This is a genomic window from Bradyrhizobium sp. Kon58, from assembly GCF_055807455.1.
Genome location: NZ_JBVVOT010000010.1, coordinates 173,014 through 224,369, shown reverse-complemented (window position 1 = coordinate 224,369; position 51,356 = coordinate 173,014). Strand labels below are relative to the sequence as shown.

The window sequence follows — 51,356 nt, the reverse complement described above, 5'->3', positions numbered from 1 at the left end:
GGCAGCGGCGGCATGGCCCTGATCGAGCTCGCCGACGGCGTCTCGCTCGACGAGGTCAAGGCCAAGACCGAAGCCGAGTTTCGCGTCGCGTTGAAGAACACGTGAACTACCCCCGGAAGCCCGCTCGCTTGCATTGGCGCTACTCCCGCGGATCAGTACTAGGCGACCTTTTTCGGCTGAGCTGCGATTCGCGACTGGAGATAGAGCCAAACGGTACGTCGATCTTGTGACGTTTTAGGGAGCGCGAGCCTGGATCGGCATTTGCGGTCCTGCCGGTACGCGACTATATTCCAAACGTCAATTTACGCGCGTACCCCATTGCGTACCATTTTTTGAGCATTGCGGCCGCAGAGGGCAATGGGTCGATCCGGCGTTCTGCACTGGGGCCAGGCAATCTTCGCAAATCGATTCTCGGAGGAGCTTTCGTGGCACGCGAATTCTTCGACAGGCAGAAAGAACATTGGGCTTACGTCCGGAGAAAGGACCTAGCCAACGAGGGGCTCGTTATTTTCGTGCACGGCTTTCGCGGGAGCTATCTAAGTACCTGGGGGGAGCTTGCGAACTACCTCACTGAGCACGCCGACGGCGACTTGAATCTCGCCAAATGGGATTATCTGTTCGTAGGCTACGAGACCTATTCGATAGGTACCTTCATGGCGATCGCGCAGATCATCGCGTCGCAATGGGAAAAGGCAGCGAAACAAGAACCCCCTTTCGAGCGGAACGCCTACAAGGACCTCGCCATCTTTGCGCATTCGCTGGGGACACTTGGTGTCCGGCAATTGCTTTGCGCGATCAGCCTGCAACCCAAAGGGATGGCCGACGCTTTGAGGAAGGCCGTGTTATTCGGCAGTCCCCTGAATGGCAGCCACTTGGCGGGCTTGGGCGGGCTCGGGCGTTTCGTCGACTTCGCGAAGGGAAAGCCGGCTTCATTGATGCCAGGCTCGTTTCGTATTCTAGATGCGCTTAAGCCGGAGAATCCGGAGCTCCAAATGCTGCACGTGTGGAGCAAGACCATAAGAACTCACGGCAAAGGAAAGTTCGGCCCAACGAGGATCATCCTCGGCGCGGATGATCATGTGGTCGGCGGAAGCACCATGGTTTCGTGGGAAGATAACTCCGAGTGCACGACCTCCATGGATCATCGAGCCATGGTGAAGGTCGCGAATGCTGGCGCGAACACCCAGGGTGCGGTTATCGACGAACTGAGAGCTCTCCGATGAGCGATAGCGAATTGAAAGCGCGCATCGATTTTCTGAAGCATGGCCGATGGAGCGAAAGGGGGCAGCTGGCATGGGGAGTAATTGGCAAGCGACCCGCGGCCGGCAGCCGCTCCGAGGTCAAGAGCCAACGCGAGCTCAAAACGCTCTTAAGGGCGCATTGGAAGGATGCCATCTACGAAAGCGAAGGCAAGATCCGAGACTCTTTCGACGAGGCCCTTACGCTCTATCAGCTATACGAGCTGGCGATCGAAACCGGTTACCTTCCGTTGAATGAGGTGCGCCAGTCCATTCACGGCGAACTAAGCCAACTTCTGTGGTCGGAAGGCGCACGCCGCTATCTGAAGTACTACAGCTACACTTCCGTGGCATTTCTCGCAAAGCGTGTCGGGGTAGATCTCGGGTTCAAAGAAATCACCGTGCCCCGTGTTCGCAATCAGACCGAAGGACGTTTCGCCTCCTTTCTTTCTCAACACGTACTTTGGTATTCCGACGATATCCTTGACGGATGGCTCGGCTTTCTCGACGACTATCTTGTTATCGGGGATCTGAACGAAACCGACAAAGAAATATTCGAATCGTTCCTGAATAGCTCAACCAAGAAGTTTGAAGAAGAGGCCGCTCTTTGGGACTTCGTCGCTGGTGCCGATCGGCTGATAACCCGTTTGGCCGAGGTCGCAGACATGCTGTCCGAGGAGGACAAGCCGTACTATGGAATGTTCTACGCCTACTGGATGGCGAAAATGTACGGTTACGATCTTGGAGACGATGGTTTCCTGCGAGATAAAGAGCAGGTCGATTGGTCCGAACAACTCGTCAGCAGCAAAAGAATACGGCACCAATTGAACAGGGCAACCGAGGAGCTCAAGAAAAACGAATCGAATGAGGTTCCGGAAAACCAGCTGGATTTGTTCGTCGCTAAAGACAGGCTCGTGCGCGATTTCTGGGATGTCACCAGAAGACAGTTCGAGACCGACCCAATTCAATTCAGATGAATGCGGGCAAAGCTGTCAGTTGCCGCAGCGATGTGACCTGGTGAACCAAGGATATTCGCTACGATTTGGATCCTGCTCTCAAAGCTGCTTACATAGAGTGAAAGAGCGCCGATAGAGACGCGGCCGACGCGACCGTTCACGAAGAGACGAACAGTTCAGCGAAATCCACCTTGAGCGCGCGAGCGACTCGGATGAGGACTTGAAGCGTGGGATTTCCTGAGCCCGCCTCGATATTGCTGATCAGCGCCTGCCGCGTGGAGGCCTCGGCGGCCAACTTCTCCTGCGAAAGCCCGCGCTCGAGTCTTAGCCTCCGCACATTGCGGGCTAGAAAGTCGACGGGCGTACTCTGCGAATCCCTTGCCATTGCTTCCGATGAAGCATCGGAAGCTTCGTTGTTTCCATACGCAGGAGCGTATAATGTGCCTTGGCTGAAGAGGGTCGTCAGGACCTCTTCGCCTTCCCCCAACCGCGGCCGCCGGACCGAGCAGTAGGGCTGGAAACATTCTCCAAGACCGAACTCTTCAGCTCATCCGCAAGGTCGTCCTTGCCCAAAGCACGACTCAAGACGTTGGCGCCCACCAAGGACGCGAAGAGCACGAGATTTCGTCGCCGAGCTTCGCCATCATCGGGGTCGCTACCCGTCGCGCTCCCGAACAAATCAAACAGTTTTTTCACTCCCTCGGCATACGACCGTCCGAGCGATCTGTTCTCCTTGTTGACGGTAGCCTCTTGATTGAAGGAGACCATCGGACATGCTCGCTCGGCAGGCTTGGGCGCTAGATATTGGGCCGCGAGATCGCCCGCGGCATCTCTGCAGCTCGCGGAATGGCCGTCGAACTTCTGCCAATTTTCGACGGTTGCGTTGAAAGCGAGGGAGCAGGCCTCCGCCGACAAGGCATCTTTCGAGCCGAAGTGCCTGTAGAAGCCGCCCTGCGTCAGGCCAGCGGCCGTCATGACATCGGCGATGCTGACGGAACCCACCCCATGCTGACGGAAGAGGCGGGCGGCCATCTCCACGACTTTTGCCCTGTTGCGCTCGGCCGTTTCCCGGTCTGATCTGCCCATATACGCTCCTCGGAATAGAGTCCGACCGAACGCTATCACTTCAAATGTTGAGAGGCATAGATTAAATGGATTGGGGACGAGCCAGATCGGAACAGCCCGCCGTCATTTAACGGATGGGGGAGAAAATGGGCCCGGTGGTGGTGGCCCAATAAAGGCGGCCAGAATTAGTGCCGCTATGGCGAACCAGGTAGTCAGCCAAAAGCCGTCGACATAAGCGAGAGTATTGGCCTCTCGCGCGGCAGTAGCCGCCAAAGTCGCCGTTGCCCGCGCCGATGCGGATCCGATGCCGATCGGTGTGAACTTGCTGGTGAGAAGGTTAAGGACGTGACCGACGTCCGCGTCCCCCCGAGTGATATTCAGCCCCAACAGGTTGGACGCAATCTGCTCCTTAATCCGCAGGAACGTCGCCATCAGCGATATGCCGATCTCCGCTCCTCCCAAGCGCGACACCTGAAGATAGGCCGCAAACGCTGTCGATCTGGCGGGGTTCGAATTTGAGAGAGTGATTATTACGATCGAGAAGAGCGCGAAGGATTGCCCGACGCTTTGAAGGAGCACCATCGGAACGAAGTCAAACAGCCGCCATTGGCTCGTGAGCTGTGTTCCCAACAGGCCCGCGCAAGCGAATGCGGACAGGCCAAGGATAAGGGACAAGCGCGCGTCGTACCGTTTGAGAACGTAGACCGTGACCGGCAGAAGAAAAATCATCGGAACGACGGCGCAAATCAGAAAAAGGGGCCCTGACTGTTCTAACCTGAGCTGAGCGACGTTGGTGAGGAAGCCGGGCGCCAAACTGGAGTTTGATAAACTCGTCAGCGTATAGAGAAGCGTGATTGCCAGCGCGAGGCCGATGTTCCGCGATAGGATCACGTCGGCGCTTGCCCACGGCTTAGTCACCAGCGCTTCGTTTACGAAAAATCCGGCGACGAGGACCGCACCGCAGGCCAACAGCATCGTCACTTGACCGGAATTCAGCCAATCGAGGCGATTTCCTTGGTCAAGGCCGGCGTAGACCATCGCCATGCCGCTGCCCAGGAGGAGCATTCCGCCCCAATCCGCGTCCTTCGCCAGGCCGTGGTCGACCGGTTCGTTCTCGGTGCCGAGATAGACGGCAAGTCCCATCAACGGGGCGATGATAGCGTCTTGCCAGTAGATCCACTGCCAGCCGGCATGATCGATGAAGTAGCCGACCAGTGTCTCCCCAAAGTTCATCGAAAAGCCGACACGTATGGAGAAAATGGCGATCGACACGATCCACCATTGCATCGGAAGGGTCCGAAAAATCACGAGAAGGGTCGTCGGCACGAAGGCGCCGAGCAACAAGCCCCTAATCACGTTGAGAAGGAGAAGGGTACTGAAATCGTGCATGAGCGGAAGGATGATCGAGATCATCGCATAGACGAGGCTAGGGATCACGAGCACTCGTCGCACGCCGAAGGCGGTCGCAATCCAAGCGACGGCCGAGGAGATGAAGATCTGCGAGGCCGTTCCCGCCGTGTTGAACCAAGCGCCCTGGTCGACGCTAAGCGACAGAGCGCCGCGGATATCTGGCAACGCGAGAGAGAACAAGCGTGAATCGAAGCTGGCCAGAAAAGCCCCGAGAAGGACGGCGACCACCGCGAAAAGTGGTCGCTGGGAGACCTTGCCTCGAGATACGGGACCGCACTCAACAACTTTAGTTGTCGCCATCGATCCCCCGCGCACCGTGAACATCGACGTTGGTCGTCACAGACATGCCGGGCAGGAGCTTGGAGACGAGCGGTTGCCCCGGTTCGAATCCGATACGGACAGCCACACGTTGAACTACTTTGGTGAAGTTGCCGGTCGCATTGTCAGGAGGGAGAAGTGCGAATTGGGAGCCGCTGGCAGGAGAAACTCGCTCGACCCTTCCTCTCAGCTTCTGGCGAGAGAAGGTGTCCACCACGATCTCGACTGGCTGCCCTGGCCTCATGTGGGTCAGCTGCGTCTCCTTGTAATTCGCAATGACATAAACATTGGGCAGCGGGACGACGTTGATTAGGTTGCTTCCGATATTGACGTAATCTCCTGGCTGAACTTGTCGTTCACCGACGATCCCGTCGAAAGGGGCGACCACCGTCGTATAGCCGAGCCGCAATTTAGCCGCTTGGAGCGCTGCTTGGGCGGCCAGCAAGTCGCCCTTCCTTTGCTCCTTCATGCCGTTGAGAACTTCGATCTGATGCTTTTGCGCGGCGATCAGCGCCGAAGCTGCTTTGACGTCGGCCTGGGCCTTCGCATAGCCCGCGATCGCCTGCTCGTATTTCTGTCGGGTGCCGGACTGGGACTCGCTCAATGACTGCTGCCGTTCCTGTTCCTGACGCGCTTCCGTCTCCATCGCCTCCGCGGACGACCGCTGTGCTACCGCTTGCGCGATGGTCGCATATTGGAGCTCGATCTGATTGGAGAGATTATCGAGGGTCGCTTTCGCGCTCACAACGTTCGCATCGGTTTGTGCCACTTGCGCTTCATAGTCAGCTGGATCGATCGCTATGAGCACTTCGCCGGCCTTCACATGCTGGTAATCGACGACGTTGACGGATTTGACGGCGCCTGCGACGCGACTGCTCAACCTCGTCATCTCGGCGCGAACGTAAGCATCATTCGTCGACTGCGATTCCATCTCTGAAATCCACGAATCCCATCGCAGCGTCGCCAAAGCGACCAGCGTAAGCGAAGCCGTCACGGCGAGAGCCGGTATCGCGAGCCGCCGCCATGTTGACGCGGACGCCGAAGGAGCTGTGCTGATAGTCTCCGCTTGAGTCATAATTTGCCTGAGTGTTCCGTTTGTGTTCCGCCACAGGCTAGATCGATCGACCAGCTATCGCTGGCGCATCGGAAAACCCCGCCTAATGAAAATGCTAGTCCGATACGATCCGGGGAACGCATCGGGCGGCCCTTCGGGCGTCACAACTTGCAATTCACCGCCTAGTTACTTCAAATTATGAAGCGATTGAAGAGGCCATCGTGGGTCGTCATACACATTTCAGTGAGGGCAAGGCCGCTTCTCTAGATCGTCTACGCCTGCGGCAAAATGAGACAACCAATGTCCGTCACTTGCGGGTTCCTTAAAAGAACTATAAATCAGATCGCAAAGGGTAGGCGATTGCAAAAACATCGCCCAGATGTCGAGGCAGGAGATGACTGCGGGGGCTAGTCCGGGCGCGGAATTCGTATTCGATTCCGTCACGCTCGACCTCGGAGGCCGGACTATCCTTGAGGACATTTCGCTCAAGGTACGGCCTGGGGAGTTCGTTTGCGTCGTCGGCGCATCAGGTGGCGGCAAGACGACGGCGCTAAGGCTCGCTGCCGGTCTCTACACTCCGTCCCGCGGATCCGTAATGATGAACGGAGCGCGTCTTCGGGGGCCGAGCAGAGATCTCGCTGTCGTTTTCCAAGATTATGGCAAGGCCTTGCTGCCTTGGCGAACGGCTTACGGAAATGTGTCGCTGGCATTGGAGGCGACAGGCATCCCCTCGTCTCAGCGCGCCGATCGAATCGAGAAGTTGCTGGCGACCGTGGGCCTACCGCAACAGGCCGAAAAATATCCGTCCGAAATGTCGGGTGGTATGCAGCAGCGTTTGCAAATTGCGCGGTGCCTAGCACAGAACCCGAAGGCGTTGTTGATGGACGAGCCTTTCGGCGCCCTCGATGCCATGACCCGCCAAAGTTTGCAGGACGAGGTTCTAGCGCTGGTGCGGGGAAGCGGAGCCACGGTAATCTTCGTGACGCACGATCTCGAGGAAGCGATCTACCTCGGGGACCGCGTAATCGGGCTGCTTCCGCATCCCGGGCGGATCGGGATCGACGTTCCGATCGCGCTCCCGAAACCGCGCGACCAATTGGCAACGCGGGAAAGCGGGGAATTTCTTCGCCTTCGACGCGAGCTTTTCGACTTCATCAAGGCGTCCGAAAAGTGAATACGAGTCGCGTGAAAGGCGTCCTGTTGCCCGCGATAGCCTTGCTTGCATTCGAAGGATGGGCGGAGTTCTCTCACTTGCAAAGCGATGCATTGGCCCCACCTTCGGCAATCATCGTCGCACTTCTGAAGGCGATCGGAGATGGTACGTTACTCGGTGCGACTGTCGATACGTTAGCCGCTGCATTCGGGGGACTTGCTGCGGGAGGCGGTGCCGGTCTCTTGGTCGGCGTGGTCCTGGGGATGGCGAGGCCCGCCGACCGTCTTCTGGAAGTCACGCTCGAGTGTCTCAGACCGATTCCGCCAATAGCTCTCTTGCCCATAGCGCTGATCGCGTTGGGGTTCGGCTACCGCATGGAGATCTGCGTCGTGGCCTTCGCGTGCTTCTGGCCGCTCATGGTCCTAAGTAGAACCGCAGTGCGGAGCATCGAGCCTGGCCTGATCGAGGTGTCGCGCGTTCTCGAGCTGTCGTATCTGGCGAAGATATTCAAAGTCGTCCTGCCGGCCTCGCTTCCTACGATCTTTCTGGCATTTAGGCTGGCTGCAGGCGTAGCCCTCATCGTTTCGGTGACCGTCGAAATAACGATCAATCCGATGGGACTCGGGGCAGGGATCATGGCGGCCCAACAAGCATTGCGGCCTGACCTGATGCTCGCATATCTCGTCTGGATCGGCGTAGTCGGGTACGCCCTCAACGACGGCCTCTTCGTGGCGCAACGTCTTTTCTTCGACCCTAATTCTACTCGAGCGCGGCAGAAATGACATACGCGGCAGTTCTTTGGCGAACGGCCAGCATCGCGATCGCCGTGGCATTCGTCGGGGTATGGCAACTCGTCGCTGACTACCGCCTCGTCTCGCCCGCATTCCTGCCGTCCCCCTTACGCACTTGGGCGTCCCTCGTCCGTGGCTTCGGATCTGGTGATCTGGCAACCAAGTTCGGAGGAACGTGCGAGCATATGTTCTTTGGTTGGCTGGCAGCTTCCGTCGTGGGGGTCGCGCTAGGCGCTGCCATCGGCAGTTCGGATCGAATGCGTACTTACGTGGCGCCGTCACTGGACTTCATTCGGCCGCTACCGGTTTCGGCCCTCATTCCCATCGCGATCGCGCTATTCGGCCTGACGAAAGGTATGGCGTTGGCGGTGATTGCATTCGGCTCCATTTGGCCAATGCTCCTCGCGACAGTCCACGGATTTGCGGCCGTCGAACCGCGCTTGTACGAGGTATCGCGGTGTCTCGACATGAATCGCCTGCAAACGGCAGCCATGATCGCATTGCCCTCGGCGGCACCTGACATTCTGTCGGGTATGAGACTCAGCCTCACGGTCTCGCTCATTCTCTCGGTGGTCTGCGAAATGCTGGCGGGTCTGGAAGGCCTCGGGCAATGGATATTGCTATCGGCCCGCAGCTTCCGGTCGGCAGATCTATTCGCCGGCGTGGTTCTGTTGGCACTCCTGGGCTACGTGACTGCTTCAGCGATGAGCGTACTGGAGCGTCGAGTGCTTCGGTGGCAGATCAGAGCGCGATAGCACTTTACGAGTTCCATAAAAGAACTGTATAGTCCGGCTATAAAAGTCTTTTCGAGGGAACGTCGATGAGCTCGGTGCGCGGAACGATGACCGATGGGCAGCCCTTACCGTTACGCATTCATGGCGCCTTTTCCCACTATGCGAAGACCGACCCGGATCGCGTCGCCTTGGTCGAGGGGGCGGTAGTCTGGACTTACGGCGACCTCAGCCGGTCGGTCGAAGAAGTTGCGGTCGCCCTGCGAGAACTGGGGATACGCCCCGGAGATCGTATGATGATCGTGGCGGAAAACAGTCTTGCCCTTGTGGGTCTGCTGTTCGCCGCCAGTCGTATCGATGCCTGGGCGATCGTGGCCAACCCGAGGCTCACGCACCGCGAACTGGAGCAGATACGGACGCATAGCGGCGCCCGCCGCGTATTCTTCGCCACCCGGGTATCGAAGGAAGCCGCCGCTCACGCAGCGACGTACGACGCCTTCGTCGGACCGATCGCATCACTTTCTGAAATCGGACGGACTCCTCTGAACGAGGAAGTCAGACCGGAGTCGGTCGACGAGTCAGGTGCCGGCCAAATCGCCGTTTTGATCTATACGTCCGGTACCACCGGCGTTCCGAAGGGGGTCATGCTTTCGCACGAGAACCTTCTGATCAGTGCGTCAGAGACGGCGAGGTTCTGGACGATCGGAGAGCAGGACCTGAACTATCTCGTCCTCCCGATCTCTCATATCGTCGGCACGTCGCTCTTGATTCTGACATTGCTGGTCGGAGGAAGCGCCAAGTTGGTCGGCCGCTATGATCCAGCGGCCCTGGCACAAGCCTTGGCCGAAGAGGGGGTAACCGTGCTGAACGGCGTTCCCGCTACCTACCAGAAACTGCTCGAGTACAAGGACCTGGCCGGCAAGGCGAAACTGCAGGGTGGCAAACTCAGAGTAGCGACGGTCGCGGGAGCCCCTCTCGACGTCGACCTCAAGCGTCGCGTAGAGAGCGAGTTCGGTATTCCTCTTCTGAACGGGTACGGAATCACCGAATGCGCCCCGGGAATCTCCGGAGTGCGGCCTGACATGAGCCGCGACGATCATTCCGTCGGAACGTTGATTTCGGGCGTGGAAGCCAAGCTCGTGGGCTCGAATGGCGCCGACGTGCCTGACGGGCAGATCGGCGAGCTTCACGTCCGTGGCCGAAACGTCATGCGAGGCTACTACCGCGCGCCCGACACGACCGCGGCGGCGATCGACCGCGACGGGTGGTTCAATACGGGTGACCTGGCGCGGTTCGAGGGAAGTCGGATGTTCATCGTCGGTCGCACGAAAGAGATGATCATCAGGTCGGGCTTCAACGTCTACCCGGCGGAGATCGAGGCGGTGCTCAGCTCACACCCCGCTGTGGTGCAGTGCGCCGTCGTCGGCAAGAAGGTGGAGGGAAACGAAGAGGTGGTGGCGTTCGTTCAGATGGTCGCGGGCTCAGCGATTTCGGCGGAGGAATTGTCCGAGTTCCTTCGGCCGCAACTCGCGCCTTACAAGCGGCCTGCAGAAATCATCTTGATGAAGGCGCTACCTGCCACGTCCACCGGCAAGCTGCTCAAGCACAAGCTGCGGGAATCCATCAACGCCTAGTGGAGGCTCAGGCGGCGCGGCGTCTGGATTTTTCTTTTGTCTTCGAGGGCTGGGGATTCGGAAACTTGCCGACACCGGGGCCAGGGTGGGTGCGAACCTCCTTGGCGTAGATCGGCTCTTTGCATTCCGAGCAGATCATGATCGGGTCGAACATCTTTCCGCAGTTCTTGTGTTCGTGAAGAAGCGGGCGACCTCGTTCGTCGACCATGTGAATGTCGCCCCAATGAACGAGCGACATCAAGATCGGATAAAGGTCGAGGCCTTTTTGGGTGAGAATGTATTCGTAGCGCTTCGGCGAGTTCTGGTACGGAGATTTCCGTAGGACGCCATAGCGAACGAGCTTCTTCAGGCGGTCGGCCAAAAGATGACGTGTGATCCGAAGCTTTGCCTGAAACTCTTCAAAGCGCCTGACCCTCAGAAAGCATTCCCGAAGAATCAATAGGGTCCATCTATCGCCAATGACGCCCACCGTACGGGCTAAGGAGCAGGATTGCTCCTCAAGTTCGTCCCATCTCATTGCGTTCTCCGAATCCGCGCGTGGGCGCGTTGATTTCACAATTTAATTTGATGCGCGGGTCCTTACAAGACTTTCGTTCCGGGTTTTGATTTGACAGTTCGAAAATAGAACTTTAGAGATCGTCGGTGATGGCTTAAGCTGGGCTTAGTCCGCGCTCGCTGGGCATAGACAGTTCCGGAAATCAATCCACAGGAGGATCAACGTGCAAAAGCGCAATGCGACCGTGGCCGTCGTGGGTGCCGGAGACTTCATCGGGGGAGCAATCGCCAAGAAATTCGCAGCGGAGGGTTTCACCGTCTTCGTCGGTCGACGGCAAGGCGAGAAACTGAAGCCTCTCATCGACGAGATCGAGGCGAGCGGGGGGACCGCGTTTGGGCGCGGGCTCGATGCGCGCAAAGAAGACGAGGTCGTGAAGTTCATTGCGGACGCCGACAGTCACGCCCCTCTGGAGGTCTGCATCTTCAACATTGGCGCGAACGTCAACTTCCCGATAACGGAGACAACCGAACGGGTCTTCCGCAAGGTTTGGGAGATGGCCTGCTATTCAGGCTTTCTGGCGGGCCGCGAAGCGGCGAAGGCGATGCTTGCTCGCGGCAAGGGCAACATTTTTTTTACCGGCGCAACCGCGAGTCTACGGGGAGGCAAGGGGTTTGCAGCCTTCGCGAGCGCGAAATTCGGCCTGCGCGCCGTGGCTCAGGCCATGGCCCGCGAGCTCGGGCCACAAAACATCCATGTCGCGCATCTGATAATCGACTCGTCGGTCGATACCGAATGGGTTCGAGAGCTCATCACGAAGCGGGAAGGCGCTCAGGCCCTGGAAGATCCCAACAGGTTGATGCGTCCCGCCGCCGTCGCGGAATCCTATTGGCAGCTCTACCAGCAACCCCGAGATGCCTGGACATTCGAGCACGAGATCCGACCGTTCGGCGAAAAGTGGTAGGAAGCTCTTCATGGAATTGGAGCTGTCGGCAGAGGACGTCGCATTCCGCGATGAGGTACGATCGTTCATCGCGCAGAATTACCCGGAAGAGATGCGCGTTCCGAATCCTGAAACGGATCTGAGCAAGGAGCAGTCGCTGCTCTGGCATCGGATCCTGCACGAGAAGGGCTGGATCGCTCCGCTCTGGCCCAAGCAGTACGGAGGGCCTGGCTGGTCCCTGACCCAGAGGTTCATCTGGGAGCAGGAGACGACGCGCGCCGGTGTGCTGCCGCCCTTGGCGTTCAGCGTGACGATGGTCGGTCCGGTCATCTATACGTACGGGAACGAGGCGCAGAAGAAGCGTTTCCTTCCCCGTATTCTGTCGGGAGAAGATTGGTGGTGCCAGGGCTACTCCGAACCCGGCTCCGGCTCGGATTTGGCATCCGTGAGAACCAAGGCCGTGCGCGATGGGGACCACTATATCGTCAACGGACACAAAACGTGGACCACGCTTGCGCAACACGCTGACTGGATATTCTGTCTTGTGCGGACAGATCCGGCCGCCAAGGCGCAAGAGGGAATATCGTTCCTGTTGATCGATATGAGGTCGCCCGGCGTCAGCGTGCGCCCGATCATCACGATCGACGGCTCGCACGAGGTTAACGATGTCTTCCTTCAGGACGTGCGCGTCCCTGCCGAGAACATGATCGGAGATCCGAATCGAGGTTGGACGTACGCCAAGTATCTCCTCGGAAACGAGCGGACGAGCATGGCAGGTATCGGGAAGTCTACGCGTAATCTCGAGCGGTTGAAGCAGATCGCTCGAATCGAAATACCCGTCGACGATCCTGGGCATGCGGAATTCATGCGCGAAATCGCCAAAGTCGAGCTGGATCTGTTGGCACTCGAAGCGACAGAGCTGCGCATCGTCTCGCAGATGTCGCGAGGCATAGATCCAGGGCCGGCGGCGTCGCTCTTCAAGATCAGGGGGACGGAGATATTTCAGAGAATCACCGACCTGACGCATCGAGCAATAGGTAACGACGGCCTTTCGCTGCGAGAGCATCCGGCGAGCTCAAACAGGGAACTGCCAGGGCCGAAATATGGCCATACGGCTTCGGAGCTATTCCTGAACTCCCGGAAGCTCAGCATTTACGGCGGTTCGAACGAAATTCAGCGCAACATCATCGCGAAGGCCGTGCTCGGTCTGTAATCGTCGGAGCGTAACGATGGACGTTCAACTCAACGAGGAGCAGGCGCTGCTTCAGGCCACAGTTCAGCGGCTGCTCAACGATCGATACGGCTTCGACGATCGACGCAAGATCGTATCGGATGAGCTCGGCTATAGCCCCGAGGTCTGGAGGCAATTCGCGGACTTGGGCCTCTTATCGGCTCCATTCTCGGAGGAGTTCGGGGGACTGGGAAACTTCGCGATTACCGCGATGGTGGTCATGCAAGAGTTCGGCAAGCGGCTTGTCGTCGAGCCTTATTTCGAGACGGTCATCTTGGCTGGCGGGCTCATCGAGCGGAGCGGTACGCCGGACCAGAAGCAAGAGCATCTGCAGAAGATCGGATCGGGGGCAAGTCGGTGGGCGCTGGCTTGGGCGGAACGCGGGGGGCGTTACGACATCCACAGCGTTGCCACGCACGCCCGTCGGTCGGGCGACGAGTATATCATCACCGGCAGCAAGAATGCGGTCACGGCGGCTCCGTGGGCTGACAAGCTCATCGTGTCCGCGCGTACGTCCGGTCCGAAAAGATCCTCGGATGGCATTAGCCTCTTCATCGTTGACCGCAGATCCGCGAACCTTCATCTCAAAAGCTTCCGCACCATAGACGGACGCAGAGCGGCAGATATCTCGATCGAGGACGTGAAGGTGCCGGCGTCCGCTCTGCTCGGTCTGGAAGGAAATGGCGGGGAGACGCTCGACGCATGCAGGGATCTAGCAGTGGGGGCGCTTTGCGCGGAAGCTGTCGGAATCATGTCCGAACTCAACGCGACGACGTTGGAATACGCGAAGACGCGCAAGCAGTTCGGTACGACCATCGGTAATTTTCAAGCGCTCCAGCATCGCATGGTCGACATGTTCATCGCCCATCAGGAATCGTTGTCGCTGATGCAACACCTGAATCTCAGCCTGATACGGCAGGAATCCACGGTTTCGCGTTTGGCATCCGGGACGAAGTCGAAGATCGGCTATGCCGCCCGTTTCGTCGGTGAGCAGTCGATTCAACTTCACGGCGGGATGGGCATGAGCGATGAGCTCAGCGTCGGCCACTATTTCAAACGGATCGCAGCCATCGACGTCCAGTTCGGGGATCCGGCTTTCCATCTGAGTCGCTTTGCAAGTCTAGACAGGCAGGAAGCCACAGTAGCTCTTTGAGAGGAGATTGAAGGCGATGACAGAAGCCGTAATCGTTTCGACCGCGCGTACGCCGATCGGCAAGGCCTGGAAGGGCGCGCTGAACAATACCGAGGGCGCCACTCTTCTCGGGCATGCGATCTCCGCTGCCGTTTCGAAGGCGGGGGTCGACGGCCGCGAGGTCGAGGATGTGGTGATGGGCAGCGCGATGCCGCAAGGCACGATGGGTATGAATATCGCTCGCAAAGCCGCCCTGAGAGCCGGTCTTCCCGTAAGCGTCGCGGGAACAACCGTGGATAGGCAATGCGCCTCGGGATTGCAGGCGATCGCTACCGCCGCGCGTTCCGTCCTGTTCGATGGGGCCGACATTGTCATTGGAGGAGGGGGCGAATCGATCAGTCTCGTCCAGAACGAGCACATGAACTCGTTCCATGTGACCGATCCGGAACTCGTTGCCATCAAGGGCGACGTCTACATGTCGATGTTGGACACGGCCGAAACCGTCGCAAAGCGCTATGGTATCTCGCGCGATCAGCAGGACGAATACAGTCTCGAAAGCCAGCGTCGCTCCGCTGCGGCACAGCAAGGCGGTCGTTTCAACGATGAGCTGGCAGCCATCAAGACCAAAATGGCCGTCGTAGACAAGGAGTCGAAGGCGGTTTCGTATCATGAGGTAACTCTCTCGGTGGACGAAGGCCCTCGACCGGAAACGACCTTGGAAGGGCTGGCGAAGATCAAGCCGGCCAAAGGGCCTGGCTTCTGCATTACCGGTGGTAATGCCAGCCAGTTTTCCGACGGGGCCAGTGCGATGGTGATCATGAACGACAAGGTCGCCGCGAGCAGGAACATCAAGCCGCTGGGAGTGTTCAGAGGATTCGCGACTGCCGGATGCGAGCCCGACGAGATGGGTATCGGTCCCGTCTTCGCGGTTCCGCGCTTGCTCAAGCGCCACGGGTTGACCGTGGACGATATCGGCTTGTGGGAGCTCAACGAGGCTTTCGCGGTTCAGGTGATCTATTGCCGCGATAAGCTCGGCATCGATCCAAGCAAGCTGAACGTCAATGGTGGCGCGATTGCGATCGGTCATCCCTACGGCATGTCGGGCGCCCGCCTAGCCGGTCACGCCCTCATCGAAGGGCGTCGGCGGAAGGCCAAATACGCCGTTGTCACAATGTGCATCGGCGGCGGCATGGGCGCAGCGGGTTTGCTCGAAATCGCTAACTAGAGCCATTGGCGTCGTTCCGACCTCGATCGGGGCAAGCATTGTCCCGATCGAGGTATCGATCGAAAGTAAGCGGCTGCTTGGCGGCGGCCGTAAGTCTCAAGATGCGCTCACCGGTCCGGGCAGCCGCCTTCTGCGAGAGGCCTGAAAGCGAGCTCGCCGGGTATGGTCGCGAGCACTTTATAAAAGTCCCAGTCGCGCCGGGATTCGCTAGGCGTTTTCGTTTCCAGCAGATAGATGTCGTGCACCATGCGGCCATCGCGGCGGATCGTCCCGTTTGGTGCGAAGAAGTCCTGAACCGGCATTTCTTTCATCTTCCCGACTACCGACTTCGCTTCATCTGATTTCAGAGCCGCAATCGCCTTCAGATAGTGCGTTATAGCCGAGTAGAGACCAGCCTGAAAATCGGTCGGCATCTTCCCCTGGGTTGCGCGAAATCTTTCGGACCATTCGCGCGTGGAATCGTCACGATCCCAATAAAAGGCTTGTGTAACGATCATGCCCTGGGTGAGGTCAAGTCCTAGCGCGCGGGTATCGTGGATCTGCATGGCCAATGCGGCGAGTTGCTGACCACCATCGACGAGCCCGAATTCGTGGGCTTGTTTAACGGCGTTGGCCGTGTCTGCGCCGCCGTTGGCGAGAGCCACGATCTTCGCCTTCGACGCCTGTGCCTGAAGGACGAAGGGCGAAAAGTCGGCGGTGTTGATCGGATGTCGGACGCTTCCAACCACCGTTCCGCCGGCCCGTTTCACCGCATTCGTGGCATCGCGCTCTAGAGCTTGCCCAAGAGCGTAGTCCACACTCAAGAAGAACCAGGAACCATATCCGCGCTTTACCATTTCGCTTCCGAGGCCGTTGCCGAACGCGTACGTGTCCCAGGTCCAGTGTATGGAGGTCGCCGAGCATGAGGCCCCCGTCAGATCGGATGTGCCTCCGCCGGAGACGATAAGCACCCGGTTCTTTTCTCGCGCGAGCTGCTGGACGCCCAGAGCGATAGCCGATCCAGGCACATCGACGATGGCATCGACGCCATCCTGGTCGAACCATTGGCGCGCGCGAGCCATACCGACGTCAGGCTTGTTTAGGTGGTCCGCCGAAACGATGTCGATCGGAACGCCCGCGACTTTTCCGCCGAAATCATCGGCCGCCATCTTGGCGGCCAGAACGGATCCGGATCCGGTGTTGTCCGCGTAAGGGCCACTCATGTCGGTGAGTACACCGATTCTTACGACCCCACCGGAAATCTGCGCGGACGCAGGACTGGCAAACAACAAAATCGTCAGTGCGACGATCGAATAGCGCATAAAGTGGTCCTCCCAAAAAAGCCGCGCAAGTCAACGCGGTGAGAGGATCTGGAAGCCCATGGGCAACGCGAAGTACATGCGCATTGCGCTTGGTTCTCATCCAGCAAAAATCGAACTCCGATTCGTTTTCACTGAGTGAGAAATGTGCCGCGCTTCGTTGGACGAGATCGAGGCATTGGGCGAAACGTGGATGACCAACACGCAAGGAGGAAAACAAATGATCGTAGAAATGAGGGCCTACACGCTCAGGCCGGGCGCGCTCGGCACGTACCTCAAGGACTTCACGAAGCTGGTTCCGGTTCTCGAAGAACATCAAGGACCGCTTCTCGGATACTTCACCAGCGAGGTGGGCGAACTGAACCAAGTATTCGCGCTTCGCGGCTACAAGGACTTCGAAGACCGGCAAGCCAGACGTCAATCGCTTATCAAGGATGAGCGCTTCATCAAGGCCGGCGAAACGCTAATGCCCATGATCCAATCGCAGTACAATTGGGTTTTGAGCCCGACTCCGTTTTCGCCCATCAAGTGAATGGGGCCGCTCAAGATGGGAGCTTCGCGGCCAACTCGCGAAGCTTCGTCTTCAATACTTTACCCGTCGTGTTGAGCGGCATTGCTTCGACTTTGACCAGAGCGCTCGGACGCTTGTAAGCGGTCAGACGCTCTGCCGCGTAGTCTCGAAGCTCAGCCTCCGAGCAGTCCATCCCGGCGACGAGCTGCACGAATGCGATCGCTTCTTCGTCAACGCTATTGCGTCGTCGGCCGACGACCCCCGCAATTGCAATGGCCGGATGAGACGTCAACACGGCCTCGACTTCCTCCGGATAGACGTTGAAGCCCGAGCGAATGATCACATCCTTGCTGCGGCCGATGATGCGTATGGCGCCGTCGCTTTCCCGAATGCCCAGATCGCCCGTCTTCAGCCAACCGTTCGATAGAGCATCGGATGTCGCAACAGAGTTCTTGTAGTATCCGAGCATAAGTCCCGGTCCGCGCGTCAGGATTTCCCCAACGCCTGTACCTTCGATCTCCCTGCCTTGAGTCACAAGGCGAACTTCGACGCCTGGTAGAGGAAGGCCACTGGCCGTATCTGTTCGTCTCTCGTCGAACCGGGTGGTCGCGATCGTCGGAGCCATTTCGGTCATGCCGTAGCCATTGCCCAGCGGCAGGCGGAACGCCGTCTCGATCGCCGACTTCAACGCGAGATCGAGCGGGGCAGCTCCGGTCAGAATTTGACGCAAATGGGGTGCTTCAAGCGGTCGCCCGCCTAGCGCCTCAACGATCTTCACGAACATAGTCGGGACGCCTTGGAGGCGCGTGACACTGCCGTCTTGGAGAAGAGAAAGAACGTCGGCCGCATCGAACCGTCGAGCGATCGAAATGCTCGCCCCCGACGCGCATGCGGTCAGGAGTACCCAAACAAGGCTGTAAATATGGGAAAACGGAAGGATACCGTAGAACCGATCGTCCGCCCGTACAGCCTGTGTCGAGATCACTTGGCTCGTGACGGCCAAGAGCGAAGCATGACTCAGCATGACCCCTTTAGGGGCTCCGGTCGTGCCGGACGTATAGAGAAGCACACCGACTTGCTCCGCGGCAGCCTTGTGCGAGCGCTCGAAATGACTGTCGACGAGCCGAGAAATCCTTAGACCTTGAAGGCCCGGAATATTCAGTTCTTCCGTGCCATGAGCGATCGCGTGCGAGGACGCCTCATCGGAGGTGGCTGTGACGTAGATTGTCCGTCGCGGGAGCGCGTGATCGCGTATCTGCGCCAATTCCCGGGTCGACAGTCGCGCATTGATAAGGATAGGCCAGACATCTTCGCGTGCGGCCGCGAGATAGAGCGCTGCCAGTTCGAATGAATTCTCGCCCACGATCATCAGCCGGTCGCCAGGCCGAACTCCTCGGCTTTCGATTGCCGAGGCGGCCGTCGATGCGGCAACGCCCAGCTCCTTCCAGGTCCACTTCAATGGTCCATCGACAATTGCGATGGCGTCCGGGAATCGCTCAGCGGCGCTGTCGACGAGTTTCCCAACTCGTGTGATACGTGTCAGATCTGGCGTGCCCATCCGTTCCTCCCGGCATAGATTGTTCGAGCGTTCGTGCAACCACCGCCGACGGTCGTCCAGAACGGAGCGTGCCGGTTTTCGTCAGGTGAGAATGAGCGGCCTGAAATCGGCCGCAGGGAGGTACATCGGCCCAGCTCCCGGCGGTTAGCTCCAATGTTTGCGGTGATCCCTAGCAAATTCCGAGAAGTACCTTGGCTTGCGTCCAACAACCTCTTCGAATGTGAAGGTAACCGGCGCCCGATGCCCCTCCTTGAGCTGCGCCAGGATGTGCGACAAGTAATCAACGGTGGAGTCTGGCACACCGAACCCCAACAACCGTGACTCGAACGCCGACGGTGGGATATCCACAAAGCGAACTGGCTTACGGGTGGCCTCCGAAATCTCGTCCGCGATTTCCGAGTGGTTCAGCGCGACCGGGCCGGTCAGTTCGAGAATTCCGGACCGATCCCTGGCAGACGTAAGGAGCGCGGCGGCGGCCGCACCGATGTCCCGAGTATCGATGAAGCTGGCGCGCGCTGAGCCAACGGGAAGGGATATCTTTCGCTCCTTCCGGATGTCGTTCAGCCAATAGCTTGTGAAGTTCTGCATGAACCAGTTCGGACGGAGGATGGCATAGTCCAGGCCGGATTTCTCCAATTCGATCTCTGCCTTTCTGAACGGCGTCTCGTTCCTGTCGCCGGCACCCGGTGCCGAAAGCATCACGACCTTTTTCAAGCCAGCGGCCTTGGCTTCCCGAATCTGGGGGGACAAAAGTGCGTGTTGGTCCGAATGCCCCGGAGGAGCCATGAGGAATGCTTTCGTCACATTCTTGAACGCTTCCTTCAGGCCTACTCGTCGGACGACGTCAACCATGACGGTGTCCGAGTCCGAGGGCGATTTGCTGGTCGCCGTCCGGATTCGATGACCTTCCGATCGCAATAGCCGGGAAACCTCGGATCCAACGAGTCCGGACGCTCCGATGACTAGCGTGATGTCGTCCACTGATGCACCTCCCTCGCGCTTTCACGTCAACGGTGTCCACCCGCCAGTGGCGGTCTCGACGACCGACAAGAGGATCCCGAGTCTCCGCGCTGCGACGTCGGCGGCGCCCGTCGTCGAGTGTCAAAGCTGATCGGGTCATGTAGCCGATTGGTCGGCGAAGTGTGGCAGGTACACTTCGTCGTTCTCACGTGCTGAAAACGTCGTTCGACCGGGCAATTCTCATCCAATGAGAACGTGAACTCTTTTTGGTCTTCCTCCGGGAAGCGAGCGATCATATTGCACTATCGACGCCACGCCGGCGGCTCGGTTGCCAGGCCTGCCGGTCCGACCTTACGAAAGATCGAAGTAAAGCAACGGAGATGCGTTTGACGAGTTTCGTGAAGGCCAGCGAGTCCGAAGGCGTATTGACCTTGACGATCTCGCGTCCCGAGAAGAAGAATGCCTTGACCGGAGAGATGTACACGGCTCTTGCCGACCAGCTCGAACGTGCGGAGAAGGATTCGGGGATCAAGGTCATTCTGATTCAAGGCGATGGGGACAGCTTTACCGCCGGCAACGATCTCGACGAATTCAAAGCTCAGGCGGAAGCTCCGGAAGAGGAGGACGGTGAAGAAAGTCCGGCGTTCCGGTTCACCGAGATCATCGCGAGCGCGACAAAGCCGCTTGTCGCTGCCGTGCAGGGGAACGCGGTTGGCGTGGGGGCGACGATGTTGCTTCACTGCGATCTGATCTATCTGGCTGAGAACGCGCGCCTCATAACTCCCTTCGTCAACCTCGCCCTGGTGCCGGAGGCCGCGTCAAGCTATCTGCTCCCGGCGCGCCTCGGTTACGTTCAGGCGTATGCCATGTTCGCGTTGGGGGAGCCCCTCAACGCGGCCACGGCTGTGGCTCGAGGGCTTGCGAACGAGGTCGTGCCGATTGCCGAACTCCGTTCGCGTGCATCGGCAGCCGCGGCCGTACTAGCCAAGCGGCCGGTAGGAGCTCTCGCCAAAACCAAGGCACTGATGCGCGAACATTCGCGGATGGCCGCACAGATGACCGAAGAGGCGAAAATTTTTAAAGAGCGTCTGGTTACGGCTGAGGCGCGGGAAGCTTTCGCTGCGTTCGCGGAACGAAGGGCACCTGATTTTTCCAAGGTGTGAAATACCAGGCACCAGATCACCGGCAAATTATACTAGCTTCAAAAATAGAAGCGTGATACGTGAGTCCCCTGTTCGGGTGATAAATGTCGATCTACGAGAATCGGTCGATATCTCGCGGCTTCATGCTGCTGGAGTGCGTTCGCCGAAGTCCTGATCCGCTGCGGCTGATCGAGATCGCGGACGCTACCGGTTTGCACACCGCAACGGCTTTTCGGTTGCTCTCCGTTCTCTGCGAGATGGGCTATCTGAGCAGAGGAGGCGACGATTGCTATTCCTTGGGGTATCGCCTCTTCAAACTAGCGGATCCGGACCGTCGAGCGGGGCTGTTGCGCGAAGCAGCCCACGATTCACTCGTCAGGCTGGCCAGGGAAATGGATGAGCAAATTTCGCTTGGAGAGCTCCGTAACGGGGATGTGGTCATCTACGACAGCGTCATAGGCGACACGCGGTACAAGGAGATCGTCCAATCTCCGCCGCCTGCGCCCTACGCCAGTGCCATCGGTAAGCTTCTCTTGGCGTACCAGCCCGACGAAGCGGTCATCGATCTCTATCGTAAACGTCCCATGCGGCCATTCACGCGTAAGACGATCACCAGTCTCGCTACGCTCGTGAGAGAGTTATCCTACATCCGAAGGAAGGGCGGCAGCTGCGACTACGAAGAGGCGTTGGACGGCATCATGTCGCACGCCGTCCCAGTCCTGGATGCCGAGGGAGAGCTCGTATGTGCCATCAGCGTTTCTGGTTGGTCCGGCCGGATGAGCAGAAGCACGCTCCCTCAGATCTCGACCCGCCTTAGAGGTGCGGCAGCCGAGATTTCGTCGCGGCTCGCCAAGGCCTGAATTCCCGTTCGATCCCATCATCGGAGTAGCCATGAAGACCGTCAGATTTCATCAAACCGGTGGCCCGGACGTTCTAACTTATGAGGAAGTCACGGATCCGGTCGCGGGAGACGGTGAAGTGCTGATCAAGGTCGAGGCAGTCGGCTTGAATTTTGCGGACGTCCTCCGCAGGCGCGGCGACGATTATCCGGAGCCAACTCCCCTGCCGTTCACGCCTGGCGGCGAGATCGCGGGACGCGTCGCCGCCGTGGGTCCCAACGTTCGTGGTATTGAAGTGGATAGCCTCGTTTACTCCACACCGAGGCGCGGTGGATACGCGCAGTACGTCTCCGTGCCTGCCGCCTCCGTAATCCCGCTTCCGCCTGGAATAGGCGCCGATCAGGCGACTTCCCTGGTCATTCAAGGGCTCACGGCCGGGTTCGCACTGCGAAATTCTGCGAGAATGAGCAGAGGCGAAAGTGTATTCGTCGAGGCCGCCGCCGGGGGCGTGGGCTCGTTCGCGGTGCAACTCGCGAGGCTTTTCGGTGCCGGCAAGGTTATTGCGGGAGCGAGCTCCGCGGCAAAGCGCGACCTCGCGTTGCAGTTGGGTGCTGATGCGGCAATCGATTATACGAAACCCGACTGGCCGGCCGAGGTTAAGGCCCTCACCGGTGGCGCCGGCGTGGACATCGTTCTCGAAATGACCGGTGGCCCCACGCTGGAGAGAGCCTTAGACGCTCTTGGCGTATTTGGACGCATGGTCGTTTATGGTCTCGCGAGCGGAGAGAGCGTTCGGATCGACCCCCAACGCCTTACCGGTTCAAATCACTCGATTACCGGCTTTTTCTTGGGCGGCTTCTTCCGGCGTCCGGAACTCGTAAAGTCGATGCTGGAAGAGATCGTGGGATACGTAGTTTCGGGCAAGCTATCACTACAGATCGGAGCGACGTTTCCGCTCTCTAAAGCAGCAGAAGCACACCGATTGATCGAAGAACGCCGTTCGACCGGCAAGATCGTGTTGCACCCGTGGGAGGATGCCTGAGCGGCGTTACCAGTTTTCACGAAATGGTCGGACCTCGGTTAGAAACGACCACGCGGACCGCGGCTGCGAATGAAGATGCCAGAGCTCATCGGCGATAGCCGACGGCTTTATGAAGAAATCGTCCGGCTGCTGCGGATGGCGCTGGCGAGCCGATGGCACATCGATGACCGCGTCGATCAGCAAATAGGCGACGTGAATACCTTTCGGGCCGCAGTCTCTGGCTATGGCTTCGGCCAATATCCGCTGAGCGGCCTTCGTAGGGGCGAAGCCAGCGAAGTTGGCTTTTCCCCTGATCGAAGAGGTGTTTCCCGTCACCAAAATACTTCCGGTTCCATGCTCAATCATCGCGGGGGCAAATTCGCGAGCTAGATGCAACAGGCCCATCGCATTGACCTTGAAATTGCGCTCCATCAAGGACGGGTCGACAGTCAGGAAGTTCCCGAAAGCCCCGCCGACTGCATTGTGCACCAGTACGTGAGGCGCACCGTAGTCCGCCCTGATCGCTGCAGCGACTTGCGCTACCTGACTTTCGTCGGTCACGTCGCAAGCCATCGCATGCACGTCCGGGAGCTCTCTTTGGAGTTCTGAAATTCTCTCCGTCGTTCGGGCCGTTGCGATCACGCGGTAGCCTTCTTGACTGAAACGTCTGACGATTGCGGAGCCGGTTCCGGGGCCGACGCCGCTCACGAACGCGATAGGTTTGCCGTTCATAATTGTTTCCCAAGTTTGGGCGCGCCTCTTGGCGCGCGTCTAAAACGAGTGAACGCGGGGTCGCCCTTTTGGGGGGTCCCGATCCGGTCAAGAAGAGCGCATAGCAACTGTGCCTCCTCCGTGGAAAGCTTCGCTCCAATGCTCTTTTGGAGCGCAATCGAATAGGGCGTGGCCATCCGCGCGGACATTTCGAGGCCGGCCTTCGTGATCTTCACGCAAGAACTCCTGCGATCGTTCTTATGTGGTACTTGGACGGCAAACCCGTCGCGCACGAGTCTTTTAATGAGGCGTGACGCCAAGTACTGCGGGATCTCTAGCAGCCTCTCAAAGTCCAAGGGACGCAGTTCTCTGTCGGCGTTACGGGCCAGCACTTCCAGAGCGTCCCGCACCGCCAACGGGGGAAGCTGTGACCGGGCCAACTCTCTTTCCGCGGTCTCAACGGCGTTGGCGCACGCTCGCTCAAGAAGCAGACGTATTTGAGCCGATCGTTCCCCACTGCGACCTTGCTTCAGTGCGCCAAGTTCTAGAGAAGATGTCATGAATTTTTACGAGGTCCGTCAGTCCAGAACCACGGTCTTGAGGTCTATCGATCCCTGCAACATCTTCTGGGCACCCATAACATCGACCCACCAAGACAACTGATTTCCCTTCAGAGCAGGCTCCGCCTTGTTCGGCGGGGAAATACGAACGAGCTCGAGGGGTTGCTTGGTAAATCTGGCGATCGAAATCGATGCCTTCTCGCGATCAGTGTTCACCACGACGGCTGCCTCGCTGATTGCTGCGCGAAACTTGGTGACCGTGGCCGCATGCCCGGCGGCCCACTCGCGCGAAGACGCGTAGAAAATGATAGGCTCGGATCTATTCAGTTCAAGCGCGTAGCGTACGCCGATCGTGCCGAACCCGGCCGCGTTAAGGCGAGAGACGTATGGTTCGGTGGTGAGAACCCCGTCGACGCCTCCCGACTTGATGGCGTCCGCCATAGTCGGAAACGAGACTTCGACGAAGTTCACGCTTCTGGGATCCACGCCCTTTTCCATCAGCCACTTGACGAACATTACATGAAGCGCCGCCCCGATGCCCGGGGCTCCCACCTTCTTGCCGATAAAGTCCTTTGGGTCGGTTATCTTGATACCGTTTCTGACGAAAGCAGTGATGTTCCCGTTCGATGTTTCGGTCATCACGGTCCCGCCGGCCACTCCCACGAGATCCAGGCCGCCGTCGACCGCCTGGAGGAAAACGGCCGATGTGGGCGCTCCGATCTGAATGGAGTCGGACATTATCGCCGCGGGGATGTTCGACGTTAGTCCGATCAGGATCGGCTCGACCTCGAGTCCGTACCGGCTGAAGATGCCTTCGTCGATGGCAACGAGCGCTGAAGCGCAATCGGTGGTCGCCGTACAGCCGATCTTGATTTTTTCCGCCGCGCTCGCCGCTCCCAAGAAGGTCACGGCGGTCAAGGTCGCCAGTGCTCCGGAAAAAATACGCATAGGGCGATCCTCTGCCATGCGGGTGCATGCCGCGACCCGCGAGTAGCTTCAAAATTGACAGTTCGAAAATAGAACTATATTGGACATTGATGCAAGGGGCGCGCGGCGAGCGCTCGCGCAAAGTCAAAAAATTGCGGAGGGGTCAATGAAGGCTGAATTCCATTTCGATTTCGGAAGCCCGAACGCCTACCTGGCCCAGCTCGTGCTGCCGGAAATCGAGCGGCGGACCGGCGTGACCTTCGAGTACGTCCCGGTGCTGTTAGGCGGGGTCTACAAGGCGACCAACAACCTCTCGCCTGCCGAGTCCATGCGAGGCATCCGCAACAAGGGCGAATTCTTCGCGCTGGAGACGCAGCGCTTTCTGAGACGGCACAAGATTACGACGTTCGTGCGCAACCCGTTCTTTCCCGTGAATACTTTGGCGCTCATGAGAGGAGCGGTGGCGGCTCAGTTCGAAGGGCTCTTCGAATCCTACTTCAAAGCGGCCTACCACCATATGTGGGAGGCCCCCAAGAAGATGGATGATTCCGAGGTCTTCATGGCGGCCTTTGCAGGCTCGGGTATCGACATCGAGCGGATCGTCGCCCGTTCGCAACATGATGACGTCAAGAAGAAGCTGATCGAGAACACCAACACGGCCGTCGAACGTGGAACGTTCGGTTCTCCGACGTTCTTCGTAAACAAAGAGATGTTCTTCGGAAAGGATCAGCTGAGGGACGTCGAAGAATCCATCATCGAACAGAAGAAGGCGGCTTAGGCGCGTCGCCCCCGGCCACGAACCAACAGGAATGCAAACATGGTCAATCGCAGCAAATTTTACATCGACGGCGAATGGGTCGACCCATCGCTCGCGAAGGAAACGTCGGTCGTAAATCCAGCGACCGAGGAGGTCATGTACAACGTCTCCCTCGGATCGAAAGTCGATGTTGACCGTGCCGTGGTGGCCGCGCGCAAAGCGTTCGAAACCTACTCCAAGACAAGCAGAGAAACGCGCGTCGGCATCCTTGAGCGCATAGCGGAGGTGTACCGGTCCCGTGCAGGCGAGCTCGCGGCGGCCATATCTGACGAAATGGGAGCTCCAATTCGGTTCGCCGAAAAAGTCCAGGTGGGCGCGGGCTTGAACCACATTACTTCTGCATTGGAGGTGCTTCGAAGCTATCAATTCGAAGAGCCGCTGGGGCGCGCAACCATCGTAAGAGAGCCACTGGGCGTGGTCGGAATGATCACCCCTTGGAACTGGCCGCTCAATCAGATCGCATGCAAGGTGGCGCCGGCCATCGCGGCCGGATGCGCGATGGTCCTGAAACCCTCCGAATTCGCGCCAACTTCCGCTCTTTTGTTTGCCGAGATACTGCATGAAGCGGGATTGCCGCCCGGAGTGTTCAATCTCGTCAACGGATTGGGTCCGGATGTCGGTGTCGCCATGAGCGAGCACCCAGGGATCGATATGATCTCGTTCACGGGATCTACGAAGGCGGGCATCGATGTGGCGATCAGAGCAGCGCAAACCGTGAAGCGCGTCAGTCAGGAGCTCGGCGGGAAGTCGCCCAACGTCATCCTGGACGACGCCGATTTTACGAAGGCCGTGACCAACGGCGTTGCCCACGTATTCAACAATTCAGGGCAATCCTGTAACGCTCCGACCCGAATGATCGTGCCTCAATCGCGTATGGAAGAAGTCATCGCGATCGCCGCTACAGTCGCGCAACGCACCAAAGCCGGCAATCCACGGGATCCCGACACAAAGATCGGGCCCGTCGTCTCCAAACTTCAGTGGGACAAGATCCAGACCCTGATCCGTACGGGCATCGCGGAGGGAGCGACGCTCGTCTCCGGCGGCCTCGGTCTTCCGGACGGTGCGAACCGCGGATTCTTCGTCAGGCCGACGGTTTTTGCGAACGTCCGCAACGACATGACAATTGCGCGGGAGGAGATCTTTGGACCGGTGGTTTCGATCATTGGGGCCAAGGACGAGGACGATGCCATTCGGATCGCGAACGACACTCCTTTCGGTATCGCTGGTTACGTTTACGCCGGCACCGCAGAAAGGGCGGAGCGGGTCGGTCGGCAGTTGCGCGCGGGAACAGTGAATCTGAACGGGGCTCCCAACGAGATGCACGCTCCTTTCGGCGGCTACAAACAATCGGGCAACGGGCGCGAGTGGGGAAAATTCGGTCTCGAAGAGTATCTCGAAGTAAAGGCGATCTCGGGCCGCACCGTGGCCTGATCGGCATCCGCGATCGCGGGGGACGGTGTCCAGCCTCGGATCGCTGTGAAGCAGCGATCCCGGGGCTTCGTCGTTGTCAGTGAGCGCGTCCCATGAGGCCGGCCTCGTCATTGACGAATTTCGCCAGCCGCTGCTTGATGATCCGTTCGGCATCGCTCATGATACGGTCGATGAGCTCCTTTACGGAAGGGATGTCGTTGATCAATCCGACCACCATCCCGCAGCTCCAGGCTCCGGCGTCCATATCCCCGTCGACCATGACTCTCGGGTAGACGCCGGCGACCTGCTCGTGAATGTCTTCAATCTTGAGACTGCGCCCCTTTTCCTTTTCGATCTCGAGCAAGCGTTCGACGCCGGCATTCTTGAGTACTCGTTCGGTGTTCCGAAGGGGACGCATGACAAGTCTGGTGTCGAGCTCGGTGGCCTCGACTAAGGCGTTCTTGACATTCTCGTGCACCGGGGCTTCCTTCGTCGCAATGAAGCGGGTTCCCATGTTCATGCCGGCCGCTCCCAGCGCCAATGCGGCGACCAAGCTGCGAGCATCGGCCATTCCACCGGACGCGACGAACGGAATCTTCAACTCATCGGCGGCACGAGGCAGGAGGATCATGTTCGGAATATCATCCTCGCCCGGGTGACCGCCACATTCGAAACCATCGACGCTGACGGCATCGCAACCGATCTGCTGGGCCTTGAGCGAATGTCGCACCGACGTGCATTTGTGAATGACCTTGATGCCGGCAGCCTTTAGGGACGGCATGTATTGTTCCGGGCTACGGCCGGCCGTCTCGACGATGCGAACGCCGCCTTCCACAATGGCGCGGATATATTCCGGATAGGGAGGAGCCGAGAAAGTCGGCAGGAAAGTAAGGTTCACGCCGAATTGCTTGTCCGTCATCTCGCGGCAGCGGGCGATCTCCTTCGCGAGAAGTTCGGGCGTCTTCTGCGTCAGCCCGGTTATCATCCCCAGCCCACCGGCGTTCGAGACGGCAGATGCCATTTCAGCGAATCCGACGTAGTGCATTCCGCCTTGGATGATGGGATGCTTGATCCCGAACAGTTCGGTGATGGCCGTCTTCATTTACGTCTCCTTGGGAATGAAAAGGCGGCCGACCGGCTTGGCGCCGGCCGGCTCGCTAGTATCTGTCCGATCCGGAAAGCCACGGGAGTCATGGTTTCCTGAAGGATTCGGCCAGAAGATGCTTTCGGATCTTGCCCGTCGAAGTCGCCGGCAAAGCCGGCATTAAAACGATCTCGGAGGGGCGCTTGTACGAGGTGAGCTGTGGACGGACGAACTCCATAAGGTCCGCAACACTCACCTGAGAGCCGCTTATCAGTTGAACAAAGGCAACTACTTCTTCGTTGCCTTCGACCCTTCTACCGACGACAGCGCATTGGACCACTGCCTCATGAGACGCCAGGACGGCTTCGATTTCTGCAGGATAGACGTTGAACCCGGAGCGGATGATCATTTCCTTGGTCCGGCCGACGATGAAGAGCCCGCCATCCTGCAGCGTGGCCAGGTCGCCGGTATTGAACCAGCCGTCCTCGTCGATCGCCTTGGTCGTGAGTTCCGGGGCCTTGTAGTATCCCATCATGACGTTCGGCCCGCGGACATGCAGTTCGCCTGCTTGGCCGTCTTCAGCCATTCTGCCTTTGGAATCGACGAGGCGTATCTGCACGCCAGGCAGCACCGTGCCCACGGAGTTGTCCATCCGCGGCGTTTCAAGTCGGACCGCGGAAATGCCGGGCGAGCATTCGGTGATCCCATAACCATTGAGAAGCGGCAACGCCAGCGCGCGTTCCGTTCGTTGCTTGAGATCGAGATCCAAGGGGGCGCCCGCGACGGTGATCAGTCGCAAATGCCCCCGCTCCAAATCGACCCCGGACTGGGCCTGGTATTCAAGCAATCGCTGGTAGGTCGCGGGTACGCCGTTCAGAACCGTAACCTCGCCGCTCGCGGCGGATTTCGCTAGTGCCGCCGGGTCGTACTTGCTCACCAAGCGTACGGTTGCGCCGACCATGAGACTCATGATGAGAACTGAAACGCCGACGATGTGCGACGCCGGAAGGACGAGATAGACCCGGTCCGCATCCGTCATGTTGCGCACCTCCGCCGCCGTGCGGGCGCTGAAGAGAAGGTTCCGGTGGCTCAGCATCACTCCCTTAGGAGTGCCGGTCGTTCCGGACGTATAGATTAATACGCCGACCTGCGACTCGGCCCTTTCGAAGACCGGCTCTTGTAATGCGCCCTCGTTGAGTAGGGCCGCAGCCACCCCACGAACACGACGAAAGCTTGCCTCCTGCCCCTCGTATCTTCTGGCATGAGCCGCGGCTTCCTTCGACACCGCGCCGGCGAAGAACATCCGGCGGGCGCCGCTATGGTCCCTGATGAGGTCGAGCTCACGCGTCGAGAGGCGAGGGTTCACCACGATCGGCCACGCATCGACGGCGCTGCTGGCGAGAAAGAGCAATGCAAGCGCCAAACTGTTCTCCGCGACGATCATCACGCGGTCGCCTGCTCTAATGCCGAGCGCCGTCAGATCGTCGGCGCAATCCCTGATGGCGCTGGGAAGGTCACCATAGGAAACAGCGCCGTCGTCGCCCGAAAGCGCGATCTCATCGCGCAGATCGGCGCGCGTCTCGTGAGCCAAATGAACCCGTCGCGGAAGCAAGTCCAAGTACGAACTGGACTCAGCAGCGAATACCATTGTCGCCTCCCTGCGGCTCTTTATCGATGCTTTTACAGTTCCTTTTTAGAACTAGTCAATGACCTCGGAAGCCGCAGGCGATGATTAATATCAGGTAGCCCCGGCGGGCGCCGCGCTGCGGCGGCTGACCAACATGACCGCCGCGGCCGCGATGATGCACATGGCGCCAGCTGCCATGAAGGCCGGCAGATAGCTTGCGAAGGTCTCTCGAGTGAGTCCGGCCCCGAGGGCCGCGGTCGCGGCGCCGAGCTGGTGGGCGGTGAATATCCAGCCGAACACGAGTGGCCCTCTCTCTCTTCCAAACTGCTCGCCCGTGAGCTTTACGGTCGGAGGGATCGTTGCGATCCAATCAAGACCGTAAAAGATGGCGAAGAGACTTAGTCCGTAGAAGGAAAAGTCCGAGTAGGGCAGGAGAACAAGACTCAGCCCCCGGAGTCCGTAATACCAGAACAGGAGCCAGCGGCTATCGTAGCGATCGGAGAGCCAACCGGAGCCGATAGTTCCGATGAAGTCGCAGGCGCCGATGAGCGCCAGGACTCCCGACGCCGTTACGGAGTCGAGACCGTAGTCGTGACAGAACGGAATGAAATGATTCTGTATCAAACCGCTGGTCGATAGGCCGCAGATGAAGAAAGTACCGGCGAGAATCCAGAAATTGACATTGCGAGAGGCGAACCCGAGCGTCTTGAAGCTCGTTTTCACCACGTTGCCGTCGGCTTTGGGATCCCGAGGATGGAATAGCTCCTCGTCGCCGTAAGCAGGAAGTCCCACGTGGCTGGGATAGTCGCGAACGAAGAGCAGCACCAGGCCGAGGCAGACGAGACAGGTGATTCCTGCCGGAAGCATCGCCATTCGCCACCCCATATGATCGGCAAGCCAAGCCGCCGCCGGCAGGAAGAGCAATTGACCGGTCGCCGTGCTCGCGCTCAATATTCCCACCACCAAGCCGCGGTTCTTCGTAAACCACCTCGTCGCGATGGTCGCTCCCAAGACGTTTGCGGTAACGCCGGTCGAGAGGCCGAGCAGGATCCCCCAGGTAGCCCACAGCTGCCAAATCGCAGTCATCTGGGTCGCCAAAGCAAGTCCGATCGAGATCGCTCCAAGCGCAATACTGACAACCCGGCGAAGTCCGTAGCGGTGCATCAGGGCAGCCGCGAATGGGCCAACCAATCCGAACAGAGCCAATCGCAAAGCGAGCGCCCCGGAAATCAGACCATAGTCCCAGCCGAATTCGTTCTTGAGCGGCAACAGCAATACGCCGGGCATTCCCATCGCCGCGGCCGTCGCCAGCATCGTCACAAACGCGACCGAAACGACCAACCAGCCGTAATGGATTCCTCGTTTTGCCAAGGCTGGCGCCAACATGTTCGAAAGCATCTCTAGACCCTCGTCGGACGCGTTTTTCTGCAGTTAGCCGAGAGCCGATCCAAAACGCTTGTTGGCCTTCGGGCGACCCCACTCCGAGGCCCAAAATATATTACAGGTGTAATCTATTTGCCTGCAGTCGACAAAGCAATCGAGAGGTCGAACCAGGTCGATCGCTTCAAGCGGATTTGAGACCGTCCGTTGACGAGCCTGGCCCGCTAGACTACATAGCTTCAATAAATGAAGCAATAAGCTTCGATCGTCGTCGGGAGGCGGTTTTGATCAATCGAAGAGCATTCGCACTTGCCGTTCCAGCCGCTCTTGGCCTTGGACTGGTGCCAATCAGAGCGCAGGTCACGGGCGGAAAGCCCATTCGAGTAGGCGTCCTTAACTCCATGAGCGGCTCGCTCGCCGCCTATGGACGCGAAGGCCAGCCGGCGTTCGAGCACGTCATCAAGTCGATCAACAGCACGGGCGGCATAACGAGCAAAGGCGGTGCGCTGATCGAACTCGTCCTTGCGGACGACGAAAGCCAGCCTTCGAATGCGGCCTCGGAGGCGCGTAGATTGATCCAGAAGGAAGGAGTCAGCGTTCTCGTCGGCTCTCTTCAGAGCGTTCAGATGATTGCAATCGCCCCGGTGCTGAAGGAGCTCAAGACGCCGGCGCTTTCGGTTTGGGGCGGGGGCGCGGAGTCGGACCGGATATTCTCGCTTGGCTATCCGTATGACCGAGGAACCGCGCAGAACATCCAGGATCTCCTGGTCTACTTGCGGGACGCTGCGAAGTATCCGTTAAAGACGGCCGTGATGGCCTATTCGGACTATGAAGGCGGACAGCAAGTCAACAAGTTCTTGCCCAAACGACTATTGGAAAGCGGCTTCCAAATCGTCGGCAACCTGCCCCTCGACCCGAAGGCATCCGACCATGCCGGGGCCATGGAGAGGATTCGTTACCTCAAGCCGGATATCGTCGCGGGTCTGGTCACGCCCCGCAACGGAATCCTCTTGCAACGCGCCCGGTACGAGGCCGGCTATCACGGCAGCATCTTCTGCAGCGGATTGGGCTACTCCGACCAATCGATGTGGAGCGAATTGGGGCCGGACGTCGCAAAGTCTGTGCTGACGTCGGACGTCTTCGGCATGACGGCGTTCAGTCCCGGCGCGAAAATACCTGCCATGCGCGCAATCGCGGAAGAGCTTCGCGCGAATGGCAAGATCGAGCACGTCGGGCAAGGAGCTATTCAGTTCGCGCAGGCGGCTCGGGTTCTGCAGCGAGTGCTTGAAATGTCGACTTCCTTGGAGCCCGGGCAACTCGTCGATGCGTTCAGGAAGATAGAGATTCCGTTCGGCGCCCCCGATCTCTACCTCGCCAAACCCAAGGGACTGCAGTTCGCCGACGACGGATTGCTAAGCGACGGATCGGCAATGTTCATCCAGTGGACTGCGGATCGATCGCAGCAGGTCGTCTATCCCAAGATCGCCGCGGAGACCGTGCCCGTGAAGCATGGCTAAGTCACCGGGCACCGGTTCTTCAATCTTCTGGTGAGGCAAGGTGCGGCCAGGTTTCCTCGGTCCTGGACGAGGGAGCAACATGGCGCGGTGTAAAGTCACCCGCGGACCCGATCGAAGTATTCGACGAGTAGGCGGGTGGCGCCTGATGGATGTTTAGGCCGGCTTGGTCCACCGCAAGATGCCCGTGAAGCACCTGCTGCTCGTTGTAGTCGCCGCCGTTCTGCGTCCTGAACGGAATGGGGTCGGTCGACGCGATGTGCAGTAGGCGGTCGAGATAGCTACGGCAGAGGCCGTCCACAGTTCCGGCGTCGAGCCGGCCAACTTCGTAGAAGACGGTCGGAGGAACGACCGTCATACCCGGATAAAAGAGAACGCCGTGTTGTATCGGCCACAGAATATCGTCGATCGAGCCGTTGACCCCCCTGGGTCCGTACTGCGCCGCTCGGCCTCCGAGAGTCACCGCCGTCATCGCACGGCGACCTTTGAGGACTCCCTCGCCGAAACGCTCGCCCCACTTCTTCCCCGCGAAGGTACCGACCCCATAAGCAAAGCCGCGCGCGTAGACGCGATCCACCCATCCCTTCAGGATCGCGGGCATCCCGTACCACCAGATAGGAAACTGCAGGATCACCGCATCCGCCCAGAGCAATTTCGCCTGCTGCTCGGCGATGTCCGGAGACTGCGTCCCGCTATTGAAGGCTTCGGCGGAGGCCTTTCCGTAAATCAATGGGCTTGCGGTCCCTTCCGGGAAATCGTCCGCATCCGCCGCAGATTTCCATCGGCTTGCATAGAGATCGGAAACTTTGACTTCGTGTCCGGCGGCTTCGAGACCGGCCACCGCACGCCTCATGAGATGACCGTTAAGGGACTGCGGCTCCGGATGTGCATAAACGATGAAGTACTTCAAGGCTCGCCTCCCGGGACAAACACATCGATCAAGAACAAAACCGAGTCGCCGGCATCTAATCCGGCGATCGTCGCTTCCTCCACCTCCCAACAAGAGAGTTTTCATTCACTGAAAACGTGCCCCCGATCTGGAAATGCGGCCAAAATCGTGACGGCCGCTCATAGCCTCAAGCACACGACCTACACGGTTGCCTGGCCGGTCAGGTTGAACAGCAATCGCGGGCGGCGATGAGGTTGGTTCATGGAGATGAGCTGACGATGACGGATTTCAATTCTGTCGGCAGCAGACGCCAAATCGATCTTGCTTGGATCGAAGGCATCGCGAACAAGCATCCGCTCGTTGCGATTGCTGCGGCTACAAGCATGCCGGATCCTTATTTCGGAGAAGTGCTTGTGATGTACGTGGTCGTGGAATCGGGAAAATCATGCGTTCCGGAGGAGGTCGATCGGCATCTAGCGACGTCGATTACGGATGCCTCGGCGCGACCGAAAGCCATTTTCATCGTGGACGAACTTCCGACCCCCGCGGTCGGTGCGATCGACAGGGGGGCGCTTCGACTCGACGCGGTGGCAAGGGCCGCCAGGTCGGCAATGATGGCGCTCGCTGCAGCCACCAAGGCTTGGATGGAGGAAACTGGGGGGCGTGCCTCCCGGACTAAAGGTGGCTGTGTTGAGCTCCAAAAGCGATCGGAATGCACTTCGGCACGCGATCGCCGCGATATTCGATCGGTACCCTCTCCCGTATGAAATCCGCTTCGGAAATCGGCGAATCGAGACCCGGCCTAAATCCAGCCGGCGTGAGGCGGGTCAAGAGCTTTCATTCAATGAAAGAAATTGAAATTTTCAAAGGTGGTCGGCCGCACTATGGCTATCGTCCGATCCTCGGAAGCAGAAAGTTCGTCGATGCAACTCATTTCGTTGCAATCGACTGTTCGCGAGAGGAGGAACGAATGTCACTTGAGAAGAACGGGATCAATTGGTCCCATGTCGATAGGTGGGTGTCCAAGACCGGCATAAAGACTTCGTGGCAGCCTTATGGGATCCCCGACATCATGGATCCAAACCGGTCACGTTACTCGACAGCGGCTCCGATGCCGAAATGGGAATTTCCGGAGAAGGTCTTCATTTCGGCTGCGATCAACGGTGCTTTCTTCACGAAACGCGAGAACCCGAACCAGCCGGTCGCCGTAGAGGAGATCATCGCATCCGCCGAAGAGTGCATCAAGGCGGGGGCTCCTATCATTCACGTCCACGCGCGCGACGAGGCGGGGTACAACGTCCTGGACAAGCGCCTCTTCGAGCAAGTCATTCTGCCTCTTCGTGCCAAGTATCCGCATGTCTCGTTCGACGCGTGTCTCGTGGCCGTCAACGACCGCGAGAGCGCGGAGATGGGAAAGGTCATGGAAGCGGGGTTGATCGACGCGGTTCCGATCAACACGACGTCGGTCCTGCTCGGGGACAATATGTTCGTCAAATCGCCGCATGCCATGATCGAGAAGGCACGCATGACACTGGCGGCCGGGATGAAGCCTCAGATCGCCGTATATACCGACGGTGATGTCGACAATGCCAGACGGTTCTTGATCGATAGCGGCCTCTTGGAGCCACCGTTCGTCTGGGCGGTCCTTTCCGCATTGCCGGGATGCAGCCCGATGTACGACCCGGACAGCATGATCGACGGTCTGCAAAGGACCGTGCGTCTAATTCGCGCCATCGACCCCAGTTCCGTGATCATGGTTTGCGCGGCGGGGCGCGCGAGCACGCATTTGGCAAACCTTGCACTTCTCATGGGGCTCCACGTCCGAGTAGGAATGGAAGACACGGTCTGGAAGTGGCCACACCGTGACGACATGATCACGAGCAACGCTGAGCACTTCAAGCTCGTCGCGAGCATCGCGAGGGGCTTGGGGCGCGAGATCATGAGCGCGGACGAGTACCGGGCGCTCATCGGTGTATCGACGGCGCCGCTTAGGGAAAAAGCTGCCGCCGGATAACCACGGTATTCGCTTCAAAAAGAAAAGCAACGTTGACTTGTCCGATAATCGGAAGTACGTTCCGATTATCGGACACAAGAAGATGGCTGAAAAAGAGAGGAATCAATCGGTCGGCAAAGCGGTGGCAATCCTCCGCACCTTCACGCACGACCAACCAGAACTGAGCCTGAGTGAGGTGGTTCAACGGACGGGGTATCCCCGGACTGTCTGCTACCGCATGTTGATATCTCTTCAACTTGAAGGGTTCGTCGACAAGGACGAACAGACCGGTCGATACCGACTGGGTCTCGATCTGTTCAAGCTGGGAAGCGCTGCTATCGCGGGAATCGATCTCAGATCGGCAGCTTTGCCCGCGATGCGCACTCTCTCGGAGGCCACGAACAACACCGTCCTGCTGGTGGTCGAACACAATCTACAAGCGATCTGCATCGACAAGGTGGACGGCGATTTGCCGATACAGGCGAACGTCATGTCTATCGGAACCACTCTGCCGCTTCATTGCGGCGGCGCTCCCCGCATCATCCTCGCGCACCTTCCTCGCGAAAGGCAGGAAGCTGTGTTGGCGGCCCCCCTATTGAAGCGTGCCAATGCGACGAATGTCGATCCCGATTCGATACGGGCTCGTATCGCATCGGATCGAGAGCGGGGCTACGCGATCGGAGACGAAGACGTCGCCGAGCTCGTGATCGCGGTAGGGGCCCCAATCTTCGGGCAAGGCGGACGGCTGGAGGGGGCCATCAGCGTCGGCGGACTCAAGCATACGTACACGCCCGATCGGCTTCGACGAGTTGCGGCGGAGGCCGTCGCGACTGCGCGCACCATATCGTCCAGGTTGGGAGCGTAGATTGGCCACGGGAGACAACAATGTCAGCATATGAAAACCGCTCGCTGACGCGCGGCTTCGACGTTCTCGAGGTGCTCACGGCGAGCCCGCAACCCTTGCGCCTCGTCGAGATAACCAAGCGGGTAGGTCTGCCCATCGCGACGACTTTCCGCCTGTTGGCGGCCTTGGCGGACATGGGATACGTCCGGAGAGATGAGGGAGATAGATATCACCTCCAATACGGGTTGTTCCGATTGGCCGACACCGTTCACCGTACGAATTATCTTCGCGGCATAGTACGCCCCATCCTGGTCAGGCTGGCGTCCGAATTCGGCGAGACCATTCAGTTCGGTGAACTCAGAGGAGCAGAAGTCATCGTGCACGAGCGTGTGATGGCCGCGGACGGCGGCCGGGAAACGATGAATGCATTCGAGACGATGCCGACGGCGGCGCACGCCACCGCGCTGGGCAAATTGCTCCTCGCGTACGGCAGCGAACAATCCTTCCTCGAACTCTACGGTAGCCGACGTCTGCGCTCCTACACAAAGCAGACCATCACGGATCCCGGGCATCTGCGAAAGGACTTCGGTTACATTCGCGCCAAGCGCGCCTGTTGCGATTTCGAGGAGGCCGTGCCCGGACTAGTCTCGCATGCGGCTCCCGTCTTCGACAGGGAAGGGAAGGCGGTGTTCGCGATCTCCGTCTCGGGATGGGCCAGTCGCATCTCGCGCAATTTCGTCCCGAAAGTCATGCCAAAGCTCAGGCAGGCCGCCGACGAAATAGGCCTTCAACTGGTCCATAGAAGTCGGCAGCTCAGGTAAGCCTCATTCGGAGCGCCCGCGCGCCACGGGGTTTTCAATGAGTGAAAAAGCGGGCCGGCTAAATTTGCCTCGAACGCAAAGCGATCCTATTGCGAAGAAAACACGCAGGGGAGCACCAGACGAATGTACCGGGCCCAGGGATCGACAAAACTGAAGAAGTCGTTGATGGCCATGCTAACGCTCGGCGTCACGCTGATGCCGGCCTTCGCCGACGACGTGCTAAAGATAGGCGTGCTGTCGGACCTAACGGGGCCCTTCGCTCAGACCAATGGTCTAAAGGCGGCAGAAATGGCCGTGACGGACTTCGGCGGCGAAGTGCTGGGCAAGAAGATCGTCGTGATCTCGTCCGATCATCTCAACAAGGCGGATGCCGCAAGCGTTACTGCCAGAAGGTGGTTCGACGAGGAGGGAGTCGAAGCGATCGTCGACGTACCCAATTCCGCCGTCGCTCTCGCCGTAAACGAAGTCGCCCGTCAAAAGAAAAAGATTTTGCTCGCGACGTCGCCCGCCACTGCGGACCTTACGGGCAAGGCCTGCTCGCCCACGACGTTTCATTGGACCTACGACACCTGGATGCTTGCGCACGGTACGGCCAACACCATGGTCGACAGAGGCGGCGACACTTGGTTCTTCATTACCTCAGATTATGCTTTCGGAAGGGCCATCGAGCACGAATCGTCCGAAGTGGTCACGGCGCGCGGCGGCAGGGTGCTGGGAAGCGTTCGCGCGCCCCTGAACACGTCGGACTTCTCCTCGTTTCTGCTCCAGGCGCAGTCGTCCAAGGCGAAGGTCGTCGGACTGGCTCTCGCCGGCGCCGACCTGATCACGGCCGTCAAACAAGCGCACGAGTTCGGACTTGATACTTCCGGCCAGAAGCTGGTCGGGTTGCTGCTTGTTGCAGGCGATGTCAGCGCGCTTGGGCTGCAGGCAGCTCAGGGGCTGATTTATAGCGAAGCATTCTATTGGGACGTGAACGACGATACCCGGTCCTGGGCCAAGCGGTTCGGTGAACTGAACGGCGGAAGAATTCCTTCCATGACGCAGGCGGGAACGTACTCAGCCGTGACGCACTATCTCAAGGCGGTGAAGGCCGCCGGAACGCTCGATGGCCCGACCGTGGCGGCCAAGATGAAAGAACTGCCGACGGACGACGCGTTGTTCGGTCATGGTAAGGTGCGGCTCGACGGACGAAAGATCCATTCGGTGTATGTGTTGGAGGTGAAAAAGCCTTCGGAATCCACCGGGCCTTGGGATTTGGCCAAAGTGACGGCCGTCCTGCCTCCCGATAAAGCTTTCCGCCCCATGGAGCAAGGCGGCTGTTCTTTGCTGCAGAAGTAGGCCAATATGATGAAATTCACGTTCCAAGGCACAGCCGCGCAAGTGCAGCAGGCGCAATCGCTGGAGCGATTGCTGAAGTACACGAAAGACGTCGTCTATCCCTACTCGCCTTACTATCGGCGCCTCATGAAGAAGCACGGCATTCAGCCTGCCGAGCTGAAAACCTACGAGGACTTCCGCAAGATACCGATCACGAGAAAGGAGGACATCGTCGCGCATCAGGACGAGTTCACCGTGATGCCTGCCTTTCAGGGGTTGCCCAGTCGTTACGAGGTAGAAGAGCTGGATCTAGAACGCTTGAAGCGGTACCGCGAGGCCGCCGAGCAGCCTGGGTTAAGAGACATTTTCAAACTGCGAACGCCCGAGGTACGTCTAAAAGAGCAATTCCTCAAGGACTGGCAGCCGATTCACTTTCAAATGTCCGGCGGCTCGACGGGTAGGTCGATCACTACGGGATACACTTCGACGGACATGGATCTGCTGGCGCGAGGTGCCGCCTGGTTCTTCGAATTAAGCGGGCTCGTGCGTCCGGAAGACAAATGGTTGAATCTTCTTCCGGCTGCCCCCCATCTGGGCATCTACGCGGCGATGCTCGTGCCTCTGTATGGAGGTCAACCGAACTTCAACACGTTCGGTGGAAAGGTCATGCCGACGGAACGGCAGGTAGAGTTGGCGGCGGAGGGAAAATTCGCCCATATCCTCTGTCTGCCCTCGTACCTGTCCCATTGGCTCCGGACCGCAAAGCGGATGGTGGACGCCGGCGCAGTGCCTCCGATGGATCACTTCCGTACCGCAATCTGCGTCGGCGAACCGCTCACCGACTCCTATCGAAGTCTACTTCGAGAGCTGTTCCAGGCCATAGGATCTACCGAGACCAAGATACTCGAAGGGATGAGTTCGACCGAACTCAGGTCGACGGGCTTCTACGAATGCGCCGAGGGGTCGAAGCTACATTTCGATCCGGAGTACTTCTTTGCCGAGATCCTCGACCCCAAGACCCTCGAGCCTGTTCCTTGGGGCGAGCCTGGCGTCTTCGTCTGGAGTCATATCGATTGGCATGGAACGGTAATCCTCCGCTACTGGACGGGAGACTACGTAACGGGCGGCATGGTCTGGGGGGATTGTCCGCACTGCGGTCTGACGATTCCTCGTCTGATCACCCCAATTTGGCGCATCGAGAAGGACTTCACGAAGATTCGCGGTGCGCGAGTCGAGTTCGTAGGGCTTCAGGACGCCGTGCGCAGCGTGAAGGGAGTCCGTACCTATCAGATTGTGCTTCGGAAGGAGGCGCCCGACGATCCGACGTCGCGCGACCTGCTCGAAGTTCACCTCGCGGTGGGCGAAGGATACGACCGGTGTTCGGTCGGGGAAGAGCTGCGCAAGATTCTGAAGCGCGCGGTAGAAGTCACGCCTGATGCAGTACTCTTCGAGACAGCGGAAGAAATCGAGGCGAAGCTATTCGCGAAGAGACTGAAGGCGGAGTGGATCGTGGACCTCCGTCCAACCCCGGTGCCGACGCCATGAAAGCAATCGTTTGCAACAAGTTCGGCCCCACCGATGAACTCAGGTGGCAAGATGTCCAACGTGCGGGTCTTGGACCTACACAGGTGCGAGTGGCCGTCAAGGTCGCGAGCCTCGGCTTTATGGACGTTCTGATGGCGCAGGGCCTCTACCAGCTCAAGCCGGACCTGCCATATACGCCCGGTGCCTGCGGTGCGGGAGAGGTGACCGAGGTCGGATCGGAAGTGCTCGAGGCGAAGCCCGGCGATCGTGTCTCGTTTCTCAACTACTTTGGCGCCTTCGCCGAGGAGGTCGTCACCGACGTCAATACGCTCTCGATCATACCGGCCGCCTTGGACTTCGAGCAGGCGGCCACCTTCCGCCTGACGTACAGCCCGGCGTACTTCGCCCTCGTCGAACGGGTGAATCTCAGAGCGGGCGAGACCTTGCTCGTCACCGGAGCGGCGGGCGGCGTCGGGATGGCCGCGATCAAATTGGGAAAGGCGTTAGGAGCGACGGTGATCGCATCGGTCGGGAGCGACGGAAAGCGTGATGCCGTGACTAGAGCAGGCGCCGATCACGTCATCAATTATTCCACGGAAGACCTTCGAACCGGAGTAAAAGGTATCACGGGAGGCAAGGGCGCCGATGTCATTCTGGACGTCGTCGGTGGCGACGTCTTCGATCAATGCGTGCGGTGCATCAACAGCCTTGGTCGCATCATCGTAATGGGTTTCACCAGCGGCCGCATCCCCACGCTCGCCATGAACTATCCATTGCTCAAGAACTGCTCGATTGTCGGCGTATTCTTCGGCGGATGGGGCATGGGCAAGAACTTCGCCGCAGTGAGGGACCTGAACGCGAAAATCCTCTCGATGGCGGTCGAGGGTAAAATCTCGGTGGAGATAGGGCACCGATACAGCCTGATGGATACGACCGCCGCCATGGCCCGACTGATGGATCGGGCGACCGTGGGGAAGATCGTGCTTCTAAGCGACCGCTAGAGCCTGAATCCTTCAGGCTCTAAATCCAACGTTGCTCGAGCGGAAAACGGCAGCCAACGCCCTTGCGAGCATCGGAACTCTGGCTTCTTGCAGGGGAGCCGAAACCGGTGCCTGAGCCTCGCCCCGTTCCGAGACTGGGGTGCCGCCGATCAGAGCGGCCACCTTCCGCTTTCGCTCTTCTTCCTCGAAGGCAATATTCACAAGCTCGCTGTAAATCCATTCGACGGAGCACATCTCGTTCCACCTCGTCAGGTTGGGCGGTGGTCCGATAGCTTTCTCAGGACCACCGTCGCGAGAGTGGACGAACACTTCGAAGTGTGTCTTGAAGCTTGTTGCGCAGTTTTGACGATGATTGCCAAAGTAGTCGGATTCACTCCACTAAAGCAGCGAGTCCGCCAGTTTTCGTTTCAGAATCTTTCCAGTGGAGGACGCGGGAAACTCGGGAAGAATAATCACTTCGGCAGGTCGCTTGTATGCTGTCAGTTGAATCTTGGCGTACGCCAAAATATCGGCGGCGGTCGCCGACGCTCCGTTGACCAGCTGAACGAACGCCACGACCTCCTCGTTTCCCTCGACGGGACGAGAGACGACCGCAGACTGCAACACTGCGGTGTGGGAGTTGAGGACAGCCTCGACCTCGGCGGGATAGACGTTAAATCCCGATCGAATGATCATTTCCTTCGTTCGGCCGGCGATGAATAGCTGGTCCTGCTTGAAATAAGCGAGGTCGCCCGTGTTGAACCATCCTTCGGAGTCGACAACTTGGGCAGTCAAGTCCGGCGCCCGGTAATATCCCTTCATCACGTACCGTCCGCGCACATGTAGCTCTCCGACTTCTCCCTCGGGCAAGGCGGTGCCATCTTTCGACACGATCTTCCCCGCGATGCCGGGCAGGAGAGGTCCCACAGATAGATCGTCGTCCGAAACGTCGATGCGCGAGCCGGAGATCCCCGGGGAGCACTCTGTGATGCCGTAACCGTTCAACAGGTTGAGGCCGATGCGTTCTCGGACCCTAGCCTTCAATGACGGATCCATCGGCGCGCCGACGACCGCCAACGCGCGCAAGCGATAGCGGCCAAGAGAACGTTGGGTTGCGTCGGCGTATTCCAGGAGCTTTTGATAAGTCGCGGGAACTCCATAGACCACGGAAACGCCTTCTTTCGCGATCGCGTCAGCCAACTCGGAAGGTTCGTAGCGATGGGCCAATCGAACGGTTCCGCCGGTCAGCATGGTCATGAGGAGAACGGCCATGCCGGCGATATGCGAGACCGGTAGCACGAGATACACCAAATCTTCCGCGCAAAACTCCCGGGTCTTGGCAATCGCTAAGGCACTGAAAAGCACGTTCTCGTGGGTCAACATCACGCCCTTGGGCGTTCCTGTCGTTCCCGAGGTATAGACCAGCAGCGCGACTTGCTGGGCCCTGTCGCTCGATACCGGCTCAGGAATGGCGTCCGATCGCAGTTCGGTGACACTCACGCCGCTCAGCGAGGGCAGATCCGCATCCAAAGCGCCCATCCGGCGGGCGTGGTCCGCCGCATGCGCCGAGATTCCCGCTCCGATCAAGATCCGTCGTACCCCGCTGTGATCTCTGATTTGATCCAGCTCTCTGGCAGAAAGTCTCGGATTTGCCACGATGACCCAAGCGTCGATCGAGCTGGCCGCAAATAGCAACGCTACCAGTGAAACACAGTTCTCACTGACGACCATGATCCTGTCGCCGGGGCGCACGCCTAAAGCGTGCAGCCTCGTGGCGGTCAATGCCACCAATCGCGAAAGGTCGCGGTAGGTAACCTTGAGGTTGCCATCGACGAGCGCAAGACGATCCGGCGAGTTCTCTGCCGTCGCCGAAAAGCTTCGATGGAGCCGGTGAGGGAGCTCGTTGAGAAGCTCTGCCGTTCCGGCGGGTTCCACCATCTCAGACATTGTCTACTCCTTTCGGCGGCCTCGTCAGTTGACGATAGCAATCTCGGCTGAGGGCGCAGCGTCAATTCAATAAGTCGACCATGAACAGCCCTGTTCTCTTGCGGCAGCAACGGCGAACAAAAACGGCGCAATAAGAGACAAGCCATTACCATCCCACGACCTGATAGTCGGATTGCGGCTGCGCGTGGACGGACGACGTCTGCCGTCGGTCAATTTGAGGTGGGCAATCAACCGGTCGATCCACCGAAGCGCCTGCATCGGCACGAACCAAGAAGGATGACGAGAGTGAACTATCCGATCAAGAAAACCGGCCTTCTTCTCCTCGACCCGTATAACGACTTTCTCGCTCCGGAAGGCAAGCTCTGGCCCTTCGCCAAGGACGTCGCCGAACAGGTCAACCTTCTCGCGAACCTGAAATCGATGATGGATACCGCGCGCAGGATCAAAATGCAGATCTTCTTCGTTCCTCATCATCGTTGGGTTCCGGGCGATTTCCTGCATTGGAAGTATCCCAGCAATACGCAGGTCGCGTCGGGAAAACGCCAGACGTTCCAGAAGGGGTCCTTCGGAGGCACCTTCCACAAGGATTTTCAGCCGCAGCCCGAAGATATCATCATCCAGGAGCATTGGGCGCAAAGCGGGTTCGCGAACACGGATCTGGACCAGCAGCTCAAGCAACACGGCATCGAGCGTATCATCATCATCGGGATGCTCGCCAACACCTGCGTCGAGTCGACGGGCCGCTTCGGCATGGAGCTCGGCTATCACGTGACGTTGGTGAAGGACGCGACTGCGGCGTTCACCAAGGAAGCGATGCATGCAGCGCACGAGATCAACGGGCCAACGTACTCGCACGCGATGTTCACGACCAGCGAGCTGATCGCGCAGCTCGAAAAGGATGCATCCGAGGCAGACGCGGCGGCGTAGACGCTTTCGACAGTTTCGAACGTCATCGTCAGAAGACAGATCGCGAAGTCCCTCGACGTCGAAGTCGAGGAACCTAACAAAATAAATTGGAGGAAACGAAATGATAATTTGGAGGAAACGAAATGCTTAGGACAACCGCGGTCATATTGAGCGCGTTGCTATCGCTGACAACGGTCGCTTCCGCCGAGGATGCGCCGGGAGTGACCGCGACCGAGATCAAGATCGGTGGTGTGTTTCCGTTCAGCGGACCCGCGTCGGCCATCGGATTGGTAGGCAAGGGACTTCTCGCCTACGTACAATCCATCAATGAGCGCGGCGGCATCAACGGCCGCAAGATCAACTACATTGCGATGGACGATGCGTACTCTCCGCCCAAGACGGTCGAGCACGTCCGCAAACTCGTAGAATCCGACGAGATCGCCTTCATGTTCAGTCAACTCGGCACTGCGGGCGTATCGGCGACCGCGAAATACCTGGCTCAACGCGGCATACCAAACGTCGCGATCGTTACCGGCTCTTCCAAATTCACCAGTGTGGCCGACTTTCCGCAAACCACGACCGGCCTGGTCAGCTATGTCACGGAAGGAACGATCTACGCGAAATTCTTCAAGGCTAAGCTTCCCAACGCGAAGTACGCGATTCTCTACCAGAATGACGATTTGGGTAAGGACCACGTAAAGGCGTTCAAGGCCTTCTTCGGTCCGGATTTCGACAAAAAGGTCGTCACCGAGAGCTACGACACGACCTTTCCGACGATCGACTCGCAAGTGCTGACCTTGAAGGCATCCGGGGCGGAGGGGTTGCTGATCGCCGGTACCCCGAAGTTCGCTGCTCAAGCGATCCGCAAGGTCGCGCAGATCGGCTGGAAGGCAACGATCATCATCAATTACCCCTCAAGCTCGGTTTCCGCGACGATCAACCCCGCCGGCCCGGAGAATGCCGTCGGCGTGCTGGCCGGCACGATCAACAAGGATCCCAGCGACACCAGTTGGGCCGACGATCCCGGAATGAAGGAATACAAGGCCTTCTTCGAGAAGTATCTTCACGGATCAGACGTCGCCGAGACGAACTACCTTTACGGATATCAGCAGGGCATCCTGCTCGAGAAGCTGCTTACGCAATGCGGATCGGATCTGTCGCGCGCGAACATCATCAAACAATCGTTGAACCTGCAGAACGTGGTCTTGCCTACGGCGGCGCCCGGATTGGTGATCAACACGTCGCCGCAGAACAATATGATGTGGACGCAACTCCAGATGCAGCGATGGACCGGCACCACGTGGGAACGCATCGGCGAACCGGTCGACGGCAAAGCGGATTAGCTCCTCCACCGAAGCCTGACGTCGACCACTTCGGCTCCGTTCGTGCAACCACGAACGGAGCCTTTTTCATTTCGGATGTCTGATCTTTCGCTCGACAAATGCCCTTCGCATGGCATCCCGTTCGTCAGACATCGCGCTCGAGATGCTGTAGTCGATGTCCCTAGCCGTGATCGGTTCTTGGCAATGAGAGCAGACGAGTCGCGGCGACGTCGGATGATCGCAGTGCCGGTGTCGGAGCTCGACCGGAGGGCCGTCCGGCCAATCGATCCACCGCTCGCTCCAGTTTTTGAAGGCAATAATGACCGGGAAGAGGTCGATGCCCTTCTCGGTCAAGAGGTATTCATAGCGTATGGGTCTCTTCTGGTAGGGCCGTCGTGCCACCACCCCAGCATGTTCGAGTTTCTTGACCCGGAGGCTCAGGAGGTGCGGTGAGATGCCCGTAAAGGCTTGAAAGTGTTCGAATTTCTTTCCTCCCATGAAGAGCTCTTTCAAAATCATAAGAGTCCAAGGGTCGCCCACTACGTCGACCGCTCTCGCAGTCGTGCAGATCATTTTTCCCAGAGAAGACGATCTCATGCTGGACTCGCTTCAAGTTTTGAAGTTAACTACCAAGAACGACGGCATTCGTCACACAATAAGATCAAGACGTTTTGCGATACGGAGGAACGAAGATGGCGCGGCAGCGATTCCGTAAGCCCGAAGCAACCGTGGCGACACCCGATTAAACAATCACTACGTCCGCAATTGCTCAAGCAAAAAAGCTTGGGTGCCCTGTCGCCACGAGAGGACAACGAAGTGTCGCACTGCGATGAGGCGAGTGCATCGATCGCCGCCGACTCCGATGTGCTGGCCGATGGCTCGTGGACGATCGGGTCACATAGTCTTGTTGTCGAACTTCGGCGGTTCTGCAGGCGAGCGAGTCTCGAGATCGCGCCGCGTTCAAATCATCTCCTCATTCTACAATGCGGCGGAACCGGGCCGTTGTTTCAGCGGCGCAATGGCCGCGCCCACACGAGCATCGCGTCACCGGGCACGGTTTTGCTATTGCCTACCGATAGCGTCGCCTATCTGGCGTGGGAGATGCCGCACGCACATATGACCGTGTCGATCCCGCCAGATATGGTAGCGAGTATGGCGGCGGAGTTCTCCGGGAGCAAGGACACCTGCGTCCAACTGGCCGATGTGCTCAATTCGCGCGACAAGCTCGTGGAGCATCTTGGTTTGGCTCTCCTCTCGGAGATCACGCGGCCCGATCATCCGGCTCGCACGCTCGTGATCGATTCGACGGCAAGGGCTCTGGTCGCTCACCTTCTGCGCACGTTTGAACTGAAGGGCATCTCGCCCTGCATGGCGTCGAAGGATGGACCTGAGTTGAGTCCACGGCATCTCTCCAGGGTCATCCGTTACATCGAACAAAATATTGGTCGTCCGATCTCGCTCGACGATCTGGCGGCCATCGCTCAGGTAAGCCGGTTCCATTTCACGCGGCTGTTCAAGCGTACGGTCGGGGTGAGCCCGATGGCCTACCTTGAGCGCAGCCGCGTCCAACGAGCGCAGGAATTGATCAAGGAGGGCGATTTGCCGCTGGCCGAGATCGCGGTGGTGGTTGGATTCGCCGACCAGAGCCATTTCACGCGCCGCTTTCATCTGCATAACGGGCTTACTCCCGCGGTCTTCGCGCGGCGTTATGGATCTCCATCCGTATCGCGCCCCCGGAGGGAACTGGTCCGCGCAACCGTCATAGAGGCCTGAACCGAAGATGGACGAGACTACAATCGAATTCTCAGCGCTTATGAAGGGGTTGGTGCGAGACGGAGAGGTGTTTCGCGCGAACGTTCACGAAGGGTGGTTGCAGGGGCGGACTCTGTACGGTGGGTTACTGGCAGCCTATTGCCTGCAGAGCGCGTCGGCCGCATTCCCAGACGTTCCGCCGTTGAGGTCGGCGCAAATGGCTTTCGTAGGACCGTCCTCGAAGATGGTAGCTTTGCATCCATCGATGCTTCGTCGTGGCCGATCGACGGCATTCGTGGGAGTGGATTCGCAAGGCGACGATGGGATCTCCGCGCGAGCAACCTTTTGTTACGGTGCCGCTCGTCAGGCGTCATGCGCCGCAGTGCAAGTCGTGGCGCCGATCGTGCCCCCGCCGTCGGACTGCGAGCCATTCCCACTAACGATCCCAGGATTGAATTTTCCGAGAAATTTCGAGCGGCGCTCGGCCGGCGGGAACGCTCCGTTCACGAAGTCGCGCAATATGACCACGACGATCTGGTTGAAGCATCGCGACGATGCCGCTCCCGATACGACGGCGTCGCTCGTGGCGTTGGCCGACGCCGCACTGCCGGCGGCGATGGCCTTTTTCGATAGCTACAAACCGCTCAGCACGATGACCTGGTCGTTGGATGTTCTGACCGACCGAATCGCGAACGGTGCGGGGTGGTGGCTCGTCGAAGTACAGGCCGAAAGTCTTCGAGACGGATATTCGAGCCAGAGGATGACGGTCTGGAATGCCGAAGGCGAAGCAGTGTTGTGTTGCCGACAGCACGTGGCGGTGTTCGCCTGATGCGCAATCGGAGGCAAGCGGGCAGCAAGATGCGGCAATACCTGGCCGTGAGAGTTGACGCATCATGCCGGTCTCCGTCGCGCGCCTTGCGCGGAATTCAGATCGGCTTTTCCTTTAGAGGTTCGTGAATGCGCGTTTCTGGCATGGGCATCGCAGTTTTTATGTCGGCTTGCGCCGTCCTTTCTTCGCCGGCGTATTCAGCCGACAGGGTCGTGAAGGTCGGCGTCTTGAGCGATCAGTCCAGTCTATATGCCGACTCGACCGGTCCTGGTTCTACCGTCGCGGCACAGATGGCGGTCGAAGATTCCGGACTGTTGGCGAAAGGCTGGAAGATTGAAGTCATCTCCGGCGACCACCAGAATAAGCCGGATGTCGGGGCTGCGATTACCCGGAAGTGGCTCGATACGGAGAACGTCGATGCTATCGCGGACGTTCCGAATTCCGGCGTCGCTCTCGCCGTGAATACGATCGTCCGCGAAAAGAATGCGGTGTTTCTCAACTCCGGTGCCGCGACATCGGATCTGACGGGCGAACAATGTTCGCCCAATACCGTACACTGGACCTACGATACCTACATGCTGTCACACGGAACGGGTGCTGCGCTCGCGAAAGCGGGCGGAGACACTTGGTTCTTCGTCACTGCAGACTATGCCTTTGGAAAGGCAATGGAACGCGACACGTCCGCCGTCGTTCAGGCCGCGGGCGGAAAGGTCGTCGGGGGCGTGAAGCATCCTCTCAACACGTCCGATTTCTCCTCGTTTCTTTTGCAGGCGCAATCGTCCAAGGCCAAGGTCATCGCTCTAGCCAACGCCGGGGGCGATACTTCCAATGCGATCAAGCAAGCCAAGGAATTCGGATTGGTCGAGGGAGGACAGAAACTCGCGGCATTGTTGCTGTTCATCACCGATGTACATGCCATGGGACTTCAGGTCGCCCAGGGGCTGAACTTCACGACCAGTTTCTACTGGGACCGCGACGACGGTACCCGCGCCTTTTCTCAGCGATTTCAGGCGCGTGTGAAGTCCGGGTTCAAGCCGACGCTGATCCAAGCGGGAGTCTACGCCAGTGTCGCGCACTATCTAAAGGCTCTGGACGGCATGGACGGAAACCCGCACGACGGGAAGGCGGCCGTCGCGAAAATGAAGGCGATGCCGACCAATGACCCGCTCTTCGGCCTCGGGTCGATCCGCGAGGACGGCCGGAAGATCCATCCGGCGTACCTCTACGAGGTGAAGAGGCCCTCCGAATCGAAAGGGACGTGGGACTACTACAAACTTGTTACCGTGATTCCGCCCGAGGAGGCGTGGACACCGCTGTCGGAAAGCAAGTGTCCACTCGTCAAGAAGTAGGTACGCCCGAAGGTTGCTCATCATGTCAGGCGAAGCAAAACTACCGAATCCATTCTCGCTGACGGGCAGGACGGTCCTCGTGACCGGCGCCGCCCGAGGATTGGGCTTCGCCTTCTCGTCGGCCGCAGCTCGTGCAGGTGCGCACGTCGTTCTGAACGACAACGACGGCGTTGCGCTTTCGGAAGCGGTGCGCGTGCTGCGTGACGAGGGTCTGAAGTGCTCCGGTGCCCGCTTCGACGTGACCATCGAGAACGAAGTCACGTCGGAGGTCGATAAGATCGCTTCGGAGCACGGCCGAATCGATGCCGTCGTTAATAATGCGGGCAACCAGAACCGAAAACCGTTCCTGGAATATTCGACGGCGGAATGGGGCTCGATCCTCGACGTGCACCTCACCGGTGCGTTTCTGGTCAGCCAAGCGGCGATCAGGCATATGCTCGACCAAGGCGGTGGGTCGATCATCATGATCGGATCCATCATGGTCGAGTGCGGGCGAGGCACGATCGCACCGTATCGCGCGGCAAAGGGAGCGGTGACGGCGCTCGGAAAGCAGCTTGCGGTGGAGTTCGGACCGCGGAATATCCGCTGCAATATCATAGCGCCGGGCTACGTAGAGACCGAATTGACTCGAGAGCTCGTCGCGAACCCAGATCTGCATGCGCATATCGCGCGACGAGTGCCGTTAGGCCGTTGGGCGACGCCCGACGACGTTGCGCCAGCAATGGTTTTCCTGACGTCGGACGCCGGCAGATATGTCAACGGGCTCGTTCTCTACGTCGATGGAGGGACATTGGCGTCCCTCTAGCGATCTTCCAATCGCCGCCATGCGGCCAAAAACGGAGTCTCAAGATGACCAATCTTTTGAAGTTCTACATCGACGGAGTCTGGGTGGATCCTGCCGTCAAGAAATCGACCCCTGTCGTTAATCCGGCGACAGAAGAGATCTTGTACGAGGTCGCCCTCGGCTCCAAAGCAGACCTTGACAAGGCGGTCGCTGCAGCGAAAAGGGCTTTCGCCTCGTATTCGCAATCGACACGCGACGAGCGGATCGCATTGCTGACGAAAGTCATCGAGGTTTACAAGCGCAGGTCCAAGGACCTTGCCGTGGCCATCTCGGATGAAATGGGCGCGCCGCTCCCGATGGCCGAAAAGCTCCAGGTAGCTGCCGGCTTGGGGCATCTTGTGAACACTCTGGAGGTCATCAAGACGTACCACTTCGAGGAAACGATGGGCACGGCCGTGGTGCTCAGAGAGCCCGTCGGCGTCGTCGGTATGATCACGCCCTGGAATTGGCCGATGAACCAGATGGCCTGCAAAGTAGCGCCAGCGCTCGCGGCAGGATGCACCATGATTTTGAAACCGTCCGAGTTCACGCCGAGCTGCGCCATCATTCTGGCCGAGATTCTCCACGAAGCGGGAGTGCCGAAGGGGGTCTTCAATCTCGTGAGCGGCCTAGGTCCCGAGGTGGGTGCCGCGATGAGCGAGCATCCGGACATCGATATGATCTCTTTCACAGGCTCGACGCGAGCCGGCGTCGACGTGGCCAAGCGAGCTGCGCCGACAGTCAAGCGCGTAAGCCAGGAACTCGGTGGTAAGTCGCCCAATATCATCCTGGAAGGCGCCGACCTGACGAAGGCAGTGACCGGCGGCGTGACTCACATGTTCAACAATTCTGGCCAATCGTGCAATGCACCGTCCAGGATGATCGTCCCGCTTTCGAAAATGAAGGAAGTCGCGGAGATCGCGAGGGGGGTAGCTGAGAAGACGAAAGCCGGAGATCCGCGGGCGGACGGCACAACGATCGGGCCGGTGGTCAACCGTGGGCAGTGGGATAAAATACAGGCGCTCATCAAGAAGGGCATAGACGAGGGCGCGACGCTCGTCGCCGGCGGTCCCGGACTTCCCGAGGGAGTCAACAAAGGCTTCTATGTGCGCCCTACTATTTTCGCAGACGTCACCAACGATATGACGATCGCCCGCGAAGAGATATTCGGGCCCGTCCTGACGATCATCGGTGCGAAGGACGAGGGCGATGCCGTCAGAATCGCCAATGAGACGCCCTACGGCCTGGCCGGCTACGTCTCTGCTGGAACGCTTGACCACGCAAAAGCCGTTGCACGTCAGATTCGCGCTGGCAACGTCAATCTGCA

Annotated in this window: 48 protein-coding genes and 1 pseudogene (1 of these 49 running past the window's edge); 32 read left to right on the top strand and 17 right to left on the bottom strand. The window is 58.9% G+C overall.

Features of this window, described 5'->3' with window-relative positions:
• The 3 genes and pseudogenes from AC0L20_RS19480 to AC0L20_RS19470 all read left to right on the top strand — a co-directional run.
• Window positions 1–105, top strand: a pseudogene (locus AC0L20_RS19480) (succinyl-CoA--3-ketoacid-CoA transferase); the annotation flags it as partial.
• A 320-nt stretch (window positions 106–425) separates the two neighbouring features.
• Complete coding sequence (locus AC0L20_RS19475; RefSeq protein WP_473290915.1) at window positions 426–1,223, top strand: lipase family protein; 798 nt, start codon at window positions 426–428, stop codon at window positions 1,221–1,223.
• Entirely contained in the window at window positions 1,220–2,215 is a 996-nt protein-coding gene (locus AC0L20_RS19470) for a hypothetical protein (protein WP_473290913.1), read from the top strand. The genes AC0L20_RS19475 and AC0L20_RS19470 overlap by 4 nt, the downstream gene beginning before the upstream one ends.
• Before the next feature lie 136 nt (window positions 2,216–2,351).
• On the opposite strand, the gene AC0L20_RS19465 is transcribed toward AC0L20_RS19470, so the two are convergent.
• The 4 genes from AC0L20_RS19465 to AC0L20_RS19450 form a co-directional block, all read right to left on the bottom strand.
• Complete coding sequence (locus AC0L20_RS19465; protein ID WP_473290910.1) at window positions 2,352–2,579, bottom strand: helix-turn-helix transcriptional regulator; 228 nt, start codon at window positions 2,577–2,579, stop codon at window positions 2,352–2,354.
• A gap of 77 nt (window positions 2,580–2,656) precedes the next feature.
• Entirely contained in the window at window positions 2,657–3,280 is a 624-nt protein-coding gene (locus AC0L20_RS19460) for a TetR/AcrR family transcriptional regulator (protein ID WP_473290907.1), read from the bottom strand.
• Between the two features lie 102 nt (window positions 3,281–3,382).
• Window positions 3,383–4,969, bottom strand: a complete 1,587-nt coding sequence (locus tag AC0L20_RS19455; protein ID WP_473290942.1) for an MFS transporter — start codon at window positions 4,967–4,969, stop codon at window positions 3,383–3,385.
• Window positions 4,956–6,062 (bottom strand): HlyD family secretion protein, encoded by a 1,107-nt coding sequence (locus tag AC0L20_RS19450; RefSeq protein ID WP_473290904.1) that lies wholly within the window; start codon window positions 6,060–6,062, stop codon window positions 4,956–4,958. Before AC0L20_RS19450 ends, AC0L20_RS19455 begins: the two co-directional genes overlap by 14 nt.
• 358 nt (window positions 6,063–6,420) lie before the next feature.
• On the opposite strand from AC0L20_RS19450, the gene AC0L20_RS19445 reads away from it, so the two are divergent.
• From AC0L20_RS19445 to AC0L20_RS19430, 4 genes are all read left to right on the top strand, one after another.
• The gene (locus AC0L20_RS19445; protein ID WP_473290901.1) at window positions 6,421–7,215 is read left to right on the top strand and encodes an ABC transporter ATP-binding protein; all 795 of its coding nucleotides are present in this window, start codon (window positions 6,421–6,423) and stop codon (window positions 7,213–7,215) included.
• 11 nt (window positions 7,216–7,226) lie between these two features.
• On the top strand, window positions 7,227–7,976 hold the full coding sequence (locus AC0L20_RS19440; RefSeq protein WP_473290897.1) for an ABC transporter permease: 750 nt from the start codon (window positions 7,227–7,229) through the stop codon (window positions 7,974–7,976).
• Window positions 7,973–8,740 carry an ABC transporter permease gene (locus AC0L20_RS19435; RefSeq protein WP_473290893.1) on the top strand — a complete coding sequence of 256 codons (768 nt, stop codon included), beginning with the start codon at window positions 7,973–7,975 and terminating at the stop codon, window positions 8,738–8,740. Before AC0L20_RS19440 ends, AC0L20_RS19435 begins: the two co-directional genes overlap by 4 nt.
• 65 nt (window positions 8,741–8,805) lie before the next feature.
• On the top strand, window positions 8,806–10,350 hold the full coding sequence (locus AC0L20_RS19430; RefSeq protein ID WP_473290889.1) for a class I adenylate-forming enzyme family protein: 1,545 nt from the start codon (window positions 8,806–8,808) through the stop codon (window positions 10,348–10,350).
• A 7-nt stretch (window positions 10,351–10,357) separates the two neighbouring features.
• Here AC0L20_RS19430 and AC0L20_RS19425 read toward each other — a convergent pair whose 3' ends face one another.
• Window positions 10,358–10,867: a winged helix-turn-helix transcriptional regulator gene (locus AC0L20_RS19425; protein WP_473290885.1), complete on the bottom strand. Its 510-nt coding sequence runs from the start codon at window positions 10,865–10,867 to the stop codon at window positions 10,358–10,360.
• A gap of 202 nt (window positions 10,868–11,069) precedes the next feature.
• Between AC0L20_RS19425 and AC0L20_RS19420 the strand changes: the two genes are divergently transcribed.
• Genes AC0L20_RS19420 through AC0L20_RS19405 form a run of 4 tightly spaced genes read left to right on the top strand, consistent with a single transcriptional unit; the run spans window position 11,070 to window position 15,374 of the window.
• Window positions 11,070–11,807 carry an SDR family oxidoreductase gene (locus AC0L20_RS19420; RefSeq protein WP_473290883.1) on the top strand — a complete coding sequence of 246 codons (738 nt, stop codon included), beginning with the start codon at window positions 11,070–11,072 and terminating at the stop codon, window positions 11,805–11,807.
• A 10-nt stretch (window positions 11,808–11,817) separates the two neighbouring features.
• Entirely contained in the window at window positions 11,818–12,999 is a 1,182-nt protein-coding gene (locus AC0L20_RS19415) for an acyl-CoA dehydrogenase family protein (protein WP_473290880.1), read from the top strand.
• A 16-nt stretch (window positions 13,000–13,015) separates the two neighbouring features.
• On the top strand, window positions 13,016–14,170 hold the full coding sequence (locus AC0L20_RS19410; protein WP_473290877.1) for an acyl-CoA dehydrogenase family protein: 1,155 nt from the start codon (window positions 13,016–13,018) through the stop codon (window positions 14,168–14,170).
• A 16-nt stretch (window positions 14,171–14,186) separates the two neighbouring features.
• The gene (locus AC0L20_RS19405; RefSeq protein ID WP_473290939.1) at window positions 14,187–15,374 is read left to right on the top strand and encodes an acetyl-CoA C-acyltransferase; all 1,188 of its coding nucleotides are present in this window, start codon (window positions 14,187–14,189) and stop codon (window positions 15,372–15,374) included.
• A gap of 107 nt (window positions 15,375–15,481) precedes the next feature.
• Here AC0L20_RS19405 and AC0L20_RS19400 read toward each other — a convergent pair whose 3' ends face one another.
• Window positions 15,482–16,675, bottom strand: a complete 1,194-nt coding sequence (locus AC0L20_RS19400; RefSeq protein WP_473290875.1) for an ABC transporter substrate-binding protein — start codon at window positions 16,673–16,675, stop codon at window positions 15,482–15,484.
• A 157-nt stretch (window positions 16,676–16,832) separates the two neighbouring features.
• Between AC0L20_RS19400 and AC0L20_RS19395 the strand changes: the two genes are divergently transcribed.
• The gene (locus AC0L20_RS19395) at window positions 16,833–17,204 is read left to right on the top strand and encodes an NIPSNAP family protein (RefSeq protein WP_473290872.1); all 372 of its coding nucleotides are present in this window, start codon (window positions 16,833–16,835) and stop codon (window positions 17,202–17,204) included.
• 10 nt (window positions 17,205–17,214) lie between these two features.
• Here the strand turns inward: AC0L20_RS19395 and AC0L20_RS19390 are convergent, their stop codons facing one another.
• Window positions 17,215–18,741 carry a class I adenylate-forming enzyme family protein gene (locus tag AC0L20_RS19390; protein ID WP_473290871.1) on the bottom strand — a complete coding sequence of 509 codons (1,527 nt, stop codon included), beginning with the start codon at window positions 18,739–18,741 and terminating at the stop codon, window positions 17,215–17,217.
• A 144-nt stretch (window positions 18,742–18,885) separates the two neighbouring features.
• The gene (locus AC0L20_RS19385; RefSeq protein ID WP_473290869.1) at window positions 18,886–19,722 is read right to left on the bottom strand and encodes an NmrA family NAD(P)-binding protein; all 837 of its coding nucleotides are present in this window, start codon (window positions 19,720–19,722) and stop codon (window positions 18,886–18,888) included.
• Between the two features lie 365 nt (window positions 19,723–20,087).
• Here AC0L20_RS19385 and AC0L20_RS19380 point away from each other — a divergent pair, with 365 nt between their 5' ends.
• The 3 genes from AC0L20_RS19380 to AC0L20_RS19370 all read left to right on the top strand — a co-directional run bounded on the left by AC0L20_RS19380 (window position 20,088) and on the right by AC0L20_RS19370 (window position 22,724).
• The gene (locus AC0L20_RS19380; protein ID WP_473290867.1) at window positions 20,088–20,864 is read left to right on the top strand and encodes an enoyl-CoA hydratase-related protein; all 777 of its coding nucleotides are present in this window, start codon (window positions 20,088–20,090) and stop codon (window positions 20,862–20,864) included.
• Between the two features lie 83 nt (window positions 20,865–20,947).
• Entirely contained in the window at window positions 20,948–21,703 is a 756-nt protein-coding gene (locus tag AC0L20_RS19375; protein ID WP_473290865.1) for an IclR family transcriptional regulator, read from the top strand.
• A gap of 31 nt (window positions 21,704–21,734) precedes the next feature.
• Window positions 21,735–22,724: a quinone oxidoreductase family protein gene (locus AC0L20_RS19370; RefSeq protein WP_473290863.1), complete on the top strand. Its 990-nt coding sequence runs from the start codon at window positions 21,735–21,737 to the stop codon at window positions 22,722–22,724.
• Between the two features lie 6 nt (window positions 22,725–22,730).
• On the opposite strand, the gene AC0L20_RS19365 is transcribed toward AC0L20_RS19370, so the two are convergent.
• Genes AC0L20_RS19365 through AC0L20_RS19355 form a run of 3 tightly spaced genes read right to left on the bottom strand, consistent with a single transcriptional unit; the run spans window position 22,731 to window position 24,922 of the window.
• Complete coding sequence (locus tag AC0L20_RS19365; protein WP_473290860.1) at window positions 22,731–23,435, bottom strand: SDR family NAD(P)-dependent oxidoreductase; 705 nt, start codon at window positions 23,433–23,435, stop codon at window positions 22,731–22,733.
• A complete protein-coding gene (locus AC0L20_RS19360; protein WP_473290858.1) occupies window positions 23,432–23,974 on the bottom strand; it encodes a MarR family winged helix-turn-helix transcriptional regulator in 543 nt (180 codons plus the stop codon). The genes AC0L20_RS19365 and AC0L20_RS19360 overlap by 4 nt, the downstream gene beginning before the upstream one ends.
• Before the next feature lie 18 nt (window positions 23,975–23,992).
• Window positions 23,993–24,922 carry an ABC transporter substrate-binding protein gene (locus tag AC0L20_RS19355; protein WP_473290856.1) on the bottom strand — a complete coding sequence of 310 codons (930 nt, stop codon included), beginning with the start codon at window positions 24,920–24,922 and terminating at the stop codon, window positions 23,993–23,995.
• Window positions 24,923–25,067: 145 nt separating this feature from the next.
• Here AC0L20_RS19355 and AC0L20_RS19350 point away from each other — a divergent pair, with 145 nt between their 5' ends.
• Window positions 25,068–25,679 carry a DsbA family protein gene (locus tag AC0L20_RS19350; protein ID WP_473290852.1) on the top strand — a complete coding sequence of 204 codons (612 nt, stop codon included), beginning with the start codon at window positions 25,068–25,070 and terminating at the stop codon, window positions 25,677–25,679.
• A 39-nt stretch (window positions 25,680–25,718) separates the two neighbouring features.
• Window positions 25,719–27,149 (top strand): aldehyde dehydrogenase family protein, encoded by a 1,431-nt coding sequence (locus tag AC0L20_RS19345; RefSeq protein WP_473290850.1) that lies wholly within the window; start codon window positions 25,719–25,721, stop codon window positions 27,147–27,149.
• A 76-nt stretch (window positions 27,150–27,225) separates the two neighbouring features.
• Here AC0L20_RS19345 and AC0L20_RS19340 read toward each other — a convergent pair whose 3' ends face one another.
• The 3 genes from AC0L20_RS19340 to AC0L20_RS19330 form a co-directional block, all read right to left on the bottom strand.
• Entirely contained in the window at window positions 27,226–28,230 is a 1,005-nt protein-coding gene (locus AC0L20_RS19340) for an NAD(P)H-dependent flavin oxidoreductase (protein WP_473290847.1), read from the bottom strand.
• Between the two features lie 88 nt (window positions 28,231–28,318).
• Window positions 28,319–29,860 (bottom strand): class I adenylate-forming enzyme family protein, encoded by a 1,542-nt coding sequence (locus AC0L20_RS19335; RefSeq protein ID WP_473290844.1) that lies wholly within the window; start codon window positions 29,858–29,860, stop codon window positions 28,319–28,321.
• 90 nt (window positions 29,861–29,950) lie between these two features.
• Complete coding sequence (locus AC0L20_RS19330; protein ID WP_473290842.1) at window positions 29,951–31,237, bottom strand: MFS transporter; 1,287 nt, start codon at window positions 31,235–31,237, stop codon at window positions 29,951–29,953.
• Window positions 31,238–31,560: 323 nt separating this feature from the next.
• Here AC0L20_RS19330 and AC0L20_RS19325 point away from each other — a divergent pair, with 323 nt between their 5' ends.
• Window positions 31,561–32,736, top strand: a complete 1,176-nt coding sequence (locus AC0L20_RS19325; protein ID WP_473290936.1) for an ABC transporter substrate-binding protein — start codon at window positions 31,561–31,563, stop codon at window positions 32,734–32,736.
• Window positions 32,737–32,755: 19 nt separating this feature from the next.
• Here AC0L20_RS19325 and AC0L20_RS19320 read toward each other — a convergent pair whose 3' ends face one another.
• Window positions 32,756–33,643, bottom strand: coding sequence for an NAD(P)H-dependent oxidoreductase (locus AC0L20_RS19320; protein ID WP_473290840.1), 888 nt, complete (start codon window positions 33,641–33,643; stop codon window positions 32,756–32,758).
• Window positions 33,644–33,900: 257 nt separating this feature from the next.
• Between AC0L20_RS19320 and AC0L20_RS19315 the strand changes: the two genes are divergently transcribed.
• From AC0L20_RS19315 to AC0L20_RS19285, 7 genes are all read left to right on the top strand, one after another.
• Window positions 33,901–34,389, top strand: a complete 489-nt coding sequence (locus tag AC0L20_RS19315; RefSeq protein WP_473290836.1) for an AMP-binding enzyme — start codon at window positions 33,901–33,903, stop codon at window positions 34,387–34,389.
• A 77-nt stretch (window positions 34,390–34,466) separates the two neighbouring features.
• Complete coding sequence (locus AC0L20_RS19310; protein ID WP_473290834.1) at window positions 34,467–35,636, top strand: beta-keto acid cleavage family enzyme; 1,170 nt, start codon at window positions 34,467–34,469, stop codon at window positions 35,634–35,636.
• Window positions 35,593–36,480: an IclR family transcriptional regulator gene (locus AC0L20_RS19305; protein ID WP_473290832.1), complete on the top strand. Its 888-nt coding sequence runs from the start codon at window positions 35,593–35,595 to the stop codon at window positions 36,478–36,480. Before AC0L20_RS19310 ends, AC0L20_RS19305 begins: the two co-directional genes overlap by 44 nt.
• 20 nt (window positions 36,481–36,500) lie before the next feature.
• Window positions 36,501–37,280, top strand: a complete 780-nt coding sequence (locus AC0L20_RS19300; RefSeq protein ID WP_473290829.1) for an IclR family transcriptional regulator — start codon at window positions 36,501–36,503, stop codon at window positions 37,278–37,280.
• 123 nt (window positions 37,281–37,403) lie between these two features.
• A complete protein-coding gene (locus AC0L20_RS19295; RefSeq protein WP_473290827.1) occupies window positions 37,404–38,618 on the top strand; it encodes an ABC transporter substrate-binding protein in 1,215 nt (404 codons plus the stop codon).
• A gap of 6 nt (window positions 38,619–38,624) precedes the next feature.
• Window positions 38,625–40,142 carry a phenylacetate--CoA ligase family protein gene (locus AC0L20_RS19290; RefSeq protein ID WP_473290825.1) on the top strand — a complete coding sequence of 506 codons (1,518 nt, stop codon included), beginning with the start codon at window positions 38,625–38,627 and terminating at the stop codon, window positions 40,140–40,142.
• Window positions 40,139–41,122: an NADPH:quinone oxidoreductase family protein gene (locus tag AC0L20_RS19285; RefSeq protein WP_473290823.1), complete on the top strand. Its 984-nt coding sequence runs from the start codon at window positions 40,139–40,141 to the stop codon at window positions 41,120–41,122. Before AC0L20_RS19290 ends, AC0L20_RS19285 begins: the two co-directional genes overlap by 4 nt.
• Before the next feature lie 378 nt (window positions 41,123–41,500).
• On the opposite strand, the gene AC0L20_RS19280 is transcribed toward AC0L20_RS19285, so the two are convergent.
• Complete coding sequence (locus AC0L20_RS19280; protein WP_473290821.1) at window positions 41,501–43,048, bottom strand: class I adenylate-forming enzyme family protein; 1,548 nt, start codon at window positions 43,046–43,048, stop codon at window positions 41,501–41,503.
• A gap of 276 nt (window positions 43,049–43,324) precedes the next feature.
• Here AC0L20_RS19280 and AC0L20_RS19275 point away from each other — a divergent pair, with 276 nt between their 5' ends.
• Window positions 43,325–43,975 (top strand): cysteine hydrolase family protein, encoded by a 651-nt coding sequence (locus tag AC0L20_RS19275; RefSeq protein WP_473290819.1) that lies wholly within the window; start codon window positions 43,325–43,327, stop codon window positions 43,973–43,975.
• 122 nt (window positions 43,976–44,097) lie between these two features.
• On the top strand, window positions 44,098–45,297 hold the full coding sequence (locus AC0L20_RS19270; protein WP_473290817.1) for an ABC transporter substrate-binding protein: 1,200 nt from the start codon (window positions 44,098–44,100) through the stop codon (window positions 45,295–45,297).
• 66 nt (window positions 45,298–45,363) lie between these two features.
• On the opposite strand, the gene AC0L20_RS19265 is transcribed toward AC0L20_RS19270, so the two are convergent.
• Entirely contained in the window at window positions 45,364–45,873 is a 510-nt protein-coding gene (locus tag AC0L20_RS19265) for a winged helix-turn-helix transcriptional regulator (RefSeq protein ID WP_473290815.1), read from the bottom strand.
• Window positions 45,874–46,059: 186 nt separating this feature from the next.
• Between AC0L20_RS19265 and AC0L20_RS19260 the strand changes: the two genes are divergently transcribed.
• The 5 genes from AC0L20_RS19260 to AC0L20_RS19240 form a co-directional block, all read left to right on the top strand.
• Window positions 46,060–47,049, top strand: a complete 990-nt coding sequence (locus AC0L20_RS19260) for a helix-turn-helix domain-containing protein (RefSeq protein ID WP_473290812.1) — start codon at window positions 46,060–46,062, stop codon at window positions 47,047–47,049.
• 7 nt (window positions 47,050–47,056) lie between these two features.
• Entirely contained in the window at window positions 47,057–47,857 is an 801-nt protein-coding gene (locus AC0L20_RS19255; protein ID WP_473290809.1) for a thioesterase family protein, read from the top strand.
• Window positions 47,858–48,000: 143 nt separating this feature from the next.
• Window positions 48,001–49,206, top strand: coding sequence for an ABC transporter substrate-binding protein (locus AC0L20_RS19250; protein ID WP_473290932.1), 1,206 nt, complete (start codon window positions 48,001–48,003; stop codon window positions 49,204–49,206).
• A 22-nt stretch (window positions 49,207–49,228) separates the two neighbouring features.
• Window positions 49,229–50,011: an SDR family NAD(P)-dependent oxidoreductase gene (locus AC0L20_RS19245; RefSeq protein ID WP_473290807.1), complete on the top strand. Its 783-nt coding sequence runs from the start codon at window positions 49,229–49,231 to the stop codon at window positions 50,009–50,011.
• 44 nt (window positions 50,012–50,055) lie between these two features.
• A protein-coding gene (locus tag AC0L20_RS19240) for an aldehyde dehydrogenase family protein (RefSeq protein ID WP_473290805.1) crosses the window boundary here: on the top strand, window positions 50,056–51,356 show its 5' portion. It continues 130 nt past the right edge of the window; only the first 1,301 of its 1,431 coding nucleotides appear in the window; its start codon is at window positions 50,056–50,058; the stop codon falls past the right edge of the window.

What these genes read in the sequence shown, in the direction of transcription:
- AC0L20_RS19310 (WP_473290834.1), top strand. Translation starts at nt 34,467, where the DNA reads ATGAAAGAAATTGAAATTTTCAAAGGTGGTCGGCCGCACTATGGCTAT.
- AC0L20_RS19455 (WP_473290942.1), bottom strand. Translation starts at nt 4,969, where the DNA reads ATGGCGACAACTAAAGTTGTTGAGTGCGGTCCCGTATCTCGAGGCAAG.
- AC0L20_RS19400 (WP_473290875.1), bottom strand. Translation starts at nt 16,675, where the DNA reads ATGCGCTATTCGATCGTCGCACTGACGATTTTGTTGTTTGCCAGTCCT.
- AC0L20_RS19275 (WP_473290819.1), top strand. Translation starts at nt 43,325, where the DNA reads ATGACGAGAGTGAACTATCCGATCAAGAAAACCGGCCTTCTTCTCCTC.
- AC0L20_RS19410 (WP_473290877.1), top strand. Translation starts at nt 13,016, where the DNA reads ATGGACGTTCAACTCAACGAGGAGCAGGCGCTGCTTCAGGCCACAGTT.
- AC0L20_RS19355 (WP_473290856.1), bottom strand. Translation starts at nt 24,922, where the DNA reads ATGCGTATTTTTTCCGGAGCACTGGCGACCTTGACCGCCGTGACCTTC.
- AC0L20_RS19430 (WP_473290889.1), top strand. Translation starts at nt 8,806, where the DNA reads ATGAGCTCGGTGCGCGGAACGATGACCGATGGGCAGCCCTTACCGTTA.
- AC0L20_RS19425 (WP_473290885.1), bottom strand. Translation starts at nt 10,867, where the DNA reads ATGAGATGGGACGAACTTGAGGAGCAATCCTGCTCCTTAGCCCGTACG.
- AC0L20_RS19340 (WP_473290847.1), bottom strand. Translation starts at nt 28,230, where the DNA reads ATGAAGACGGCCATCACCGAACTGTTCGGGATCAAGCATCCCATCATC.
- AC0L20_RS19295 (WP_473290827.1), top strand. Translation starts at nt 37,404, where the DNA reads ATGTACCGGGCCCAGGGATCGACAAAACTGAAGAAGTCGTTGATGGCC.
- AC0L20_RS19465 (WP_473290910.1), bottom strand. Translation starts at nt 2,579, where the DNA reads ATGGCAAGGGATTCGCAGAGTACGCCCGTCGACTTTCTAGCCCGCAAT.
- AC0L20_RS19360 (WP_473290858.1), bottom strand. Translation starts at nt 23,974, where the DNA reads ATGACATCTTCTCTAGAACTTGGCGCACTGAAGCAAGGTCGCAGTGGG.
- AC0L20_RS19365 (WP_473290860.1), bottom strand. Translation starts at nt 23,435, where the DNA reads ATGAACGGCAAACCTATCGCGTTCGTGAGCGGCGTCGGCCCCGGAACC.
- AC0L20_RS19375 (WP_473290865.1), top strand. Translation starts at nt 20,948, where the DNA reads ATGTCGATCTACGAGAATCGGTCGATATCTCGCGGCTTCATGCTGCTG.
- AC0L20_RS19415 (WP_473290880.1), top strand. Translation starts at nt 11,818, where the DNA reads ATGGAATTGGAGCTGTCGGCAGAGGACGTCGCATTCCGCGATGAGGTA.
- AC0L20_RS19250 (WP_473290932.1), top strand. Translation starts at nt 48,001, where the DNA reads ATGGGCATCGCAGTTTTTATGTCGGCTTGCGCCGTCCTTTCTTCGCCG.
- AC0L20_RS19290 (WP_473290825.1), top strand. Translation starts at nt 38,625, where the DNA reads ATGATGAAATTCACGTTCCAAGGCACAGCCGCGCAAGTGCAGCAGGCG.
- AC0L20_RS19445 (WP_473290901.1), top strand. Translation starts at nt 6,421, where the DNA reads ATGTCGAGGCAGGAGATGACTGCGGGGGCTAGTCCGGGCGCGGAATTC.
- AC0L20_RS19370 (WP_473290863.1), top strand. Translation starts at nt 21,735, where the DNA reads ATGAAGACCGTCAGATTTCATCAAACCGGTGGCCCGGACGTTCTAACT.
- AC0L20_RS19255 (WP_473290809.1), top strand. Translation starts at nt 47,057, where the DNA reads ATGGACGAGACTACAATCGAATTCTCAGCGCTTATGAAGGGGTTGGTG.
- AC0L20_RS19245 (WP_473290807.1), top strand. Translation starts at nt 49,229, where the DNA reads ATGTCAGGCGAAGCAAAACTACCGAATCCATTCTCGCTGACGGGCAGG.
- AC0L20_RS19435 (WP_473290893.1), top strand. Translation starts at nt 7,973, where the DNA reads ATGACATACGCGGCAGTTCTTTGGCGAACGGCCAGCATCGCGATCGCC.
- AC0L20_RS19285 (WP_473290823.1), top strand. Translation starts at nt 40,139, where the DNA reads ATGAAAGCAATCGTTTGCAACAAGTTCGGCCCCACCGATGAACTCAGG.
- AC0L20_RS19335 (WP_473290844.1), bottom strand. Translation starts at nt 29,860, where the DNA reads ATGGTATTCGCTGCTGAGTCCAGTTCGTACTTGGACTTGCTTCCGCGA.
- AC0L20_RS19330 (WP_473290842.1), bottom strand. Translation starts at nt 31,237, where the DNA reads ATGCTTTCGAACATGTTGGCGCCAGCCTTGGCAAAACGAGGAATCCAT.
- AC0L20_RS19390 (WP_473290871.1), bottom strand. Translation starts at nt 18,741, where the DNA reads ATGGGCACGCCAGATCTGACACGTATCACACGAGTTGGGAAACTCGTC.
- AC0L20_RS19300 (WP_473290829.1), top strand. Translation starts at nt 36,501, where the DNA reads ATGTCAGCATATGAAAACCGCTCGCTGACGCGCGGCTTCGACGTTCTC.
- AC0L20_RS19345 (WP_473290850.1), top strand. Translation starts at nt 25,719, where the DNA reads ATGGTCAATCGCAGCAAATTTTACATCGACGGCGAATGGGTCGACCCA.
- AC0L20_RS19460 (WP_473290907.1), bottom strand. Translation starts at nt 3,280, where the DNA reads ATGGGCAGATCAGACCGGGAAACGGCCGAGCGCAACAGGGCAAAAGTC.
- AC0L20_RS19350 (WP_473290852.1), top strand. Translation starts at nt 25,068, where the DNA reads ATGAAGGCTGAATTCCATTTCGATTTCGGAAGCCCGAACGCCTACCTG.
- AC0L20_RS19470 (WP_473290913.1), top strand. Translation starts at nt 1,220, where the DNA reads ATGAGCGATAGCGAATTGAAAGCGCGCATCGATTTTCTGAAGCATGGC.
- AC0L20_RS19450 (WP_473290904.1), bottom strand. Translation starts at nt 6,062, where the DNA reads ATGACTCAAGCGGAGACTATCAGCACAGCTCCTTCGGCGTCCGCGTCA.
- AC0L20_RS19265 (WP_473290815.1), bottom strand. Translation starts at nt 45,873, where the DNA reads ATGAGATCGTCTTCTCTGGGAAAAATGATCTGCACGACTGCGAGAGCG.
- AC0L20_RS19280 (WP_473290821.1), bottom strand. Translation starts at nt 43,048, where the DNA reads ATGTCTGAGATGGTGGAACCCGCCGGAACGGCAGAGCTTCTCAACGAG.
- AC0L20_RS19315 (WP_473290836.1), top strand. Translation starts at nt 33,901, where the DNA reads ATGACGGATTTCAATTCTGTCGGCAGCAGACGCCAAATCGATCTTGCT.
- AC0L20_RS19270 (WP_473290817.1), top strand. Translation starts at nt 44,098, where the DNA reads ATGCTTAGGACAACCGCGGTCATATTGAGCGCGTTGCTATCGCTGACA.
- AC0L20_RS19405 (WP_473290939.1), top strand. Translation starts at nt 14,187, where the DNA reads ATGACAGAAGCCGTAATCGTTTCGACCGCGCGTACGCCGATCGGCAAG.